At 44.4% G+C, this 57,671-nt stretch carries 54 protein-coding genes (2 of these 54 cut by a window edge); 42 read left to right on the top strand and 12 right to left on the bottom strand.

Annotation, left to right across the window (positions count from 1 at the left end; translation table 11 throughout):
* From T546_RS0115115 to T546_RS0115040, 16 genes are all read left to right on the top strand, one after another.
* A protein-coding gene (locus tag T546_RS0115115) for a tyrosine-type recombinase/integrase (RefSeq protein WP_026892343.1) crosses the window boundary here: on the top strand, nt 1–770 show its 3' portion. It extends 118 nt beyond the left edge of the window; the window shows 770 of its 888 coding nt (coding positions 119–888); its start codon lies beyond the left edge, outside the window; it ends in the stop codon at nt 768–770.
* Between the two features lie 312 nt (nt 771–1,082).
* The gene (locus tag T546_RS0115110; RefSeq protein WP_026892342.1) at nt 1,083–1,754 is read left to right on the top strand and encodes a prepilin peptidase; all 672 of its coding nucleotides are present in this window, start codon (nt 1,083–1,085) and stop codon (nt 1,752–1,754) included.
* A gap of 13 nt (nt 1,755–1,767) precedes the next feature.
* On the top strand, nt 1,768–1,929 hold the full coding sequence (locus tag T546_RS25345; protein ID WP_156951347.1) for a Flp family type IVb pilin: 162 nt from the start codon (nt 1,768–1,770) through the stop codon (nt 1,927–1,929).
* A gap of 93 nt (nt 1,930–2,022) precedes the next feature.
* Nucleotides 2,023–2,193: a Flp family type IVb pilin gene (locus T546_RS0115100; RefSeq protein WP_026892341.1), complete on the top strand. Its 171-nt coding sequence runs from the start codon at nt 2,023–2,025 to the stop codon at nt 2,191–2,193.
* A 151-nt stretch (nt 2,194–2,344) separates the two neighbouring features.
* A complete protein-coding gene (cpaB, locus tag T546_RS0115095; RefSeq protein WP_051629876.1) occupies nt 2,345–3,157 on the top strand; it encodes a Flp pilus assembly protein CpaB in 813 nt (270 codons plus the stop codon).
* A 29-nt stretch (nt 3,158–3,186) separates the two neighbouring features.
* Nucleotides 3,187–4,380: a nucleotide-binding protein gene (locus tag T546_RS0115090; RefSeq protein WP_026892339.1), complete on the top strand. Its 1,194-nt coding sequence runs from the start codon at nt 3,187–3,189 to the stop codon at nt 4,378–4,380.
* Nucleotides 4,381–4,383: 3 nt separating this feature from the next.
* Nucleotides 4,384–5,748, top strand: coding sequence for a CpaF family protein (locus T546_RS0115085; protein WP_026892338.1), 1,365 nt, complete (start codon nt 4,384–4,386; stop codon nt 5,746–5,748).
* The gene (locus tag T546_RS0115080) at nt 5,745–6,677 is read left to right on the top strand and encodes a type II secretion system F family protein (protein WP_026892337.1); all 933 of its coding nucleotides are present in this window, start codon (nt 5,745–5,747) and stop codon (nt 6,675–6,677) included. The genes T546_RS0115085 and T546_RS0115080 overlap by 4 nt, the downstream gene beginning before the upstream one ends.
* Before the next feature lie 27 nt (nt 6,678–6,704).
* On the top strand, nt 6,705–7,622 hold the full coding sequence (locus tag T546_RS0115075) for a type II secretion system F family protein (protein WP_026892336.1): 918 nt from the start codon (nt 6,705–6,707) through the stop codon (nt 7,620–7,622).
* A gap of 12 nt (nt 7,623–7,634) precedes the next feature.
* Nucleotides 7,635–7,964 (top strand): DUF192 domain-containing protein, encoded by a 330-nt coding sequence (locus T546_RS0115070; protein WP_034599552.1) that lies wholly within the window; start codon nt 7,635–7,637, stop codon nt 7,962–7,964.
* A 40-nt stretch (nt 7,965–8,004) separates the two neighbouring features.
* Nucleotides 8,005–9,408 carry a coiled-coil domain-containing protein gene (locus T546_RS0115065; protein ID WP_026892334.1) on the top strand — a complete coding sequence of 468 codons (1,404 nt, stop codon included), beginning with the start codon at nt 8,005–8,007 and terminating at the stop codon, nt 9,406–9,408.
* Entirely contained in the window at nt 9,401–9,946 is a 546-nt protein-coding gene (locus T546_RS0115060; RefSeq protein ID WP_051629874.1) for a TadE/TadG family type IV pilus assembly protein, read from the top strand. Before T546_RS0115065 ends, T546_RS0115060 begins: the two co-directional genes overlap by 8 nt.
* Nucleotides 9,947–9,967: 21 nt before the next feature.
* Complete coding sequence (locus T546_RS0115055) at nt 9,968–10,516, top strand: TadE/TadG family type IV pilus assembly protein (RefSeq protein ID WP_026892332.1); 549 nt, start codon at nt 9,968–9,970, stop codon at nt 10,514–10,516.
* Nucleotides 10,517–10,541: 25 nt separating this feature from the next.
* Nucleotides 10,542–11,105, top strand: a complete 564-nt coding sequence (locus T546_RS0115050; protein ID WP_034599497.1) for a TadE/TadG family type IV pilus assembly protein — start codon at nt 10,542–10,544, stop codon at nt 11,103–11,105.
* A gap of 2 nt (nt 11,106–11,107) precedes the next feature.
* The gene (locus tag T546_RS0115045) at nt 11,108–12,358 is read left to right on the top strand and encodes an ABC transporter substrate-binding protein (protein WP_026892330.1); all 1,251 of its coding nucleotides are present in this window, start codon (nt 11,108–11,110) and stop codon (nt 12,356–12,358) included.
* 57 nt (nt 12,359–12,415) lie between these two features.
* The gene (locus T546_RS0115040; protein WP_207641322.1) at nt 12,416–15,145 is read left to right on the top strand and encodes a Spy0128 family protein; all 2,730 of its coding nucleotides are present in this window, start codon (nt 12,416–12,418) and stop codon (nt 15,143–15,145) included.
* Between the two features lie 83 nt (nt 15,146–15,228).
* Here T546_RS0115040 and T546_RS0115035 read toward each other — a convergent pair whose 3' ends face one another.
* A complete protein-coding gene (locus tag T546_RS0115035; RefSeq protein WP_166429825.1) occupies nt 15,229–16,734 on the bottom strand; it encodes a hypothetical protein in 1,506 nt (501 codons plus the stop codon).
* A gap of 90 nt (nt 16,735–16,824) precedes the next feature.
* On the opposite strand from T546_RS0115035, the gene T546_RS0115030 reads away from it, so the two are divergent.
* On the top strand, nt 16,825–21,183 hold the full coding sequence (locus tag T546_RS0115030) for a prealbumin-like fold domain-containing protein (protein WP_026892327.1): 4,359 nt from the start codon (nt 16,825–16,827) through the stop codon (nt 21,181–21,183).
* A 132-nt stretch (nt 21,184–21,315) separates the two neighbouring features.
* Here T546_RS0115030 and T546_RS0115025 read toward each other — a convergent pair whose 3' ends face one another.
* Nucleotides 21,316–22,194: an AraC family transcriptional regulator gene (locus tag T546_RS0115025; protein WP_026892326.1), complete on the bottom strand. Its 879-nt coding sequence runs from the start codon at nt 22,192–22,194 to the stop codon at nt 21,316–21,318.
* 198 nt (nt 22,195–22,392) lie between these two features.
* Here T546_RS0115025 and T546_RS0115020 point away from each other — a divergent pair, with 198 nt between their 5' ends.
* The 13 genes from T546_RS0115020 to T546_RS0114960 all read left to right on the top strand — a co-directional run bounded on the left by T546_RS0115020 (nt 22,393) and on the right by T546_RS0114960 (nt 37,483).
* Entirely contained in the window at nt 22,393–23,244 is an 852-nt protein-coding gene (locus T546_RS0115020; RefSeq protein WP_026892325.1) for a class II fructose-bisphosphate aldolase, read from the top strand.
* A gap of 19 nt (nt 23,245–23,263) precedes the next feature.
* Nucleotides 23,264–24,784 carry a xylulokinase gene (gene xylB, locus T546_RS0115015; RefSeq protein WP_026892324.1) on the top strand — a complete coding sequence of 507 codons (1,521 nt, stop codon included), beginning with the start codon at nt 23,264–23,266 and terminating at the stop codon, nt 24,782–24,784.
* A 3-nt stretch (nt 24,785–24,787) separates the two neighbouring features.
* Nucleotides 24,788–25,837: a galactitol-1-phosphate 5-dehydrogenase gene (locus tag T546_RS0115010; protein WP_026892323.1), complete on the top strand. Its 1,050-nt coding sequence runs from the start codon at nt 24,788–24,790 to the stop codon at nt 25,835–25,837.
* 9 nt (nt 25,838–25,846) lie between these two features.
* Complete coding sequence (gene pfkB, locus T546_RS0115005) at nt 25,847–26,782, top strand: 1-phosphofructokinase (RefSeq protein ID WP_026892322.1); 936 nt, start codon at nt 25,847–25,849, stop codon at nt 26,780–26,782.
* A gap of 2 nt (nt 26,783–26,784) precedes the next feature.
* Entirely contained in the window at nt 26,785–27,666 is an 882-nt protein-coding gene (locus tag T546_RS0115000) for an aldose 1-epimerase family protein (protein ID WP_026892321.1), read from the top strand.
* Nucleotides 27,667–27,687: 21 nt separating this feature from the next.
* Entirely contained in the window at nt 27,688–28,695 is a 1,008-nt protein-coding gene (locus T546_RS0114995) for an aldo/keto reductase (protein ID WP_026892320.1), read from the top strand.
* A gap of 171 nt (nt 28,696–28,866) precedes the next feature.
* A complete protein-coding gene (locus tag T546_RS0114990) occupies nt 28,867–30,471 on the top strand; it encodes a response regulator transcription factor (RefSeq protein ID WP_026892319.1) in 1,605 nt (534 codons plus the stop codon).
* A gap of 16 nt (nt 30,472–30,487) precedes the next feature.
* Nucleotides 30,488–32,221 (top strand): cache domain-containing sensor histidine kinase, encoded by a 1,734-nt coding sequence (locus tag T546_RS0114985; RefSeq protein WP_166429824.1) that lies wholly within the window; start codon nt 30,488–30,490, stop codon nt 32,219–32,221.
* Nucleotides 32,208–33,182, top strand: coding sequence for a substrate-binding domain-containing protein (locus T546_RS0114980; RefSeq protein WP_026892317.1), 975 nt, complete (start codon nt 32,208–32,210; stop codon nt 33,180–33,182). Before T546_RS0114985 ends, T546_RS0114980 begins: the two co-directional genes overlap by 14 nt.
* A gap of 124 nt (nt 33,183–33,306) precedes the next feature.
* A complete protein-coding gene (locus T546_RS0114975; RefSeq protein ID WP_026892316.1) occupies nt 33,307–34,830 on the top strand; it encodes a sugar ABC transporter ATP-binding protein in 1,524 nt (507 codons plus the stop codon).
* On the top strand, nt 34,811–35,797 hold the full coding sequence (locus T546_RS0114970) for an ABC transporter permease (protein ID WP_026892315.1): 987 nt from the start codon (nt 34,811–34,813) through the stop codon (nt 35,795–35,797). The genes T546_RS0114975 and T546_RS0114970 overlap by 20 nt, the downstream gene beginning before the upstream one ends.
* Before the next feature lie 52 nt (nt 35,798–35,849).
* Nucleotides 35,850–36,995, top strand: coding sequence for a substrate-binding domain-containing protein (locus T546_RS0114965; protein WP_026892314.1), 1,146 nt, complete (start codon nt 35,850–35,852; stop codon nt 36,993–36,995).
* Nucleotides 36,996–37,051: 56 nt separating this feature from the next.
* Nucleotides 37,052–37,483, top strand: a complete 432-nt coding sequence (locus T546_RS0114960) for an RbsD/FucU family protein (protein ID WP_026892313.1) — start codon at nt 37,052–37,054, stop codon at nt 37,481–37,483.
* 80 nt (nt 37,484–37,563) lie between these two features.
* Here T546_RS0114960 and T546_RS23680 read toward each other — a convergent pair whose 3' ends face one another.
* A complete protein-coding gene (locus T546_RS23680; RefSeq protein WP_034599474.1) occupies nt 37,564–38,958 on the bottom strand; it encodes a sensor histidine kinase in 1,395 nt (464 codons plus the stop codon).
* Nucleotides 38,955–39,674: a response regulator transcription factor gene (locus T546_RS0114945; RefSeq protein ID WP_026892311.1), complete on the bottom strand. Its 720-nt coding sequence runs from the start codon at nt 39,672–39,674 to the stop codon at nt 38,955–38,957. Before T546_RS0114945 ends, T546_RS23680 begins: the two co-directional genes overlap by 4 nt.
* 163 nt (nt 39,675–39,837) lie before the next feature.
* Here T546_RS0114945 and T546_RS0114940 point away from each other — a divergent pair, with 163 nt between their 5' ends.
* The 3 genes from T546_RS0114940 to T546_RS0114930 are packed head-to-tail and all read left to right on the top strand — an operon-like array spanning nt 39,838 to nt 42,239.
* On the top strand, nt 39,838–40,752 hold the full coding sequence (locus T546_RS0114940; protein WP_026892310.1) for an ABC transporter ATP-binding protein: 915 nt from the start codon (nt 39,838–39,840) through the stop codon (nt 40,750–40,752).
* A complete protein-coding gene (locus tag T546_RS0114935) occupies nt 40,749–41,501 on the top strand; it encodes an ABC transporter permease (RefSeq protein ID WP_026892309.1) in 753 nt (250 codons plus the stop codon). The genes T546_RS0114940 and T546_RS0114935 overlap by 4 nt, the downstream gene beginning before the upstream one ends.
* A gap of 3 nt (nt 41,502–41,504) precedes the next feature.
* Complete coding sequence (locus T546_RS0114930) at nt 41,505–42,239, top strand: ABC transporter permease (RefSeq protein ID WP_026892308.1); 735 nt, start codon at nt 41,505–41,507, stop codon at nt 42,237–42,239.
* Nucleotides 42,240–42,395: 156 nt separating this feature from the next.
* Here the strand turns inward: T546_RS0114930 and T546_RS26140 are convergent, their stop codons facing one another.
* The 7 genes from T546_RS26140 to T546_RS0114895 form a co-directional block, all read right to left on the bottom strand.
* Complete coding sequence (locus tag T546_RS26140) at nt 42,396–44,204, bottom strand: flagellin N-terminal helical domain-containing protein (protein ID WP_026892307.1); 1,809 nt, start codon at nt 44,202–44,204, stop codon at nt 42,396–42,398.
* Between the two features lie 118 nt (nt 44,205–44,322).
* On the bottom strand, nt 44,323–44,520 hold the full coding sequence (locus T546_RS0114920) for a carbon storage regulator (protein ID WP_026892306.1): 198 nt from the start codon (nt 44,518–44,520) through the stop codon (nt 44,323–44,325).
* A 386-nt stretch (nt 44,521–44,906) separates the two neighbouring features.
* Nucleotides 44,907–45,716 carry a tyrosine-type recombinase/integrase gene (locus T546_RS0114915; protein ID WP_026892305.1) on the bottom strand — a complete coding sequence of 270 codons (810 nt, stop codon included), beginning with the start codon at nt 45,714–45,716 and terminating at the stop codon, nt 44,907–44,909.
* 488 nt (nt 45,717–46,204) lie between these two features.
* Nucleotides 46,205–47,266: an NAD(P)-dependent alcohol dehydrogenase gene (locus tag T546_RS0114910; protein WP_024837472.1), complete on the bottom strand. Its 1,062-nt coding sequence runs from the start codon at nt 47,264–47,266 to the stop codon at nt 46,205–46,207.
* 200 nt (nt 47,267–47,466) lie between these two features.
* Nucleotides 47,467–48,171 (bottom strand): deoxyribose-phosphate aldolase, encoded by a 705-nt coding sequence (gene deoC, locus T546_RS0114905; RefSeq protein ID WP_026892304.1) that lies wholly within the window; start codon nt 48,169–48,171, stop codon nt 47,467–47,469.
* 17 nt (nt 48,172–48,188) lie between these two features.
* Nucleotides 48,189–48,908, bottom strand: coding sequence for a GntR family transcriptional regulator (locus T546_RS0114900; RefSeq protein WP_026892303.1), 720 nt, complete (start codon nt 48,906–48,908; stop codon nt 48,189–48,191).
* A gap of 36 nt (nt 48,909–48,944) precedes the next feature.
* On the bottom strand, nt 48,945–49,295 hold the full coding sequence (locus T546_RS0114895; RefSeq protein ID WP_034599470.1) for a winged helix-turn-helix transcriptional regulator: 351 nt from the start codon (nt 49,293–49,295) through the stop codon (nt 48,945–48,947).
* A gap of 144 nt (nt 49,296–49,439) precedes the next feature.
* Here T546_RS0114895 and T546_RS0114890 point away from each other — a divergent pair, with 144 nt between their 5' ends.
* The 3 genes from T546_RS0114890 (at nt 49,440) to T546_RS0114880 (ending at nt 51,445) form a co-directional block, all read left to right on the top strand.
* Nucleotides 49,440–50,108: an NAD(P)H-dependent oxidoreductase gene (locus T546_RS0114890; protein ID WP_026892301.1), complete on the top strand. Its 669-nt coding sequence runs from the start codon at nt 49,440–49,442 to the stop codon at nt 50,106–50,108.
* Between the two features lie 98 nt (nt 50,109–50,206).
* The gene (locus tag T546_RS0114885) at nt 50,207–50,854 is read left to right on the top strand and encodes a flavodoxin family protein (RefSeq protein ID WP_026892300.1); all 648 of its coding nucleotides are present in this window, start codon (nt 50,207–50,209) and stop codon (nt 50,852–50,854) included.
* Nucleotides 50,855–50,908: 54 nt separating this feature from the next.
* On the top strand, nt 50,909–51,445 hold the full coding sequence (locus tag T546_RS0114880; protein ID WP_026892299.1) for a flavin reductase family protein: 537 nt from the start codon (nt 50,909–50,911) through the stop codon (nt 51,443–51,445).
* Between the two features lie 6 nt (nt 51,446–51,451).
* Here the strand turns inward: T546_RS0114880 and T546_RS0114875 are convergent, their stop codons facing one another.
* Complete coding sequence (locus T546_RS0114875; RefSeq protein ID WP_026892298.1) at nt 51,452–52,033, bottom strand: TetR/AcrR family transcriptional regulator; 582 nt, start codon at nt 52,031–52,033, stop codon at nt 51,452–51,454.
* A gap of 153 nt (nt 52,034–52,186) precedes the next feature.
* On the opposite strand from T546_RS0114875, the gene T546_RS0114870 reads away from it, so the two are divergent.
* The 6 genes from T546_RS0114870 to T546_RS0114845 form a co-directional block, all read left to right on the top strand.
* Complete coding sequence (locus tag T546_RS0114870; RefSeq protein WP_026892297.1) at nt 52,187–53,371, top strand: MFS transporter; 1,185 nt, start codon at nt 52,187–52,189, stop codon at nt 53,369–53,371.
* Between the two features lie 148 nt (nt 53,372–53,519).
* Nucleotides 53,520–54,362 carry a helix-turn-helix domain-containing protein gene (locus T546_RS0114865; RefSeq protein WP_026892296.1) on the top strand — a complete coding sequence of 281 codons (843 nt, stop codon included), beginning with the start codon at nt 53,520–53,522 and terminating at the stop codon, nt 54,360–54,362.
* Between the two features lie 146 nt (nt 54,363–54,508).
* Nucleotides 54,509–54,898: a Rid family hydrolase gene (locus T546_RS0114860; protein ID WP_026892295.1), complete on the top strand. Its 390-nt coding sequence runs from the start codon at nt 54,509–54,511 to the stop codon at nt 54,896–54,898.
* Nucleotides 54,899–54,940: 42 nt separating this feature from the next.
* Nucleotides 54,941–56,077, top strand: coding sequence for a tyramine oxidase subunit B (locus tag T546_RS0114855; RefSeq protein WP_026892294.1), 1,137 nt, complete (start codon nt 54,941–54,943; stop codon nt 56,075–56,077).
* Between the two features lie 16 nt (nt 56,078–56,093).
* Nucleotides 56,094–56,408, top strand: a complete 315-nt coding sequence (locus T546_RS0114850; RefSeq protein ID WP_026892293.1) for a (2Fe-2S)-binding protein — start codon at nt 56,094–56,096, stop codon at nt 56,406–56,408.
* Between the two features lie 26 nt (nt 56,409–56,434).
* Nucleotides 56,435–57,671 carry the 5' portion of an FAD-dependent oxidoreductase gene (locus T546_RS0114845; RefSeq protein WP_026892292.1) on the top strand. 347 nt of this gene lie beyond the right edge of the window, so 1,237 of the gene's 1,584 nt are visible here — the first part of the coding sequence; it begins with the start codon at nt 56,435–56,437; its stop codon lies off the right edge, out of view.

Raw genomic sequence — 57,671 nt, 5'->3', positions numbered from 1 at the left:
TGGAACAATTCATGCTCTATATGGATGGAAGGAGCTTATCAAAGGAATCTGTAATCTTATGGAAGAGCATGATGCGGGAAAGGATGGCACCGGTTACGGTAAACGGAGCGTTGGCCGCATTAAACGGATTTTTCAAATATCTCGGCCGTCCGGAGCTTTGTGCAAAGTTTTATAAAATCAGTAACAGTGTATTTTGCCCGGAGCAAAAGGAACTGACGAAAGAGGAATATAAAAGGCTGGTAAGGGCGGCAAAGGAAAGTAAAAACGAACGCCTGATGATGATTCTGCAGACGATCTGTTCCAGTGGAATCCGTATCTCGGAACTGCCTTATATAACGGTCGAAGCAATACAATGCGGTGTGGCAGATGTGGAATGCAAGGGAAGGAACCGCAAGGTATTCCTTACAAAAAAGCTGTGTGAGCTGCTGAAGAAATATTCGGCGGATTATAATATAACATCTGGAATGATTTTTATTTCCCGGACTGGAAGGGCTTTGGATAGAAGCAATATATGGCGGGATATGAAGGCATTGGGTCAATTAGCTGACGTTCCGGAGGAAAAAATATTTCCTCATAACCTGAGGCATTTATTTGCCAGATCATTCTATTCGCTGCAAAAGGATTTATCAAGACTAGCGGATATATTAGGACATAGCGACGTGAATACTACCCGGATTTATACAAGAGAAAGCGGAAATGTTCATGTAAAAATATTAGAACAATTAGACTTATTGGTAACTCAATACAACGGAATACCTCTTTTGTTGTAAAAATATGTCGATTTCGTTTATAATATACTACATAATAAATCAAAAGTCCACATAAATTTTATAAAAGAATAAAAATTATAAGATTTTAAAAATTATGGGTATCACAAAAAGGCTGGATGTGTTAAAAAATTGCCAGCCTTTTTGTCGTACCCATTTTTTTCTATTTTTTATTTTTTAGAGAACCATTACGGTTACAATCCTATATATTTTACAACAAAAGAGGTATTTCGTTGTAATCGGTGTGTCTCAGAAAAAGACAGGTCTTTTTTTGACAGAGTATGATATTTTAAGGATTGGTGGTGAGGAAGGAACGTGATTTTTGAAATCTGCCTACTAGTAGGGCTGAACTGCCTGGTTGCTTATTTTCTGCCAGATCTGGCTAATTTATTTGCCTGTTATAAAAGTAGAAAAAAGGGGAATTTGATCTGGTGGAGAGAATCCGATGACAGGTGGAAATGGGCTTCTGTGCTTTTTACAGCGGTAGTGGGAGCCGCCGCAGGTTACTGGCTCCCCCCTGAGCGGAGAATTTTTGTGATGATCGTCTGTCATACCGCGGTCTTTGGTGTTTGCTTAGACGCCCTGATCCGAATCATTGCCAATGAGATGCTGTGGTTTTTGCTGGCGGCAGGACTTCCTGCCAGGATTTACTTTGGGGGCGCAAGTGCCTTATGGAGCTCGGCAGGGGCATTGCTTCTGGTCATAGCTGTTTTCGGGGTGGCCGCTCTGGTTACATATGCGGGAAAGGGAACGACAGGAGTTGGAATGGGTGATGTGAAGCTTTCAATGGTCATAGCTATTATCGTTGGCTGGTCCGGTGTTTTTTACTTCCTGATGGGAGTGGCAGCAGCCATTGGCATTTACTGTATCATCGGAGTGAAATGCGGCATGCTGAGCCGTAACAGCACCTTTCCCATGTGCGGGCAGATCATGGCAGGCTTTCTGGCATCGCTTTTCTGGCCATTTCTGTCAATTGCTGTTTTGTGAGGTGAGGAGAAATATGAGGAAAGAAAAATCTGAGTCAGGGCAGGCAATGGTGGAGTATGCTCTTATATTTGGAACCGTTGTGTTAATAGCAGCGGTCAGTTTTGGAGGAATAGCTGGTTCGGCAGGAAAGATGTATGACATGATTAAGAACATTCTGATGCCAGCATTTCCGTAATTATTTGGAGTAATCGGCCGGTTTGATTACATAAATGCAATACAAATGATGAAAAGCAGTCTACTGAGTACAAAAGATAAGGGGGTGAAAGAGATGAATAAAGTTTGGGAAAAGTTTGTATCTGAGGAAAGCGGCCAGGGTATGGTCGAGTATGGATTGATTCTTGCGCTTATCGCTGTTGTGGTAATCGCTGTATTAGGCGGACTAGGAAAGAAAGTCCAGTCAACGTTTCAGAGTGTAGATGAGGCAATGCCTTCAAAGTAAAAAAATAAGAATAAAACCGGCTGTTGCTTATAAAGACGGGGCTGTGGTGCTTCATTGTTACAGGCCTCGTCTTAACTTGATGAATGAGAGAAAATAATGTGATTTTTACATAAATAACAGACAGGGGCCCTATGGCCAGGGAGGAATAAACGTGAAGAAAATCCGGTTGGCCGCATTGGCAGCCGCATTTATTGTTTTCATTATCGGATACCGTTTGCTTGCACAAAAAGAAATCGGACAGGCAGAAAATTCCGGTGGGGGTCAGAGTATAGAAGTCGTGGTGGCCTCACAGGATATCGGCCCTTATACAACTTTGACACAGGATATGGTAAAGGTGAAACAGATACCTGTCGGACAGTATTCCCAGGGATATTATAAAAAGCCGGAAGAGGTAATCGGCATGGTATGTGTATCAAATATCTTTCAGGACGAAGTGCTGACAGACCGAAGGCTTGTTAGTAAAGAGTCGGCCAGCTTAGGACTTGCAGAAAGGCTTGAAGAAGGAAAACGGGCTGTTTCTGTTACGGTTGATGCAGAACAAGGGGTTTCCAATAACCTGAGGGTAGGAAACCGTGTGGATATTATTTTTACCGGCACGATGGAAAAGGTGGCCGGAAGCGAGGAAGAGCTTAGTGCAGGGCTTGCTATGGAACGGGTCTTAGGGCCTCAAAGCCCTGAAAATACGCAGGTATTAAATGAATACATAGGAAAGGAATTTTCCGTTTTAGCTATGCAGGACGTAAAGGTTGCGGCTCTTGGAAGCTCTTTTTTCTTTGACAGCGGGGAGCAGCAAAGCAATCAGGAATATGTCAGTGTCACACTGGAGGTCACACCAGTTCAGGCGGCGCAGATCGCTCTCATGAAAAGTGGGACAGGGAAAATACAGCTTGTACTCCGGCCGCAGGATGATAACAGCAGAACAAAGGAACCGAGAGGTTCTGTGCTTCAAAATTACGAACAGTAATAGTTTGACTCGGGAAAGGGGATGGGGTTATGAAAGTTAAAGTTCTTCTTCTGGGAGAACCAGAAAGATGTGCCCAGATAAAAATGCAGCTCAGAGATGAAGAGATAACCATAATGGGAATTGTAGTGGATGAAAATCAGGTATTGAATGAGATCAACCGGACACAGCCTGATTTGATTCTTATTACAGATACCTCTTCTATGGCCTTAAGGTCGTGTCAGCAGATCTATCTGCTGCGCCCCCGTTCGGTCCCTGTTGTTTTGTCCGATTTGGAAGACAGCAAAAAGACGTATAAAATCCTTCAATCAGGAGTTCATAACATCCTTTCTCAGGAAATAGAACCCCTAAGCCTGATTGCAGAATTAAAGGGAATCTACAGCAATGAATCAAACCGCATTCTTGCGTTGGAGAACACAGGGACCTTAACCGCAAAATCAAAGGTCATACTGCTTTTTGGTCCCAAGGATGGGGTAGGGAAAACAACCCTTGCCGTAAACCTGGCAGTTAAGCTGGCGCAGAAAAACAACAAGGTGGTTGTTTTAGACTGTGATTTCCAGTCAGGTGATGTAAATGCTTTTTTGGGCATGAATCCTAAAAGTACAGTTCTGGAGCTGATCCAGGAACAAAGCAATCCCAATGTGGATACGATCAGACAATTTTTATCTCTTCATCTTTCAGGCGTAAATTTTCTTCCCAATCCCCACAGCCCGGAATATGCCTCTTCCATAACGGCAAGACAGGTAGAGAGCATCATAGCTGCACTTAGAGTTTATTACGATTATGTGATTGTTGATACCGTATCCGGGTTTGATGATATATCTGCCTCCTGCATCGAATGCGCATCCTCTATCTTATTTGTAACTGGAAAGGATGTACCGGCTCTGCACAATGCAAAAAAAAGCCTTGCGGTGCTGGGAGAGCTGTCGGATAAGGAAAAGATCAGACTGATCATGGGAAAGAGTGAAGGAAATAGAATTACTCAGGGGGATGTTTCCCGGGTTCTTGGAATTCCGGTATGGGGCGTTCTCCCCTACGATGAAAAGTCTGCGGTTACTGCGGCCAATCAGGGGCAGCCGGTTGTGCTGGGACACCCCAAGAGCAGGATCAGCAGGGAGATATCCAGCATGGCAGACCGCCTTGAGGAGATGACAACGGGCGTACAGATTGGAAAGAGCAGGAAAAAGAGAGGTATGATTTTGGGAAGAGGAAGGAGGAAACGATAATTAATGAGCTGGGTATCTCGTTTAGGGCAGCCAAGGGAGGCAGAAAGCAGCATCCCAAAGGCGGCCTATGTTCCATATCAGGAGGCAGCAGCCAGAACGGATAAAAACTATGATCATTTAAAGCAGGAAATCCATGAAGAGGTGATCCGGGAATATAATGACCGATTTGCAGATGGCTCCGAAGGAAAATACATCGACGTCATGGATATCATACACCAGGCCATAGAGCGGCAGGAAGAAAGTCTGACCCGTCTGGAGGAATCAAAGCTTGCACAGGAAGTCTATGACGATGTCATGGGGCTTGGCCCTCTGGAGCCGCTTTTGCGGGATGATACCGTATCCGAGATTATGGTAAACAGTGCGAAGCAGATCTACATAGAACGGGGAGGAAAGCTTTTACAGGCCGAAGCCGTTTTTCGGGACGATGTTCATGTGATGAAGGTGATCAACCGGATCGTTTCATCTGTGGGAAGACGCTGTGACGAGGCCACCCCCATGGTGGATGCCAGACTTTCTGATGGTTCCCGTGTCAATGCGGTAATTCCTCCCATTGCCTTAAAAGGACCGTCTATTACCATCCGAAAGTTCTCTTCCACGCCTCTTTTAATGGGGGATTTAATCGGATACGGATCCTTGTCTTCCAAAATGGCCAGTTTTTTAGAAGCCGCCGTACGGGGGAGGTGCAATATCATCGTTTCCGGGGGAACAGGTTCTGGTAAGACGACCCTTCTCAATGTCCTGTCTGGCTATATTCCTGACAGCGAACGGATCGTCACCATAGAGGATGCGGCAGAGCTTCAGCTCAAACAGGATCATGTGGTAACCCTGGAAGGACGTCCAAGCAATATCGAGGGAAAGGGAATTGTGTCAATTAGAGATCTGGTAAAAAACTCCTTAAGAATGCGTCCCGACCGGGTCATTGTAGGAGAGGTTCGTTCCGGTGAGACTCTGGACATGCTCCAGGCCATGAATACGGGGCATGACGGCTCTCTGACTACGGTACACGCCAATTCAGCCAGAGATGTCATCTCCCGTCTGGAGACAATGGTTCTGATGTCAGGAATGGAACTGCCTGCCAAGGCAATAAGAGAGCAGATCACATCCGCCATTGATCTAATTGTTCATCAGACCAGATTCCGTGATGGAAGCAGAAAGATTATAAACATCTCTGAGCTTGTGGGGATGGAAGGAGATACGGTGACAATGCAGGATATTTTTACTTACCGTCAGGCAGGTACGGATGGGAATGGAAGAGTGGCAGGGAAATTTGAACCTACAGGAATCCATCCCAAGGTGATTGATAAGATAAGGGACAACGGCGGGTATTGCAGGGATGACTGGTTTCTCCCGGAAGGGAGGCAGGAATGAGATGGGTGGTTCTGGTTTCTGGGGCAGTTTTTGTTTTTCTCGCAGCGGAGATTCTCCTCTCCTTTTTGATGAAAAGACAGCTGCAGCTTGAAAGCCGGCTAGGGGAGCTGAGCCGGGATAAAAAAGAGACAACGGTTCTGGCTTTAAGAGGAGAAAGGGATAAAAAGTTTCTTCAGTTCATCCATATTTCAAAACGGATGAAGGAGGAAGTGGGCTTATCAGGAATCAAGCTTAAGCCGGAAGAATTTGTCACCCTTTGGTTCCTGCTTATTTTTGCGCCTCCCCTGCTTTTATTTGCTTTTTCGCCGGATCTCATTTTATGTGTGGCTCTTTTTATTGCCGGGCTCATGGTTCCTCCCATTTATTTAAAGATAGCTTCCTCCAAGCAGCGGACTCTGTTTGAGGCACAGCTTGGAGATGCCCTGATGGTACTTTCCAATGGCTTAAGAGCCGGTTTTTCCTTTGAACAGGCTCTGGAAAATGTTGCGGAGGACTTATCAGATCCCATTGGTGGAGAGTTGAACCTGATTGTCAGAGAACTGAAGCTGGGGGCGGATATGGAAAAGGCATTTCACACTGTGGCGGATCGGATGAGAAGCGATGATTTAAGGCTTATGACCATTGCAGTGGTCATACAGCAGAGGGTAGGAGGAAATCTGGCAGATGTTCTGGATACCATCTCAAAGACCATCAGGGACAGGCTGGCGATCAAGCGTTCCATAAAGACGTTGACCGCACAGGGAAGAATATCCGGCCAGATCATAGGTGCACTTCCAATTCTGCTTTTGCTGGCACTTTCCGTCATGAATCCAGGATATATTTCTCCGCTGTTTGTTTCGACTCCTGGACGCCTTATGCTGTGTCTTGGTGGAGTGATGGAGGTCATGGGATTTCTTGTAATCAACCGGATCGTAAAGATAAAGTTCTGATTAATAGAGAAGAAAGGAGGAAGGAGAATGATATTTCTGACAGCCTTATCAGGTGCAGTCTTTTCCTATTTTCTATTGGAAACGTGCCTTTTTATAGTTTGTTCCAGAAGCCTTTCTCTAAAGGAACGATTAAAGGCAGTGGAAGAAAGGGACCGGCGGCGGAATGGAAATGGAGGAATTGATCTTCCACTAAGAGATCGGATTCTAAAGCCTGTAATCAACCGTATCCTGGATGTCTTTTCTGTATTCGCCCCCAGAAATCCGGTGGCCTTAGTGAAACTGGAGCGGCAGCTGCGGCAGGCAGGAATTTCTATGAACCCTCAAAACTATAGTGCGGGCGCAGCCTTTTTTACTGCCGTATGTGTGGGAACGGGAATCCTGTGGGGCAGAACCGAAGGGAGTGGAAAGGCAGTTCTTGGCGGCCTAGTGGGTCTCTATGCCGGTGTCATCATAAACCGGTTTTACTTAAAGAGCAGAATCAAAAAGAGGAATGATGAAATATACCATCAGCTTCCGGAAATGATGGACCTTTTAAGTGTCAGCGTCTCGGCTGGACTTGGTTTTGACCAGGCCTTAAGCTATGTGGTGGATAAATTCAAAGGAGCCTTGTTTGATGAGCTTGACATCACCCAGAGAGAAATTTCTCTGGGGCGCAGGCGTAAGGAAGCATTAAACGAATTTGCAGACCGTTGTGAGAACATGGAAATACGAACCTTTGTCACCGCCGTCATCCAGGCCGAGGAAATGGGCGCTTCTATGCAGAATATTTTATCGGTACAGGCTTCTTCCATCCGCCAGAGCCATAAGCAGAACGTGGAGGAAAAGGCCCAGAAGCTGTCTGTCAAGATCCTGGTTCCTATGGTGCTGTTTATTTTCCCAGTCATATTTATTGTGCTCATGGGACCGGCAATGATGTCTGTCCTTCAAATGTTTGGAGGTGAGTGACCATTGGAAGTAATGATCAGAAGTGTATCCGGCTTTAAGGCCCGTGGAAAAATAGCCGCCAGTTTTTTTAAGCGCTTAAAGGGCCTGATGTTCACCCCAGGATTGCCTGAGGGAAGTGTAATACTAATCAGTCCGTGCGCCAGCGTCCACACCTGCTTTATGCGCTTTGCCATTGATGTGGTGTACTTAGATGGGAATGGAACTGTATTGAAAAAAGAGACCATGCGCCCCTGGCGGCTCGGCGGTTTTGTAAAAGGAGCCAAAAGCGTTATGGAAATGGGTGAAAATGAATCCGGCCAGCTTAAGGTAGGAGAACGGTTATATATAGTGAAAACAGTGTGACAATAGGATTTATTTTACGGAAGATGAGAGGAGGTATTGTATGAATTACGATCAAATGAATGGATATGGACAGGAGTCTGGCGGCGGTGAGCAGATGGGAGGAATGCTTCCTAACATTCAGACCGAGCTGACAGCCAAGCTTCAGAGCACTGTCGTAGGCGGTTACTCAAAAAAAAGTGTGGAAGAATACGCAGTGGATATGAGAAAAAACTTAGTGGTGATCAAGAACCAGCTGGAGCAGCAGATCCGTGAGCTGACGGCGGAAAAGGTCAGTGTGGCTCAGGAATGTCAGGTGCTCCGGGAGCAGCTAAGTACAGCAGAGGGAAAGCTTTCCAGTGCCTTTGCCCAAAAGGAAGCAGCAGAGCAGAAAGCCCGGATATCAGCTGCAAAGATAAAGGAGTGGGAAAGCCGCTGTTCAGGCTATGAGGAGATGAAACGGCAGAAAGCGCAGTATGAGGAGGAAATATCCCAAAAGGAACAGGACATCAATCGCCTGAACGAAAAGCTTTTAAGCTATCAGCAGGCCTATGAAGAGCTGCAAAAAAAAATCAGGAATATGGAGCTGACTGTGCAGATGCCCATCAAGGGAGTATCTTCTATAGAGACAGAGGAATTGATTCAGCAGAAGATACTGGCAGAGCAAAAATATGAAAACCTGCTGGTAAAGGTGAAGGAGCTGGAGGCAGAGTGTGCGGTCCAGAGAGAAGCAGGGGAAGCATACGATAAAATGGAGGAAAAGGAAAAACAGGCGGTGGCTGAGGAGCGAAAGGCCTGGGAGAATCGGATGGAGGTCCTGCAAAAACAGCAGGAGGAGCAGGAAGGAAGCCGTAAGGAGCTGGAAGAAAAATTTGATGTCCTATACCAAAATTACGTGGACAGCTCTGATAAGATCAAAAGTCAGGAACGGATGCTGGCAGAAAAGGAGTTGCTTTTGCACCATTATCAGGAGCAGGAGCAGGGAGCAATACTGACCCGCCAGGAAAATGAAACGCTGAAAGATACGATTGACTCTCTAAAGGAAACGGTACGGCAGATCATAGAGCAGATGGAGAGCCAGACGGAGAGCATGAATCTTTACATAGAACGGACGACCCAGGAACGGGATACGTTAAAAAAGGTAATTGGAGAACAGGCCTCCTTAAAGCTTCAAAATGTGGAACTTCTTGATATACAGAGAGGATTGATGAATCAGATTGAAGGGCTTAAATTACAGAATCAGTTTTTAGAAAAGGGCCTGGATCAGCAAAAAAAGATATCCCTTATAGAGGAAAGGGAAAAACGGGTATTAACTCCAGAAAAGCAACCTGTCGTAGACGGGGATTTGGAACCGGATGAAGCAGATGTGCTCACCTGTGATATGGCTATGCAGAAAGCCAGGGGGCTGTTTTCAGTCATGGAGGGAGAACGCGCTGGTAAGGCAGATGAGGTAAAATATATTGGCTGATGGGAAACGAAGAAGATTCTTTCGTAAGTGGAGAGGGGAGGAAGGGCAGTCTGTCCTGGAGTTTGCACTGGTCCTTCCTATTCTAATCCTCCTTTTAACGGTTCCTCTTGATTTTTTTATATACATGAATACCCAGATGAATTTAAGCAGTGCTGCCAGTGAGTGCATCAGCCAGCTGGAGTATTCTGACATTTTGGCAGGAACCGAGGGGACCACGGTCAAGGAGGTCCTGGAGGATAATTTTGCAAAACGCCTGGAACTGGAAAAGGTTAAGGTCGAAGAGCTGAAAGCGGAAAGCAGCAGGAAACATAATTATACTTATTATGTATATTCCAGTGATCTGGCTGACCCTGAAAATTTCGCAGGCCAGTTTGAGTCACGCCCTGCCAGCTACCAGTCTTCCACCCTGACCCTTCAGCTATCCTACGAACGGAGGGCAGTAACCTTCTGGGGGGCTATGTTCCTTGGAAATACCTATGAGGTAAAGACCCCGGTTTACACCCGCAATATATTTGTAAACGGCTATACGCCGGGCTGATGGGATTACGGAGGTTGATGAATGAGATTTATTTTTTCCATGAAAGATGAAAATGGACAGGGAATGGTGGAGTTCGCCTTGGTTTTTCCTGTTTTTTTTACAATTCTTCTTTTAATTATCGAGGCAGGCTGGTTGACATACCAGCAGACTATGTTTGATCAAAGCTACCAGTATTCCAGTTGGACGCTTCAGGCATCAGATCTTGGAGATGTGGATACCTTGGAAGCATGTCCTGCCAAAGTATCTTTCAGTGGCAGCGCAGTATCAGATCCTCTTTTAGCCAGGATAGAGGAAGCCAGCTTATGGGGGCTTATGCTTAAAAATATAACAATAAGTAATGCCCAGGCGGAGCTTTATAACGAAGAAGAAACTTTTTCTGTACCAGGAAGAAAGCCCTCTGATGCTGTTTTAGCGACCAGCCGAACCCGCTATATGAAGATCAATGCCGATGTTTCCTATGATATCTATCCCCTTACCTACTTGGGAAAGTGTATATTTGGAACCAGGATAACAAAGGAGAAAAAGATAAACTGCTTAAGAATTGTAGCAACTCAGCACAGATCAGGTTAAGCAAAGGGAAGGGGAGAGCATGAAAATGAGAATCAGGCGGAAGAAAGCGTTCAAGGGTCTTTGCAGGGAAGACGGAAATATCCTCCTGCTTTTTGCCGGAGCCTTGACTGTCATTATCTTTTTTGTAGGCATATCCATGGATTTTGGATTAATCTGCATCAAGAGGAGTGCATTGATGAATTTATGCCAGCTTGCCAAGGAGGAGCGGTTTGCGTTTCAGGATACCATCCGTTATTCCGAAAATCCGGGGCTTGACAGCTATCAAATGATAGAAGACGTTATGAGAAACAACAATTTTAAAGGGACAGTCAAGGTGTATTTTTATGAACGGATGCCGGAATCCAGTTATCGGTATTATCGGATACGGACCCAGCTCAGCGAGGAATATTCCTATACTTTTTTAAGGATTTTTGGTATTTCGACCACGACGATTACCGCCTATTATGATGGTGGGGAAACCTATGGTGAGGGAATTTCCGATGTGATATGGCACCCTTCGTCTCCAGTTTTTCTCTATAACGGCTCTTATACCAGCCGGGAGGGCGGAGGCTATGATTATAATAATTCGGATATTCCGGGAGATTGGTAATTATGAAAAAAATATTTGTGACAGCAGCCGTTATTATTGCGGCAGCAGCTATCCTTACGGCCTGCCGGGAAAGCAGTGTATCCTTAAATGGCGGTGAGACGAAGACAGAGACTCTTACCTTTTGGCATTTTGACACGGAACATAAGGAATTTTATGAGAAGCTTGCATTGGATTATGAGAAGAAACATAAGGGCATGAAGGTAGAAATCCAGGTGATTCCCAGGGAATCATACGCCGATGAATGGCTGAAGGCGTCAGAAGAAGGACGAACTCCGGAAGTGTTTGCCATTCCTCCCGAAAGCCTTAATCTGTTTCGGGACAGCGGGAAGCTGGCAGCGTTGTCTTATGAGAAGCTTGTGACGGAAGTGAGCGGACAGGAGCCGCTCATAACCAGTGGAATCGATAAAACGTTTTTAGCCCTTCCCGTGGCTGGAAGTCTCCCTGTGATATTCTATAACCGCGACATATATGAGAAAAACCAGTTGAAGGAACCGGAGACACGTTCCGATTTTGTGGTCAATTGTGCCATATTAAAGCAGTCAGGGACAGTCCCTCTTGGACTGTCCTTATCTGAGACCGGGAACCTTGAGGTCTTAGATCTGGCCGCTTGGGCGCTCTCAAATGGAGACAAAGTCAGCGGTGGAAAAAATATAAACGGGGATTTTAAAAAACTTCTGTCTGGAACCACAGGCTATTATGATTTATATGGCCTGGCAATGGAACTGTCTGTGGATAAAAAGGAGTGTGCCAAGGGGCATCAGGCTCTGCTTAAAGAATTCTCCAAAGGAAGTTATGCTATGATTTCAGGTACCACGGAGGACATTGCTCTTTTAAAGGAAACCATGACGTCTCCCTTTGACTGGTTTCTGCTTCCGGGAGAGGATTATACAAAGGCCGGAGTTTGGAGTGGAGAAATTTTATTTGGAGCGTCAAAAAAGGGAAAAGGACTAAAATCTGCAAAAGATTTTCTTGCCGGTTTTATGGGTCAGGAGAACCAGAAAGCTTTTTCCGGGGAATTTAACAGGATTCCCGCCATAAGGGGACTTAAGCTTGAGGATGAAGATGTTTCAAAGGCTTATGATCTTCTGAGCAACAAAAAAGAAGTGTATTTATCCTGTGTCCAGACCATGACCGAAAGGGAAAAAGAGGTCTGTGAGAAGGAACTGGATCAGTTGTTTTCCGGGAATGCCGTGGAGCCAGAAGAATTCCTAAACGACTGGTTGAAACAGCTTAAGAATTCAAAGAGAAAATAGTATGGAGAGGTGCAGGTAATGATGAAACATATAAGGAAGAGGATGCTTTTACTCCTCATGGGGATTGCAGGGATCTTCCTCTATTCCGGAAGTGCGCTGGCGGCCCAGATAAGGCCGCTGACGCTTTCTGTAACCACTGTAATTGATAATGCATCTGAATATCCAAATCAGGTGGGTAATTTTCAGTCACGATACGATGCAAAACGAATTTATCAAATGTCAAAGTCCAGTACATATCCTGCCTATTATCCGTCTGGCTACGAAACAAAGGTCTTTCAGGTTAAGAATGGGTATACGGAGACTCTTACCTTTGGCAGTAAAACAGGGAATTCCACCTGCAATACGGTCTGGTTTGGTTCTAACGGATATACAGACTCTCATTTAAGCCTGGTTTCCGTGGAGTATGGAGAAAATGCGGGTGCGTATACCTATAATGGAAGCGGAAGCGGCTCAGATAAGTATGCTGTCCAGCCTTTCAACTGGATCGCGGTAAAGGAGAATAAAACCTCGGCAAAAGTCACTCTTCATTTTCGCTATAATCCCGATATAGAGGAAACCCCTCCTGCGGACCCTCCAAGCCCGGAATATAAAAAGGTAATTGATTATCTGGGCGACGGGGCGGGAAATCCTGATACAAAGTCCAACGGGACCAATGATTACCGGCTCTATCTGGATGTGACGACTCAGAAAGAGGAAGAGGAGAAAAAATCAGATATCTTTTTTGTTCTTGATGTGAGTAATTCCATGGAGCAGCCCCTGGGGGCGAAATCTCGGTTTGAAGTCATGAAAAAGACTGTTTATGACGCCATATCCCTGCTTTCTGAAAATCCCAACAATCGTTTTTCTATCCTTCTTTTCGGAACCAATTCCCGTATCGTGGTTTCTGCCAGCACGGATAAGGAAAGCCTTCTACAAAAGGTCTCCTCCCTCTCCCTTCCAGGCGGTGCGGAGGGCGGTACAAATTATTATCAGTCAATGACACAGGTTTCCGGGCAGATCGCGGGACTTTCCTCGCCAGGGTCGGAGCAGGTGGTCTTCTTTCTCACCGATGGTGAGCCTACGGCGGCAACACCTGTCGTCCAGGCTCTTGGGTATTCCGTTTATACGGAGGTAGGTACCGTTTATGCGGTGGAAGCGGCAAGAAAGCTTCAGGGAGTTGACCGGTTCTATTCTATTTTTATGGGCAGCGATACAGGAGCCGCCTCCACGCTGCAGACCATCACTCAAATGGTGGATGCAAGGATGGAAAAATATATGGTACAGGCAGCAAGTGCCGACCAGATCGGCAATGCCTTTAACCGGTTCATCTCTCAGATCAGCAATTCTCTTTACCAAGTGACCATAGAAGATCCCCTTTCCGAATACGTCGATTATGGGGGAGAGTTAAAGGTCATGCGCCAAATTAAAGATACATCGCCCATCCAGCTTAAGGCCGGCAGTGATTATACAGTCAGCCTGGGAACATCTGGAGTAAAGGTAGCATTGTTAAGCAGCACCGTGCCTGACAGCCGTTATACGGTTTCCTTTAATGTGAGGGCCAGTGAGAAAGCTCTGGATTACTATGACAAATATTGGAGCTATCCCCAGACTGGAGATCCGGATACGGATTATAATGGAAACAGCACCAGCTCTGGAAAACCCGGTTTTTATTCCAATGGGAATACAAAGCTTACCTATTCCTACGGAAGAAGCGGAATTGCAGAAGTATTATATGGTAAGCCAGTGGTTCAGGTCGTTGTACCTGAGGAAATTAAGACCGAGTTCTATTTGAAAAAATCGTTGACTGGAAAGACCCTTTTAGCAGGTGACTTTGGTTTTTCCTTGAGCCATGTATCAGAAGGGATAGAATATCCGGTTGCTATCGCTGAAAATGATGCAAACGGTGAAATCCGATTTTCCGATATCAGTTTTGGCCGTCCAGGAGATTATCTCTTTCATGTAAAAGAAATCATTCCCGAACCTACAGTACCTGGAATGGTTTACGACACAAAAGTCATTCCTGTGGAGGTAATTGTTACCAGGTCAGGCGATGAGCTGGTGGCGGAGGTACGCTATCCGGAAGGTGCTACCTTTGAAAACCACTACGAGCCCCAGCCTGTATCATTATCCCTGGAAGCGAAAAAAGAGCTTTCAGGTGCCCGTTTAACAAAGGGAATGTTTCAGTTCAGATTGCTTTCCAATGATAATGAAAGCCTACAGACGGTTTCCAATCAAGCTTCGGGAAAGATTTCTTTCTCTCCGCTGACATTTACGCGGGAAGGAATCTATTATTATATGATTCGTGAGGTGGTGCCGGTTCCAGCAGATCCTAATATAACCTACGATTTAAGAACGCTTACCGCTCAGGTTAAGGTAACGGACGCCCAGGGAAAGCTGGAGGCTTCGGTTTCTTATTCGCCGGAGGCAGTATTTAAAAATACGTTCTCCTATCCGCCCAAATCTGCCGATATTCAGTTGAAAAAGGTGCTCACCGGTATGCAGCTGACGGCTGGAATGTTTGATTTTGAGCTGAAGGATATGGAGAGCGGAGAAGTATACAAGGCTAAAAACCAGTCAGATGGAACCATCAGTTTTCTCATGACCTATGATACGCCAGGTGAATATACATATCAGGTGCGTGAGATACAGCCGTCAACTCCTATCCAGCACATGACATATGATACCAGTGTGCTTACAGTCACCGTTCTTGTGGAGGATGATGGTACAGGGAATCTGGTCACAACGGTGAATTACCCCTCATCGATCAACTTTTATAATTCTTACAAGGTCCGGGGAGGAATCTGGTAGAATAGAAATATTAGTATCAAATAGTTATAAGAGCTTAAAAAGATAAGCAGGCTGTCAGTATGGCAGTCTGCTTATTTGTGGTTTTATTTTGAATGTATAAAAAAATTATTTGACATTTCATCAAGATAACTCTTCCAGATGTCTGTGGTGAGTTCAATCACATGAATTTGTTTTTTTTCTATCTGCTTTTTAAAAATGGAGCTAATAAGTTCTGTTTCAAAGTAATGTATTTTCTCTGATGTACGGTCATGGCTAATGGTATAGATAAGGCTTATTCCCGGCGCACAGACAACAGACATTTCAAAAAGATCATTGTTAACAATTTTAAATTTATCTATCTTACCATTGGAAATGATCGGCTCTAACCGTTGGAGATAGGAGTAGCGTTCTTTTGCCGGGAGTGTAATTTCACCCCATAACGGGACGATTACTTTTCCAGTGGCGCAAAAGTTCATCATTGAATTAACTGTAATAAAGAATTCAGAATCGTGTGAGAGGATTTCCTGAAACAGCCCGAGGATAAAGTCTTTCACGTTGTCGGAACAATGATCATTCTTCAGTTCCTGTTCGTGTAACAGATATCCAATAGGGATACCATTGTATACGGAATAGATATTTTTACTTATAAGCTTATCTAATAAATCTGGATTATTTTGTAATGCTAGTAATGCGTCCTCTCTTCCATAGCTGATCTTTTTAACTTCTTTTTGTAAGAGTGAATTTAAAGAGGAGGATATATGGCTTTTTTGGGAGATATAAGTCATTAAAGGCGTTCCGTCTAATTGCGTACTAAAATTCAATAAAAAATTATCCTTCAGCAACAAAAATGGACCGTTGATTTCCTCCGTAATATTCCAGAAAAATAAGTCTATGTAAGTTTGTGAATGGACGATTGAGGAAAGGAAGCCTATATCATACCTGGAAGTGGATTTTTCCATGGCCCCAATATTGATAAAGTGATTATATATAAGTTTGTTTTTACTTTGATCACAGGAAATTAACTTGATTCGACTGAAAATATTTGTGTAACACCGGTCAAGAAAAGGCAGTGTACCGTAAAATTCAAAAGAACCATTATTAGATGCCGTTAGATAGTGTGAAGTAAGAATACAAAAAAAATTCAATATGTTCTTCTGTCCAAGAAAGCATAGTTCACTTTCTGAATAGATAAGATTTCCTTTGTTTTCTTCTTCTAAATCGATATCTAATGCATATTCAATAGCGAAAGATAAAAAGGTCTCCAGTTCATATCTGGAATTAAAATCATAAATAACGGGAAAGACATTCATTAATTTTAAATAGCAGCAGTGGCTATAGAGCGAATTCGCAAAATAGGCAGCCGCCTGACGGCTGAATACTTTCTTTTCTTTAAATAATAAAACACGTCCTGCTTTTAAAATCTTGCTGAGACCGCTAGGGGTCATATTCATACTGAGTGCAAAATCGGTTTTGGATACTTGTGCGATATTAATAAGCTCTTCCAGCAAGGAACCGGTTTTCATTTCATGCCTCCGTTTTTCTATTGTTAGAAAATATTGTAACATAATTTTTTTTTGGTGTCTATTTTGTTGTAACTTTTTTTCCTGCATTTTCAAGCAACAAAATCAGACTCACGATATAATTTTTATTACATATTAAAAATAATATTAATTACTATTTGTATTAAGGAGGGATAGAAAATGAAACATAGAAAACATAGAAAATTTATGAGTTGGGTAATGGTATTCATTTTAGTGTTAAATATATTGCTGCCTGCTCAAGCTACATACGCTGGAGAAATAGAATCCCCTGGAGAGGCGGCTGTAAGTGTGGCTTCACCATCAGAGGCTAACAAAGGGACACCTTCTACTGCAGAAGAAAATACGTCATCAGGAAAAGCAAATTCAGGGGAGCCAAAGGCAACGCCTTCTTCCGCAGGCAATATGGATAAGACGGATGATTTATACCAAATCGTGACGGAGGTAACACAAAATGGAGTCATTATACCAGAAGGCGGAGAAATAAACAGCAATGATCCGATTTCCGTGGATATTTCCTTTTATGTACCAGTGGAAGGAGATGAGCCGGTCCCCCCGGTTATTGTTAATAAAAACGATGTGGCAATATTTGAAATAAGTGATGCATTCAAACTTTTATCAGGAACTGCCATTCCTCTTAAATACGGCAATGTACTGGTCGGTCATGTCATGTTTTTCACAAATACGGATAACGTGGTATGTGCTAAGGTAGTGTTTGATGGAGATGACGAAGTCTTTGACGGAACCTACAATACAGTTCAATGTGAATTTCATGCAGAATTTCAGTTTGATTCGTCAGAAAGTCCTGTAACTGGAGAAGAAAAGACGGTAGGTATCCTTGATAAAGAATATACAGTGGTCGTACCGCCGGCTAAGATTATTTATAATGTAAAGAAACAAGGAACCCTTGATCTGACGAATCAATGGGTTACATGGAAGGTTGACATTACGGCTGATCAGGGTGGATATGGGATTGACCTGGAAGGATATAAATTCTCTGATGATTTAAGCTCGGTCGGAACCTATATTTTAGATTCATTTCAAGTAGATGGAGATTCGTCAGCCGTTCCGGAAATTAATGATGGCGTGCTTGCGTATACGTTTCCAGCAGGAGCAAAGAGTCCTCAGACCGTGACATTTAAGACGGAAATTTCAGAGGAACAGTATTATGCGCCCAGCGGAGAGCAGTCGATTTCTAATAAGGCAAGTCTCTATGACAAGGACGATACAATAATGGATGAGGGACAGACAAAGGTTTCATGGACTCCAAAGTGGATTGAAAAATCAGGAGTGACAGATGACAAAGGAAGCACCGGTGTCTATGATCCTCAAAACAGAACCATAACATGGACCATTATTGCGAACCATAATGAAGCCTCTTTGAAACAGGTGGTCATCACCGATATTCTCTCGAAGGATATTACAAACACGGAAAAGAAACTGATTTTTGATTCAGCCACCCTTCAAAAATGGGACGGTTCTGATTTTGGAGTAGCCTCAAACATTACACCAAATGAGAATGGGGAATATGAAATTGGCGACATAGATACCAAGATTCTGTTAAAGATTGTGACCAGAGTGCCAGATGAAGTACTTACAACCGGGAAAACCACATATTATAACCAGGCTTCTATTAAATGGGAAGGAACCCAGGGGTCAGATTCCAATAAAGTAGGTGTAGGAATTGGATATAATGCGATTACTAAAACAGGTACCGCCCACCCTTCTGATGGAACTGTCACATGGAATGTAACAGTAGATCCCAAAAAGCAGACAATACCAGATCCCAAAGTCTACGATGTTCTTATTTATGAAAATAAAGCAAGTGGATCAGACCTATCTGCTGTGTCCGGACTTCCAGACAATATAGAGACAAAAGACCTTAAAATCAGTTATGGTCTCAAATATATGGAAGGCACTTTTCATGGAGATGGGCTGGTGCTTCAAGTCATTCCTTTGATAAAAGACAACGTAAGGGTGGGGGATCTTTTAGAAATCACCGGAATCCTTACAGGAGAGGACTCTTCCGCCAGTACCTTTACTTATAATACTCAGGTAACAGATCCAGATATTTTCGCTACCAATAAAAACACAGTTGTTTATAACACGGCAACCCTTTTTAGCGGATCAGCAAAGCTAAATGAATCTACAGCAGGCCCAACCTATAACAGCAAAATGCTGATGAAAGAAATGCTAAAGCGGGAAGCCATGTCAGACCCGAAAGGCAAAGTAAACGCCTCAACTAAAAATGCCTATGAAGGCTTTGATTATACGGATAAATCTGTTATCTTCCGATTTGGTGTCAATGCAAACAATTTAAAGATATCCCAGATGACCGATTGGACCGGGCAGGAATTGGGTGCTGTTACAGTTAAGGATACATTGCCGGAAGGCTGGATCTTCGATAAGATAGTTGGTTCTAATGATTTTCTGATTTTTGAAGGGATTGGAAATAATGCTGGAAGTGTTACTGCGAATGGATCTGCTCTTCCTTCGGTTCCCGGACTCAGTTTCACAATCCAGGGCAGAGAGGCCACCTTTGAATTCCAGAATATGGATCGGCCATATGTAATACTCATAAAGGCCAGACCAGATACGGCAACCATAGAAAAATATTTCAGCGGCAATCAGACGACAACGGTGCAAAACAATCTTACTCTGGTAACAAATCGGTCTCCGAAAGTGACCAGTACCCAGAATGTGGAAATTGTAAGTGAGATTCTGGGAAAATCCGCAGAGATAAAAAGTCAGGGTGTGCTTCTTTGGTCGGTGGATTATAAGCCCTCCCAGCTCACTACATCAGCAAAAAGGGTCTATGATATATTACCCCAGGGAATCGATATAAGGCTTGATTCAAAAGGGAAATTACTCTTGGACGGTGAGAATTATACTGCAAATGAGATGATTTTACAGGCCGATGGGTCTTACACTCTGGGTGATCCAGTGGAGCTCATAGCAGGTGAAACCATTGACTATGATAATGCCCAAAGAGGATTGAGCTTTCAGATACCGGATAGCAGGAAAGCATACCGCTTCTGCTATATGACCGATGTTACGGGAGAACCAGGAACTGTATCCAATAAGGTGACGCTTTATGGAGGCAATTCAGATGGAACCGAAGCAAGCAAGCCCTACCTGATTACAAGCCAGGACGGTCAGGCCAGTATGAAAAGAAACGGCTGGATCTCAATTATTAAAACGGATATGGCAGGAATTCCATTGAAAAATGCAGAATTCACCCTTTTTACAGAGGATGAAAGCACAATCATAAGAAAAGGAATGACAAACAGCGATGGTACTCTGAAATTCAAAGTGATTCCCAATGGAACCTATGTTCTCCGGGAGACATTGGCGCCGGCAGGATATGTTCTAGAAGGAGTTTCCCATACCTTATCCGTAACCTCAGAAAATGGTGCAATCGTATCTTCCATTGATGGAAAACGTGGAAATGACTCCAATATATTAACGGTAAAAAATATTTCAGAAGGTACGGCAGGGAATTTAAAAATATCCAAAACCATCGCAGGAAATGCGGCAGATCTTACCTACAAATTTGACTTTACTGTGACCTTGGACGGTGATGGAAACAGTTACCCCTATAAAGGTTACGGTGTTCCTGACGGCATGATAAAAAGTGGAGATACCATTTCTTTGGCTCATGGGGAAAGCATTATAATACAGGGAATTCCTGTAAATACAAATTATCTGGTAGCAGAAAAGGACTATTCCGATGCTGGTTACACTACGGTCAGTACAGGAGAACAAGGTTCCATAGAGGCGGATGCGGTTCAAACGGCTTCCTTTACAAACACAAGAAATGTAATTCCGCCAGAGGAGGTTCTTACCGGCAATCTGACAATCAGTAAAACTGTTTCAGGAAGCGGTGCTGATACCAATAAAAAGTTTGGATTTACTGTGAGCTTTGATGGTGCTGATGGTAAATATACTTATACTGGTATGGGCGTGGCAGATGGGACCATTAAAAGCGGGGAACAGATATTCCTGGCTCACGGACAGAGTATTACCATATCAGGACTCCCAGATGGAGCGGGCTACTCCGTTTTAGAGAAAGATTATTCCACAGATGGATACAAGGCTGTTAGTGCAGGGGCTCAGGGAAGTATTCAGGCAAAGACCACACAGGTCTCTGCATATACCAACACGAAACCCGCTGATCCTAAAACACCCGTACAGCCAGGAATTCCTGGAGGCGGCAAAAGCGATGGCGGTGGAAGCGGAGATGGGAACAGCATCAAAGTAGAAGACACGAAAGTACCTAAGAGCATCATTCAAAATCCCCAGGTACCTGCTGGAAATCAGACAGGAAGTCCGGAAAGCATTGTAATAGATCCTGAAGATGTTCCAAAGGGAGCAAAAACAGGGAAAAATGAAAGGCTTCCCAAGACAGGAGAAGCAGCCTTTCACATCAATACCATAATTGGAGTATTTTTAATTCTGGCAGGTATGGGGGCCTTGTTCCTTTCCCTCCTATTATTTAGAAGAAAAAACAACGGGAAATAAAGAAAGTAACTTGCTTGAAAGAGCTGCTGCAAAGGTAGATAGTACGCCAGTGCAGCAGCTCTTTTTCCTATGGGAACCTAACGGCAGATTCATAGTTAAGATTACAAAGGTGCAGTCCGAGAATCAGCCGGATTATATGTGTGAATCGGGTATCCGGTTACTCTTTCGATAATTGGAAGGCGTAATCCCATAATACTGTTTAAATGCATAGGAAAAGTGCTGAATCGAAGAGTAATTCAAACGGTCAGAAATTTCCGAAATATTAATCGTATCATCATTCAAATAAATCTTAGCCATAGACATCTTAGCTTCTGTTTTCTTCTGAAGAAACGTCTTCCCGTAATACTCCTTTAAAAACCGCTCCGTCTGCCTGATGCTGAGTCCAAGCCGCTCGGAAAGTATCTCAAGAGTGATGGTCTCATACTCATAGAGGAAGCATTCCTCCACAATAATATACTTGCTGTCCACCAGATTGGAAGGGGAGAAATGGGACTTTGACTGTGTCCTGTTTTCATAATTTCTTACGATCTTCACCAGGCACTGCTGCAAGAGTGCTTCCACCTGAATCATATAACCCGTATACCGGTGCTCCAGTTCAAAAAAGATCTGCTGCATTAAGGGGTAAAGCTCCTGGGTATCCTGTCCGAACCAAAAGTGGGTCTTCTCAAATTTATATGCCACCGTATCCACATCAGGAGCCGGGTGGGAGCTGTTCTTTTGAATTTTAAAATAGATACAATACTCGGTCATAGGATCGTTCTTTACAGGAATCTGCTCATGCTCAATATGAGGGCCTGTCATGTAAAGAGTATTTGGAGTAATGTTATAAATCTGGTCGTTTATGCTTACCTTACCATGTCCATAAGGAATGTAGTGAAGCTCGTAGCTGTTATTCCCATGGCTGTGTTTTGGCATGGACTTAAGGAAGCGTTCATACACAATATTCAGGACCAAAAAGGTAGTATCGTTAATGGTTGTCTTGATATTCAAATCCTTATAGCCTGTTCTCATGTCTTTCCTCCCTGTTTTGTTTTTCTCTTCATACAATCTTACTTTACCAGCAAAAAAACTACAAGTCAAGGAATGTTCGATAACACGACATGCACCCTCTGTCTATGTCTGTTTATCCTCTAATTTTCTAAACTGGTTCCGGTATAATGAACATATAAGGAACTTAATAATGCACCTGATCTTAAGGAGGAAAAAGATATGCCATTGGTTACGTCAGAACAAATGTTACTGGATGCCCAAAAGGGCGGCTATGCCGTAGGGGCGTTTAATGTAGAAAATATGGAAATGTTAAAAGCTGTGGTGGCAGCGGCAGAAGAGCTTCATGCCCCTGTCATGCTTCAGACCACCCCCTCAACCGTTCGCTACGGCACCCTGGAGACCTTTAAGGCTATGGCTGCCGCAGAAGCAGAAAAGGCAACGGTTCCGGTTTGTCTTCACCTGGATCATGGCAGCAGCTACGAGCTGGTACTTAAGGCCATTCGTGCCGGATACACCTCCGTCATGTTCGATGGTTCCCACGAAACGTTTGAAGAGAATATCAGGCTGACCAAGCAGGCAGCTGACGCAGCCAAGGCCTGCGGAATTCCTGTAGAAGGAGAGCTTGGCAAGGTAGGCGGTAAGGAAGATGACTTAGAGGTTGAGGAAGATACCAATACTGACCCCATGCAGGCAAAGGAATTCGTTGAAAAGACAGGAGTCACCTCCCTTGCAGTTGCTATTGGAACGGCTCATGGTTTTTATGCCAATAAGCCAGTCCTTGATAAAGAGCGGATCACAGAGGTGAAAAAGCTGGTATCCATTCCCCTTGTTCTTCACGGAGCTTCCGGGTTAAGTGATGAGGATGTAAAGGAATGCGTACAAAGAGGAATGTGCAAGGTTAACTTTGCAACAGAGCTGAGAGTGGTTTATACAGGAGCAGGAAAGAAGCTCTTAGCAGAAGATCCGGAGCTCTTTGATCCTAAGAAGCTTGGCATCGCAGGAATGGAAGCGGTAAAGGAATTTGTAAAGGGCCGCATGCTTGTTTGCGGCTGTGACCAGAAAGCCCGCTGATTGTTTGATGGAGGGGAAAATGAAGCCATATTTATTGGGGATAGACATAGGCACAAGTGCCTGTAAGATCGCTGTATTTAACAGAGAAGGAACGGTCCTTGATTCAGCCGCCGGGGAGTATGAGGTCTATTATCCCCAGCCAGGCTGGGCGGAGCAGGATCCGGAAGAATGGTGGAGAGTCATCTGCAGCACCATGAAAGAAATGTTTTCAAAATCCATTGTGAAGCCGGAGGACATAGCTGGAATCGGAATCGACGGACAGAGCTGGTCAGCCATTGCCGTAGATAAGAAAGGAAAGGTTCTTACAAACACTCCTATCTGGATGGACACCAGAGCATTTTCCATCTGCCGGGACTTAAATGAAACGGTGGGAGCAGAACGAATCTTCCAGTTATCCGGAAACTCCTTACAGCCGTCTTATACCACGGCTAAGATCCTCTGGTATAAGGAACATATGCCAGAGGTGTTTGAAAACATAGACAAGATTCTCCAGTCCAACAGCTACATCGGATTTAAGCTGACCGGCCATATGACCCAGGATATCTCCCAGGGGTATGGACTTCACTGCTTTGATATGCACACCGGGACCTGGAATAAGGAAATGTGTGAGGCCCTTGGAATTCCGTCTCGTATCCTTCCTGACATCTATTCCTGTCATGATGTGATTGGAACCGTGACCGAAGAGGCGGCAAAGGAATCCGGCCTTGTGGCAGGAATACCGGTAGTGGCAGGCGGTCTTGATGCAGCCTGCGGAACCCTGGGAGCCGGAGTGATCCATGCCGGAGAAACCCAGGAGCAGGGCGGTCAGGCCGGAGGCATGAGTATCTGTATTGACAGCTACAAGGCCGACGAAAGGCTGATCCTAAGCTATCATGTAGTTCCAGGGAAATGGCTGTTACAGGGCGGAACCACCGGAGGCGGCGGAGTCATGCGGTGGCTGGAAAAGGAATTCGCTGATTATGAGAGAGAAGAAGGCCGAAGAACCGGAAAAAGCTCTTTAGACCTTTTTAACCATCTGGCCCAGGCGGTGAATCCTGGAAGTGACGGGCTTGTGTTCCTGCCTTATATGGCAGGAGAGCGCTCCCCCATCTGGGACCCGACGGCAAAGGGAGTCTTTTACGGGCTTGACTTTGGAAAGACAAAAGCCCATTTCATCCGTGCAGCCATGGAAGGGGTTGCCATGTCCTTAAAGCATAATTTAGATGTGGCAAAGGAAGCAGGCGCAGAGGTAGATGTGCTAAGAGCCATGGGCGGCTCTGCAAACTCCCTGTTGTGGACCCAGATTAAGGCAGACGTCACTGGAAAGCCTATTGTAGTCCCTTCCTCGGATACGGCAACCACACTGGGTGCCGCCATGTTAGCAGGAGTGGGCGTTGGTATGTATATGGATTTTGAAGAAGCGGTAAAGATGACCGTGGAAAATAAACGGTATCACGTGCCCAATCAGGCAGACCGGGCGATCTATGATAAGAATTATAAAAAGTATCGCAGCTTATATGAAAACTTAAAAGATATGATGAGTGAGGAAGGAGAGCAATAGACCATGAAAGCAGCAGTTGTATGTGCCAATGAAGATGTAAAATACATGGATTACGAGGAACCACAGGTTTCACCGGGACTGGTAAAGATTAAAGTAAAGGCTTCTGGAATCTGCGGCTCTGATATACCAAGAGTGCTCCATCACGGAGTTCATTTTTACCCCATAGTTCTGGGCCATGAATTTTCCGGTGATGTGGTGGAGGTAGGAGAAGGCGTTACATCAGTAAAGCCGGGAGACCGGGTTTCCGGAGCGCCCTTAATCCCCTGTATGAAATGCGATGACTGCCAGAACGGAAATTTCTCCCTTTGCAGACACTATAGCTTTATCGGTTCCAGACAGCAGGGAAGCAATGCGGAATACGTGGTAATCCCGGAGCAGAATGCGGTTGCCTTTGATAAAAGCATTTCCTATGAGCAGGGTGCCATGTTTGAGCCTTCTACCGTAGCCCTTCACGGCTTGTTTCAAAATGATTATAAAGGCGGAGAATACACCGCAGTCTTAGGCGGAGGCACCATCGGCATGTTCACCATGCAGTGGTCCAAGATCTTCGGAGCTAAAAAGGTAGTAGTATTCGATATCAGTGAGGAACGTCTCTCTCTGGCGAAACGTCTTGGAGCGGACGAAGTGATTAACACCTCTTTGGAGGGCTATAAGGAAAAAGCCATGGAGCTGACCGAAGGAAAAGGCTTTGCCTTTGTCTTTGAAACCGCAGGTCAGGTACCAACCATGCACATGGCCTTTGAGCTGGCTTCCAACAAAGCCAACGTATGCTTTATCGGAACTCCTCATGTGGATTTATCCTTCACCCCTTCTATGTGGGAAAATATGAACCGCAAGGAATTTAAGCTGACTGGTTCCTGGATGTCCTACAGCTCTCCATTTCCGGGGAAAGAATGGAAGCTTACGGCACATTACTTTGCCACCGGCCAGTTAAAATTCGATCCTGGCTTCATCTTTAAGAAAATGCCTATGAGTCAGGCACAGGAGGCCTTCCAGATGTTTAAGACCCCAGGGCTTGTAAAGGGAAAAGTATTGCTGATGAATGAGGAATAGGAGGCCCTTATGATACTTACCGTTACATTAAATGCTGCCATTGACAAACGATATGTAGTCCATGGGTTTCAAGAGGGCGAGGTCAACCGTGTGGCAGAATGCACCTACACACCGGGCGGCAAGGGCTTAAATGTTTCAAAGCCAGCCGTCATCGCAGGAGGTGAGGTGGTGGCAACCGGATTCTTAGGAGGTCATGCAGGACAGTATATTGAAGCTGCCTTAAAGCCTCTTGGTATCACCAGCTCATTCTACCACCTGGAAGACGAAAGCCGCACCTGTATCAACATCTGGGACGGAAAAAAGGAGATACAGACCGAATTTTTAGAGCCTGGATTTGAGGTAAAGGAAGAGGAGTTTCAGGGATTTTTAAAGCTATTTGAGACATTAATTAACGATGCCGAGGTAGTTGCCATATCAGGAAGTGTTCCCAAGGGACTTGACGGAACGGCGTACCAGACCATGGTAAGGCTTGTAAAGGAAGCGGGGAAAAAGGTAATTTTAGATACCAGCGGAAATCTTCTTAAGATGGGAATTTTAGCATGCCCCACCATGATTAAGCCCAATCTGGATGAAATCCGTATGCTTACCGGAAACAACTGTGACAGCCTTTCCGATATGGTGGAAGCAGCCAAAAAGATTCACAGCCAGGGGGTAGAGATTGTAGCCGTTTCCCTTGGGGCGGAAGGTTCCTTTGTGGTATGTGACTCAGGAGTCTACCGGGCCAGGGTGCCTAAGATTCACGCGGTGAATACGGTTGGATGCGGCGATTCCATGATAGCCGGATTTGCTCTAGGTCTTAAGGAGAATCTTCCCATGGAAGAGATTCTAAGGAAAGCCAGCGCAATCTCTGCCGCCTCCGCCTTACGGGAAGAGACCGGATATTTCCGAATGGAAGATATGGAAAAGCTTCTGCCGGAGATCACAATCACGAGATTGGGGGATTAGCCATGAATTATGTATTAAAAAATCAGCACTTGACGGTTACCTTCACGAAAAAGGGAGGGGCACTCACCTCCATAAAGAACGAAGCTGGTCTGGAATACTTATGGCAGGGAGACCCGGAATACTGGAGCGGCCAGGCCCCTGTACTGTTTCCCATCTGCGGAAGCTTAAGAGATGAAAGGGCAGTAACGAAAAGCGGAAAAGAAGTCCGGATGCCAAGACACGGAATCGTCCGTAAGGAAGAATTTGAACTGGAATCCTTTACGGATGACGCCATAACCTTTTCCATTGCATCCATGCCCCATATGCTCACTAAGTACCCATTCCCCTTTGTACTGACCATAACCTACTTACTAAAAAACAACGCGATTACCGTCCGGTACGGCATAAAAAACACGGGCACAGAGGATATGCCATGTTTCATCGGAGGCCACCCAGCCTTTCGTTGTCCCCTGGAGCCGGGCGAAGCGTATGAAGAGTATGAAATCCTGTTTGAAAAAGAGGAAGAAGAATCAAACCCCACACCAGATACAAGAACCGGACTCATTGATATGGAGAACCGGACCTTTCTTTCCTGGAATAAGAGAAATCTTCCCTTAAGTCATCAGCTTTTTGAACAGGATTCTGTTATATTTGACCGGATATCTTCAAGAAAAGTAACCCTTTGTCACAAGGAAAAAAAGCAGGGAGTAGAGCTTTCCTTTGACGGCTTCCCCTACCTGGTTATATGGTCCTCAGCCAATCATGGCCCCTTTGTTGCCTTGGAGCCCTGGACCGGACTTTCCACCTGCAGTGACGAAGATGATGTATTGGAACATAAGAGAAATCACATGTCATTAAAACCTGGGGAAGAAAAACAGCTGGAATATAAGATTTCCATCATTTAAAAAGAGAAGGAGAACATAAATATGAAATCATTCATTGAACCATCTATCGTTCCAAAAGTAACACTGTATACCGGCGAGGAGATTCCCTGTGTGGGAATGGGAACCTTTGGTTCCGACCGGTTTACCCCTGATGAAGTATCAGGCGCAGTAGCAGGAGCCATTCGCTGCGGCTACCGTATGTTTGACTGTGCCGCCTGCTATGGCAATGAAGACCAGATCGGAGCAGTATTTGCAGACGCTTTTAAAGAAGGCGTTGTGGAGCGTAAAGATTTATTCATCATGACTAAGGTATGGAACGACATGCATGACAGAGTCGAGGAGTCCTGTAAAAAGAGCATCGTTGATTTACAGTGCGATTATATCGATATGTTCTTTATCCACTGGCCATTTCCAAACTACCATGCACCACACTGTGATGTAGATTCCAGAAATCCTGATTCCAGACCATTCAGCCCGGAAGAGTTTTTAAAAACCTACCGCCAGTGTGAGGCACTGCTGGAGCAGGGCTTAATCCGCAACATCGGTATTTCCAACATGACCATACCAAAGCTGGAATCCGTTCTTCCTCATATGAAGGTAATGCCGGCTGCCTGTGAGATGGAGCTTCACCCTTGCTTCCAGCAAAAAGAACTGTTTGATTATCTGGTCGCTCACAAGATTCAGCCCATCGGCTTTATGCCATTAGGCTCTCCTCAGAGACCAGAGCGTGATATGTGCCCAGAGGATGTTGCTGATTTACAGACACCGGAGATGAAGGAAATCGCAGCAGCTCATGGCGTTCACCCGGCAGTGATCGCACTGAAATGGGCACGCCAGAGAGGCCAGATCCCCATTCCATTCTCCATTCATGAGATGGAATATGTAAGCAACTTAAAGTCAATGACAGAAGACCCGTTGACAGACGAGGAGATGGCAAAGATAACTACCTTAGAGCGGAACAACCGTCTGGTAAAAGGCCAGGTATTCCTTTGGGAAGGGGCTAATGACTGGCATGACCTTTGGGATGAAGAAGGATTTATCGTAAAATAACAGAACACATAAGAAAATCAAAATCCCTGAAGCGCCCTCTGGTAACTTCAGGGATTTTGGAATAAATACTATTTTCTTTTCTAAAAAACGTGTATAATTGTATAAAGTGCACAAATAACAGTAACGATGCAACGCAGACCAGCAGCATTCATTGGATTAGGGGAGATAGTTATGTATAAGGTATTGTTGGTAGATGATGAGATTCTGATCAGGGAGCGGATTTCTCAAAGAATACCGTGGGAATCTTTGGGGTACGAGCTTAAGGGGACTTGTGAGAATGGAAAGGAAGCCATCGAATTTATGGAGAAGCAGCCGGTGGATCTTGTGCTGACTGATATTTGTATGCCGTATGTGGATGGTCTGGAGCTTGCAAAATATCTTTATGAAAATGAGAAAAGAACAAAAGTAGTGATTATTACCGGCTACGATGAATTTGAATATGCAAAGAAGGCGGTGGAATACCGCGTTCTTTCTTACGTGTTAAAGCCGGTAACTTCTGTGGAGCTGATTGAAAAATTAGAAGAAGCAAAGAAAATCCTGGATAGTGAAGAGGCCAATTTCCAGGTCAGGACTTATTATGAAGGAAGCTATCCCCTGTTAAAAAATCAGTTTCTCTTAGAGCTTTCCAAAGGAAGGTTTTACGAGGAGGGGATTGAAGAGAAGCTTAAGGAATTTCACATTGATTTTCAGGGGGAATGCTACTGCGCAGCTCTGTTATATCCAAGGATACAGCCGGATAAAAAGGAGCTGTCACACATGGCTTCTCTTATCGCCAGAGAGGCAGGAGAGGATGTCCTCTCCTTTGAAGGGGATGATCATAATATAATCCTCTACGTGAAAAAGAAAAACAGCTCAGAACTTAAAAAAGATATGGCTTTCATCTGCGAAGCCGCCGCCAGATGGGTGGAAAATGAGTTTCACACTCCCGTATTTTCCTTAATCGGGACATGCGTATTCCGCCTGGGAGGAATCGGCTTTTCTTGTGAAAAGGCCCTGGAGTTAAAGGAATACATCTACCTGGAACGGGATCAGGGCATCTACGAATGGGACAAGTATCAGAAATATAAGCTGAGTGCCCAGGGAATGATCTGTGAAAATGACCGGGAAAAGCGAATCGTGCTTGCAGTCAGAAGCAACTTGTCTGAAGAAGTACAAAGAGAAATCACCAGCATCCGCAAGGAATGCAGAGTGAGATGGATTCCTAAAAATAAGGTAGTCGTCCTATACCAAAGCCTGATACTTGCCGTGATGAATTTCTTTGAACGGCTTAATATTGTAGACGATGCCTTTTTGTTAAAGGAGCAGGAAATCATCTCCGGACTTTTTGGCTGTACTTATATTTCGGAGATGGAGAAAAAGGTGCTGGAGTTCTTTCAAATGGCTGTAGAGATCATGAACAGCAACCGGGGCAATTACGGAGATCATCAGGCAATCGCTGCCCTGGAATATATCAACAGCCACTACGGGGACTGTGACCTTTCCCTTCAGGAAATATGCGAGAAGCTGGCCATCAGCGTCAGCTATTTCAGTTCCGCCTTTAAAAACTATACGGGAATGACCTTTGTGGAGGCACTTACCAAAAAGCGAATGGAAAAGGCCATGGAATTAATGGAAAATACGTCCTTAAGAACTTATGAGATCGCAGAAAAATGCGGCTACAGCGATGCCAATTATTTCAGCAACATCTTTAAGAGAACCACCCAAATGACGCCCCGGGACTATGTGAGAACAAGGATGAACCGGAAAGGGACCTATGAAAGCCAGAATCAGATTTAAAAGCATAAGAACCAGTATGATTATCTACTTTTCACTTCTGGTTCTACTTACGGTTACGGTTTTTATGTTCTTTTCCATACGGTATACAAAAAACAATTTGACAGAGAATTCCAAAAAGAACAGCCGTCTTCTCATTGAACAGGTCAATTTTAATATAGAAAATTACATTGACTATATGGAGAATATCTCTCAGGTGGTCATGAGCAATCGGGATATGACCAGTTACCTTTTTGACCATGATACCAAAGAGACGGGAAGTGATCTAAAAGAGGCCTTTCAGACCATTCTTCATGCCAGGACGGATATTTATAACATTGCTGTTTTGGGAGACAACGGAAGGTATTTTATTAACAATGGCACTGACATTTTAAACTTAAGGTCAAGACTGGCGGAAAAGGAGTGGTATCTGGATGCCAGAAAAGAAGGAAGCGGAATCTTAATATCCTCCTCCCATGTCCAGAACCTGGTAAAGGACGATTATAAATGGGTGGTCACCTTAAGCCGGGGTATTACAAACCCTGAAACTGGTAAGGTGGAGGGACTTCTTGTCATTGACTTAAATTATGATGTAATCAATGATTTATGCGAATCCATCACCCTGGGAAACAAGGGCTATGTCTATATCATTGACCGAAAGGGTGAGATCGTTTACCACCCTCAGCAGCAGCTGATCTTAAGCGGGGTGAAAAAGGAGCTTTTAAAAGAGGTATCAAACGGAGGAACCAGCATTTCCCACACCGATGAAAACGGGGAGAATAAAATCTATACCCCCTTTCATTCGAATAAGACTGGGTGGACCATCGTGGGAGTGGTCTACACCTCAGAACTGGCAGGAGATGAAAAAGAGGTCAGGACCATGTATATCGGGGCAGCCTGTACGCTCATTCTCTTTGCCTGCATCCTGGCAGTGTTATTATCAGCCAGGATCACAAGACCTATTAAGCAGCTCCAGGCGGCCATGAAGGAGGTGCAGCAGGGAAAGTTTGAGCAGGTCTATATTGATACAGGAGGAGAGAACGAGATCTCCAGCCTGACCCGGTCCTTTAACAAAATGACGGAACGCATTGATGAGCTGATGAAGAATAACCGGAAAGAGCAGGCAGAGAAGCGAAAAAGCGAGCTAAAGGCCCTCCAGTCCCAGATCAACCCTCATTTTCTTTATAATACTCTGGACTCCATCATCTGGCTCATTGAAACAGAGGACTTAAGTCAGGCCATTAAGATGACCTCAGTCCTTGCCCGTTTTTTCCGGCAAGCCATTGGAAACTCAAAGATATATGTGAGCGTATGGCAGGAATTAGAGTACACCAGGAATTATCTGCTGATTCAGCAGATGAGATATAAGGACAAGGTAGCATTTCGCATTTTAGTAGATGAGGATGTGATGGAATGCGCCATCGTAAAGCTGGTGCTTCAGCCCCTGGTGGAAAATGCCTTATACCATGGCTTAAAATACAAGACCACCCAGGGCAACATCATCATTACCGGAGGCCGGGAAGGAGATTTAGTCATTCTTAAAATCCAGGATGACGGAGCTGGTATGTCAAAGGAAGCATTGGCCTCTGTATTTAAGAAGAAAACTTCGGACAAACGCCATAATGGCGTTGGCATGAAGAATATTGAAGACCGCCTTAAGATGCATTATGGACCGGACTACGGACTTTTCGTGGAAAGTGAAGAAGGGCGGGGGACGACCGTCACGGTGACCATTCCTTACAAACGCATGGAGGAGACAGATGAAGAGACATAAAAACGGGCTTTTGCTCCTGACATTCTTTTTATTATCGGTTGTTTTCCTGTCCATGGTGTTCCAGCTGGAGGAATTCCGGCAGAAAAAGACTGTTAAAATCGTATTTATCCCAAAGGTTCAGGATAAGACCAATGACTTTTGGATGTCTATGATATCCGGTGCCAAAAGCGCAGGAAAGGAGTATCAGGCAGACCTAACCATACTGGCTCCTGAGGAGGAAAATGATTACCAGCAGCAAAAGAGGTTCATCGAAGAAGCGGTGAAAATGAAGCCGGATGCCATTGCCCTTGCCCCCATACAGTATTCGGAGATGACAGACAGCGTAAGAAAGATTAAAAATGCCGGCATAAAACTCATTCTCATTGATTCCAAGATTGACGAAGATTTAGAAGAGACTTATATCGGAACCAACAACCGAAATGCCGGGCTTCAGATGGGAAAGAACATGAAAACCTATGTGAATGAGGAGACGAAAATAGCCATTGTATCCCACGTCAAAGGTTCCTCCACTGCCATGGAACGGGAAGAGGGGCTCAGGGAGGGGCTGGGGGAGTATGAGGACAGGATTGAAGCCGTCCTCTACAGCAATTCTGATTATAAACAGGCCTATGAAAAGACAAAGGAGCTGATGCAGGAGCATCCGGACATTAACCTGATTGCAGGTCTGAACCTTTATTCAACTGTAGGCGTAGCCAGAGCCATCAAGGAAATGAATTTAAACAAGGAAGTCCATATCGTGGGATTTGATAATGATATTGAGGGCATTCAGTATTTAGAGGAGGGAATCATAGACACCCTGATCGTCCAGAAGCCATTTAACATGGGCTACCTGGGAATCCAGACTGCAGTGGAATCGGTGAGGGGAAAGAAAATGGAGAAAAACATATACTGTGACACAGAAGTCATCACCGCAGACAACATCTATACCGATGAGAACCAGAAGCTTCTGTTCCCATTCTAAAGAAAGTAAAATCCTCTTCTTTTTTTGTAAGATACTCTATGTTACCAGGAGATTTACAAAGATATAATGGTATCATCAGAGCAGGATACAAGGCTCAATTTAAAAAGAAGCGGAGAGTGAGAATGTGGGCAGTGTTATGCTGAGAATGAAGGGAATCGATAAGTCCTTTCCAGGTGTACATGCTTTGGACCACGTGGATCTGGAAGTCAATGGAGGCGAGGTCCATGCGCTTATGGGAGAGAACGGGGCCGGTAAATCAACTCTCATGAAAATCCTTACGGGGATTTATCTAAAGGACTCCGGAACCATAACATTTGAAGGAAGAGAAGTGGAATTTACTTCTCCAAAAGAAGCACAGGATGCCGGAATTGCCATCGTCCATCAGGAGTTAAATATGATGAACCACTTAACCGTGGCCCAGAATATATTTATCGGCCGTGAGATGATGACAGGCGGATTTATAAACGATTCTCTCATGAACAAAGAGGCAAGGAAGCTATTTGACCGATTAAACATTGATATTGACCCCTCTGAGGTCATGGGAAACTTAACCGTTGGACGGCAGCAGATGTGTGAGATTGCAAAGGCCATCTCAAGAGAAGCAAAGCTCATGGTATTTGATGAGCCTTCCGCCGCACTGACGGAGTCAGAGATTGAGGAGCTCTTTAAGATCATAAGGGACTTAAAACAAAAGGGAATGGGGATTGTTTATATCTCCCACCGTATGGACGAAATCAAGGTGATTACGGACCGGGTAACGGTCATGCGGGACGGAACCTATGTGGGAACCTTAGTTACGAAGGACAGCACAAAGGATGACATCATCAATATGATGGTGGGCCGTGTGATCTATGAAGACCCAAAACAGATAAGCAGCGTATCAGAGGACGCGCCGGTAGTATTAAAGGTAGAACATCTGACCGCCGGTAAGATGGTGAAGGATGTAAGTTTTGAACTTAGAAAAGGTGAGATCCTGGGCTTTTCCGGACTCATGGGAGCAGGCAGAACCGAGACGGCCAGAGCCATCTTCGGAGCAGATAAAAAGGATGGAGGAGAAATCTACATTAATGGAGAACGGGTGGAGATCGAGACCACAGAGGATGCAGTAAACCACGGAATTGGTTATCTGTCAGAGGACCGGAAACGGTTTGGCCTTGTGGTACAAAAATCCGTAGCCGAAAACTCTTCCATGTCAGCGTTGTCCTCATTTATGAAGGGTATTTTCATCGACAAGCAAAAGGAGCGTAAGGAAGCAGAAAGCTATGTAAAGCTTTTAAATACCAAAACTCCAACTGTAGACCAGCTTGTGGTGAACTTATCAGGAGGAAACCAGCAGAAGGTGGTTATTGCCAAATGGCTTATTCGAAACTGTGATATTTTAATCTTTGATGAACCTACAAGGGGAATAGACGTAGGCGCAAAAAGCGAGATCTACCATTTAATGAATGAATTGGTCAGGCAGGGAAAATCCATTATCATGATTTCCTCGGAGATGACAGAGATTTTAAGAATGAGTGATCGGGTTCTGGTCATGTGCGAAGGGCGCATTACCGGGGAAATCCCCATTGAAGAGGTATCACAGGAACGAATTATGGCTGCAGCCACTTTGAGAAACCAGGAGGGCAACAATGGAAAAACTGAAAAATAATCCGCTCATCAAAGCGATAGGTACCCAGAGGCTGGTGGCATTGCTGGCACTTATCGTACTCTATGTGGCGTTTGGAATCATGAATCCCAGATTTGCCACTTATAACACCATGGTCAACATTTTTGACGCATCCTATTACATTGGATTTATGGCCATTGGAATCTGTTTTGTTATTGCAACTGGGGGAATCGATCTTTCCATCGGTACTGTACTGACCATGTCCGGTCTGGTGGCTGGTTACTTAAGTGTAAACCTGGGATTTCCCATTTGGCTTGTTATTATCATCTGTATCTTAATCGGTACCTTGTTCGGAGTTATGAACGGACTTTTGGTGGCAAAGCTGGGGCTTCCTCCCTTTATTGCGACCCTGGGTACCATGATGCTTTCCAAAGGAATCGGTTCTATTATCACATCAGCTCAGTCCGTGACCTGGAAATCAGGATCAGACCCAGAGGGCTGGTACCGTGCCATATTTAAAATCAAGACAGAAAGCGGGCTTTTAATCCCAACAGGTTTTTTATTCCTCATAGCTGCCGCTATTATTATGGCAATCGTGATGAATAAGACAAAAACAGGCCGCTATATCCTGTCCCTTGGAAGCAACAAGGAAGCAACCAGATTATCCGGTGTCAACGTAGATAAATATTTAATCATTGCCTATATCATCAGCGGTACCTTTGCAGGCATTGCTGGACTGGCTTACTCCACCATTTACTCCACTCTCTTACCAGGCGGCGGAGCCGGCTTTGAGATGGACGCCATCGCAGGTGTGGTTATCGGTGGAACCTCCATGTCAGGAGGAATCGGAACCATAGCCGGAACCATGATCGGTGTGTTCATCATCTCAGTGTTAAAGACAGGTCTTCCCTTTGTAGGATTACAGACTCATTACCAGCAGGTAGCAACCGGACTGGTGCTTATCGTAGCAGTCTTTGCAGATGTATATAGAAACCGGAAAAAGAACTGACAGGCGTAGTGATTTAAAAGATTCCACATAAAATGAAGGAGGAAGTATTTCAATGAAAAAAAATGTATGGGGCGTTTTATTGACAACAGCTATGGTGGCATCCTTAATGGCAGGCTGCGGAACCAAAACAACTTCAAATGAAGGAAAGAGCGAGCCGGCTGGAACCACAGCAGAAGGAAAATCCAGTGAGGCAGCGGAGACAAAAGGGGCAGAAAATAACGGGGATGTAACAATTTACATGGTAGCAAAGGGCTTTCAGTCCCAGTACTGGCAGGCTGTTTATAAGGGAGCAGAAAAAGCTTCCAAGGAATTAGGCGTAAAGCTGGAATATCAGGGCCCGGATTCCGAATCCGACATCGCACAGCAGGTTCAGATGATGAACAATGCAGTACAGATGAAGCCGGCAGCCATCGGCCTGGCAGCTTTGGACGTATCCGCATTAAACGACAGCATCAAAACTTCCCAGGATGCAAAAATCCCCATCGTAGGATTTGACTCCGGTGTACCAAACGCACCAGAAGGAGCTGTTGTAGCCAATGCAGCTACTGATAATTACAAGGCAGGAGAAGTGGCAGCAGAGAACACATATCCGTTAATCAAGGACCAGATTGCAAAAGCTACCTCCAGCGTAAGAATCGGTGTATTAAACCAGGATGCAACCTCAGAGTCCATCGTAAACCGTGGTCTTGGCTTTATTGATAAGCTGACAGAGTTAATTAAAGCAGACGGAAAGACCGTATGCATTACCGGTAACGATAAGTTTGTAAGCGATGCAAAAGCAGACAAGGGAGATAAGGCAGATGTCATTCTTGACGTAGCCGTTCCTTCTAAGGTTGAGGCTTCTCTTATGACAACAGATGCTCAGACCATCTTAAATAAAGACGATACTATTTGTATCTTCGCTTCCAACCAGAAGACTGGAGAAGGTCTTTTAACAGGTGATGAGAACTTAGGAAGACTTGGAAAAGATGTAATTGGCGTTGCTTTTGACTCTGGAACCATGATCAAAGACGGAATCAAAACAGGCAAACTGGCTGGTGCCGTAACCCAGGCTCCTGTAGAAATCGGTTATCAGACCGTAAAACTTGCGGTTGCAGCAGCCAAAGGCGAAAAGGTAACTGACGTAGATACCGGCAGCCAGTGGTACAACAAGGACAATATGGACAGCAGTGACATTTCACAGAACTTATACGATTAAATAAACTAGCGCTCTTCTTTTAAAGAAGAGCGCTATTGGAGAAGAAGGAGAACATTATGTTAAAAGGAATACCACCAATCATCAGTCCCGAATTATTAAAAGTGTTATGCGAAATGGGCCACACCGATGAACTGACCATCGGAGATGGAAATTTCCCCGGCCATACTTATGGAAAAAAGGTCATCCGTATGGATGGACACGGAGTACCGGAGATACTGGATGCCATTCTTCAGTTGTTCCCTCTTGATACCTACGTGGACCACCCGGTCACATTGATGGGTGTAGTAGCAGGAGATGACTGCCAAACTCCTATCTGGGATACTTACAAGGAGATTGTGGCAAAGCATGATAAGCGGGGCGCGGATTGCTTTGAAGAGATTGATAAATGGGATTTTTATGATAAGACGAAGGAGCGTTCCACTGTGGTTATTATGACAGGAGAGAAGGCACTGTACGCAAATATTATTTTGAAGAAGGGCGTTGTGTAGACGTACCTTTTAACTGAAATAAAAAGCTGAGTCTGTTACAGGGAAAGCCTGCAGGCTCAGCTTTTTTATATGGTATTTTATCAAGAAGAGATGGAAGGCAGATAGCAGATCACCCGACAGCCGCCTCCTGAAAGATTGGAGAAATGAGTGCTTCCATTGTGAGCTTTTATAATTTGGCGGACAATGGTAAGACCAAGTCCATGGCCGCTTTGTTCATTTTTGCCCTCGTTCTGACCCGCATTCTCACTCCTATTCTTTATTCCATCCACTCTCTGCAACACATCTTCCGGGAACCCGGTTCCGTTATCTGTAACCGATAATATAAAATTTTCCCCATCCATACTTAACTCTATGGTAATATCGCAGCCCTCTGGATTGTGCTTGATGCTGTTTAAGATGAGATTGGACACAGCACGTTTTAAAAGCTGCTTGTCCCCCAGCAGACAACGGTTTTGGGCATTGTCCGTTATAGATACTTCTAGGGTATGCCTTTCTGAGAGATTGTCGTTTATGATATCAACTGCCACACTGCGAATCAGGGGGGCAAGTGGAGTTCGTTCCTTTCTTAATGGCTGCATGTCATATTCCAGCTTCGAGGCCAGGTTTAAATCGCTAACCAAATCTTTAATCCGCTGGCACTGCCGCCTTACGATGCCTGCTAAGTCCCTCTGTTCCTGTAACAGCCTTTCATCTTCTTCCAACTGGCTGGAATAGCCCATGGCTACAGCAAGTGGGGTGCGGATATCATGTGAGATTCCCGCAATCCAGGTGGTTCGGGCGTCATCTCGTTTCTTTAGGGCCGCTTCCTGTATCATAAGTTGGTTGGATGCCTCATTGATTCCCATGGCTAAATCTCCCAACACTCCGTTAACAGGGAGTGATACAGGCCGCTTCCTCGTCATATCCTGAACTCCATTGGAAAGGCGTTTTAAAGAACGAAACAGCCTGAGACCAAAAATAAGGGCAAGAAAAATGGCAGTGAGACAGTTTAATACAAGAAAAAAGGGCACCCAGAAGCCTAAATTATTCAAAGTTCTTTGAGGAATCATGAGTCCTAGCTTCCACATGGTGTTTTTAGGACTTCCAACCACCAGAAGGCCGCCATCGTGTCGCCAGACCGATACAGGATAATCCTCTAAATACCACCGGGAAAATCCTGCCACATCAGAAATGGAATAAGCCATAGGTACGTCAGCCGGAAGCATAAAGTTCCAGATTACCTTGCCCTCCGAGTTTAAAAGCATGGCCCATTGGTTGTTATGTTCCAACTGATTTTTCCCGGACGGGGAGAGTTCATAACCATCGTTAGTAGCGGTAAGCTGGTTTGATGTCTGGGAGATATTGTAATAATTCTTATCGTCCTTTTCCGAAAAAAGCCAGACAATCAAGACTGTAACATTAATTACAAGCAAGAGCACAGCCACAGCCGCGGCTGACAGCACATAGCGGGATAAGACCTTCATCATGCTTTTCATAGAACTGTCACCCCCGTAAGCTTATACCCTAGTCCCCGAACGGTCATTAGATATTGAGGGGAAGAGGGGTTAGGCTCTATCTTTTCCCTGAGACGGCGGATATGCACCATCAATGTATTTTCATAGCCGTAAAGAGAGTCTCCCCAGGCAGCCATACATAAGCTGTCCCCGGTGACAATCTTTTCCCGGTTTTCAAAAAGCTTTTCCAAAAGAGCAAATTCCTTTGCCGTCAGGGTTGAGGTTCCCTTTTGTGATGTTACCTCACAGCTGTTTAGATCGACTTTCATATCCCCCAGGGAGAAGACAGGCTTTAACTTCTGGCTTAAGACAGGAGGAAAATACGTGCGGTTTAATATGGCATGAAGCCTTAAAACCAGCTCCCTTGGGAGAAATGGCTTTGTCATATAATCATCAGCCCCAAGACCAAGGCCCAAAAGACGGTCCTCGTCTTCATCTCTGGCGGAAAGAAACAGCACAGGAACAAAGGAAGAGGCCCTGAAATCACGCATCAGGGAAAAGCCGTCTCCGTCAGGCAGAGAAACATCAAGGATTACAGCATCCGGCTTTTCCAGAGAGAACAGACTGCGGGCTTCCCTGCAGTCACCGGCAGAAATAATTTTCCGAAAACCATTTTGTTTTAAAATAGCAATGACCATTCTGCGAAGCTCTGGCTCATCGTCCACGATGAGCAGCTTACAGTCATAAATATCCACCATTTTTGTCTCGTCCTTTCCCTTTCATTTATTTGTATTATAGCCGAAAAAAAGTGAAATTGGACAAGAAATCTGAAGATTTAAGGTAAATGTAAGGTGGCCTACAGCCAGATGTAAGGAGACCTTGGTACCATGAACACATCGAAAAGAAAAGGAGAGTAGAACAATGACGGATATCATAACCACAAATGCTCTTTGCAAAAAATACGGTGAAGCCATGAGTGTAAAGGATCTGGATTTAAAAGTGCCAAGGGGAGTGGTCTATGGTTTTCTGGGCCCCAACGGAGCTGGTAAGTCCACCACCATGAAGATGATACTGGGGCTTGCAAAGCCCACCAGCGGAACCATTACCGTCTTTGGTAAAGAGATGAATCAAAGAAACCGCCTTACCATTTTAAAAGAGGCAGGTTCTCTCATAGAATCCCCAAGCTATTACGCCCATCTGACCGGCAGGGAAAATTTGAAAATCATCAGCACCTTAAAAGGAGTTGAGGAAGAGGAAATTGACAGAGTATTAAAGATCGTCCGGCTGGAAAATCAAAAGGATAAAAAAGCAGGGCAGTATTCCCTGGGAATGAAACAAAGATTGGGGCTTGCAGGCGCACTTCTTGGAAATCCCAAGCTGCTCATACTCGATGAGCCGACCAATGGCCTTGACCCGGCAGGAATCCAGGAAATGCGTGAACTCATACGCGCTCTTCCGAAGGCCTTTGGAATGACAGTCATGGTTTCCAGCCATCTATTAAATGAAATCGAGCAGATGGCAGACCACATCGGCGTCATCAGCAAAGGAGAGCTGGTATTTCAGGACCGTTTAAAGGTTCTTCATGATAAGAGCAAAAGTAGTCTGGCAGTTCGTACCTTGGATAATGGAACTGCCAAAGGGGTGTTTGAAAGACATGGAATTATGTGCAGAGAGGAAGGGGCATTTCTCCTCTTGCCGGAGCTTACGGATCAGGAGCTTTCTGCCCACATCTTTCATCTTTTCCATGAAACCATTGGAGTCGTACGCGTGGAAGAAAGGAAAAAGACACTGGAAGAGATATTCATAGAATTAACAGGAACGGCGGTGAGTCTATGATGAGAGTATTTACAATGGAATTTCAAAAAATAAAAAGAAAGGGGATTTTTACTACAATTGCGATCCTTCTTGGAGTCCAGTGCCTGTGGGGCTTATGGTCCTTTGGCAGAATGTCTGGAGAAAAGCTGGCCCAGGGGTGGTTTCAGTGTCTCTATCATTTTCCCATTCTTAATGCCATCATGATGCCTGTCGTCATTGCAGTATTGGTGTCCAGACTTTGTGATGTAGAACATAAAGGGCAGACCTTTAAGCTCTTAGAGACCATCATACCAGCTGAAACTCTGTTTCATGCCAAATACTTGTGCGGGGTCATTCACGTGACGGCAATTGCGTTACTTCAGGTATTTATGATTCTGGCTTTTGGGGTCATAAAAGGGTTTGGCGGGCCCATTCCGTGGGATAAGATTTTGTTTTATCTCATTTCTACCATAGGGGTTCATGTAACTATATTGCTGCTTCAACAGGTGTTATCCCTGCATTTTGCAAATCAGATGGTGCCTCTTACGGTTGGACTTTTAGGTAGTCTTGCAGGATTGTTCACCATGTTCCTGCCAAAAGGGGTTGGAAAACTTCTGATTTGGGGTTATTACGGAGTTATGATGCGGGTGGGGTTAAACTGGGATCCCAGTACAAGAATTTCAGATTTTTATTATGTTCCGGTTGACTGGCTTGGTGTGTTCCTGCTCGCTTTCATGTTTGCGGGGATTTATGTCTATGGCCGCCGGTCATTTGCAAGAAAGGAGTGGTAGATCATGCTATTTAAAATAATTCAAGCGGAACAGATGAAGCTAAAGCGGAGTCCCGTCTGGCTGGCATTTTTCCTCTTACCAATTCTTCCGGCGTTTATGGGGACCTTTAACTATGTTCAAAATGTGGGTATTTTAGATGATTACTGGTATAGCTTGTGGACACAGCATACCTTGTTCACCTGTTATTTCTTCCTTCCGGCGACCATTGGTGTTTACTGCTCTTATCTCTGCCGCCTGGAACATACCAATCATAACTGGAATTCGGTCATGACACTGCCGGTGCCGATTCCATATATTTATCTTTCCAAGCTTTTTACTGCCTCGGTCATGGTGCTTGCGACTCAGGTGTGGGTGGGAATCTTATTTATTATTTCTGGAAAGCTGTCTCATTTGCCAGGCCCAGTGCCGCCAGAACTTTTTGAATGGCTGGCTTATGGTGCCATTGGGGGGATTGTGATCTGCGGAGTACAGTTGTGCCTGTCCCTTATAATCCGCAGCTTTGCGGTACCTGTTGGAATCGCCATGATTGGAGGAATCGGTAGTGTAGCCGCACTTTCTAAAGGGGCGGGGGCTCTTTATCCTTATTCTCTTATGAGCATTGGAATGAGAGCCAACAGCCCAGGCGGTCCAATGATCTGTACGCCCGGACAGCTGGTCTTAAGCAGTGTTCTATTTTTAGGGGCATCTACTGTAATTGCGGTTTTATGGCTGAGAAATAAAGATGTGGTGGCTGCTTGAGAATTAAAAAGGATTCCCTTTTTCCGTACTCAGCTCGTAGATCGTATGACAGCAGGACATCTGGATATATCAGATATTGCAATTACTGGAAACAGGGGCCGCCGCACATCTGTGCAACAGCCCCTGTCCTTGCCATATAGCGTGTAAAATTTATAATTACTGTAATAACTGAAGAACTCCCTGAGGAATCTGATTTGCCTGAGCGAGCATAGCCTGAGATGCGGAAACAAGAATCTTGTTCTTTGTTAATCCCATCATCTCCTGTGCCATATCAACGTCACGAATACGGCTTTCTGCTGCCGTCATATTCTCTGAGGTTACACTTAAGTTATTGATGGTATGCTCCAGACGGTTCTGAAGGGCACCTAAGTCACCACGAGTCGAGGATACGGAGTTGATTGCATTCTTGACTAAATCTACTGCTGTCTTTGCTCCTGCCTGTGTGCTGATATCAACGGTGTTGATTCCTAAAGACTTGGTATCCATACTATTTACAGTAACTGTCATCTGATTGAAGGCCTCTGATGATTCACCAATCTGAAGAGTCAGGCCTGCACCTTTTTTCTTTGAAGGATCAATGGTTGTATCAGACTTGAATTCGAAGTGTGAAGCCACAGCATCTGTTCCATTTTTATCACCAGTAGCTGCAACAAATGTCACATTTTTGCCAAGGGCCTTGCCAAGAGCCGCAGCAATATTATCTCCCTGAAGCTTCGCAGCATCATTTTTCTTATCATTACCTGTAGTAGCTGCATCGTCTACATCTAATTTAAGATCTCCGTCACCGGTAGCGGCATATGTACCTGCAGTATCATCGACCGAACTTACTCTAACAATCTCCAAACCAGCATCAGATGCTTTTTTTATCAGATTTGCCGTAGCATCAGAAGTTGCCTGGTCTACGATAATTGCAAACTTCTTACCATTGATGGTTAGTACGCTATTATCTGATCCCGTATATTCTTTACCGGTGAATTGAGACCCATCAATGGACTGATACGCATCGGTTCCCCTTGTAGCAGTCAGGCCTTTGGTGGCTTCACTTTTTATGGTTCCGTCAGCGTTTTTAATGGTAGCATTAAAAGCTGCCAGGACACGTGGTGCAGCCGCACCTGCCTCTGCATTTGTCAAAGTAAAGGTGCCATCTGCATTATCCTTAACCTTAAAATCTTTACCAATATCGCTGTCTCTAAGTGCACCTGTTACGGCTTTTGAAAGTTCGGCAGCGGTTGGTCCGGTTGCTCCGCCAGCTGCATACTTTGCGTATACAGTCCCGTCTTCGCCCACTAACTCACCACCAGCGGTGCCATCTGTATAATCTTTTGCGGTCAGAGAAATCTTAATATTTTTTCCATTACTCAAACTGGTTGTCAGCTCAAGAGTTTCACCATTTTTTATATCGCCATTGGCAAGTGCAGTGCCGTTGGTGTAGCTGCCCTTTGTTGCCGCAACATCACTAATGGTTAATTCTGCGCCGTTAAATTCTGTGTCCAGACCTTGTGCAGTCTTTGTTCCTGAAGCTGATGTTGCGCCAGCCGCTGACAAAGATCCGTCCAGCAATTTGATGCCATTATAGTTCGCACCTTCAGAAATACGGTCAATTTCATCCTTTAAAGAGGTAACCTCTTTCTGTAGGTTATCACGGTCCACTTTATCCTGATAGGTACCATTTGCAGACTGGTCTGCCAGTTCTACCATACGGTTTAACATGGAATGAACTTCAGTTAAGTTTCCTTCTGTTGTCTGAATTAAAGAAATGCCGTCATTTGCATTCTTTTTTGCAGTATCAAGACCTGTGATCTGAGCTCTCATCTTTTCAGAAATTGCAAGACCTGCTGCATCATCACCTGCACGGTTGATTCTGTAACCAGAAGACAGCTTTTCTAAGTTCTTAGCCACAGAGTTATTATTTCCTGTTAAATTGGAATAAGCATTTAAAGCTGTGATATTGTGTTGAATTCTCATCTGTATTTCCTCCTTGGATTATAATGGGGACATCCTTTTACCCCATGTAATTTTTATCTATCTCAAACTTTTCACTCGGGCCCTGAATGAAAAATCGAAACCAATACTTACCTCACCACTACAGATACTTTTCCTTTAATTGCTCCAAGCACTGGGGAACAGGGTGAAGCTTTTCATAAACCTCTCCTCTGACAATTGAGATTTGTTTTGGAGCGTCAATAGCAAGACGTAAATCTCCGTTTATTGAGACTACCTGAACAACGATGTTGTCATTAATGACGAGATACTCGCCTGGATTCCTTCCTAAAGATAACATTTGCTTTACCTCCTTGTTTTTTTGCGAATCAAAAAATGGTAAAAAATTACAGTATTTACAAATCTTCCCATAATATGTATTACAACTAGCTATTATGATGTTGTAATACCCCCTGTTTACTGGAGAATAAAAATTTTTTTAAATAATAATCTTATTTAAAATTTCTTTTTGACGATATATAAAACAGAATGTAAATTGAGTATTTATAAGGTCAGAACGCAGTACGAATTTATGTTCCTATGTTCCTATAATACATATTATGAGAACTTTACAGGCTTGACTTACTTCCAGGAAACTGGATTCCGAATCTATAAATAGCACTTTATAACAGAAGAGGCGCAGTATCATGAGTATATTTTTCATGATACTGCGCCTTATATTTTTCTTTACCATGTTACAACCTTATCAATAAGTGTCTGCTGCTCCGTTGCCGTTCTTCTTAAATATATTCTAGTAGTTTCAATGCTTTCGTGTCCCATCAAATCCGCCAGCAATGCAATGTCGTTGTATTTTTCCAGAAAATTTTTCGCATACCGATGACGGAATGAATGGGGGTATACAACCTTTGTATCGATACCATACTTCTCCGCGTAGTTTTTCAGCTGCTGCCCAATTCCTCTTGTAGTGATCTGATCTCCAAAGCGATTTAAAAATATATATCCAGAAAAGATATTCGCCTCCTTAAGCCATTCAAGCGTTTCTTCTCTTAATTTTTCCGGGATGTAAAGACGGCGGAGCTTGCCACCTTTGGAATAAAGGTCTAAATACCCCATCTGCACATGTTCTACTTTAATCTGTATCAATTCACTGACTCGTGCACCGGTAGCTGCCAGAAACCACACAATAAAATACCACTCCATATTACCATCCTGCTTTAACCGTTTTTTCAAATACTTATAGTCAGCGTTGCTGATTACATTTTCCAGGAAATTTTTTTGCTGGATTTTAACATTTTTTAATTGTAAGCGTTCCTTTTCAAGATAGATCAGATATTTATTAATTGCCTGCAAACGCAAATTTACAGTTTTCGGTTTATAGCTCTCCATCAGAAACCCTTTATAAGCCAATAAGTTTTCTTTGTTTATTTCATCATAATGAGAAAAATAAAAATTTACCGTCCATACATAAGAAAAAATCGTATTCTGAGATAAATTTTCTTTACTAAGATACGTTTCAAACTGTGTCTGTGATTCCATTTATAAGCCTCCATGCTGTTTTTAATCAGACTATAATAAGCCTCCCTGCTATTTTAATCAAATAGTCAAAAGTTGATGTATTAGGATATCATGAAAGGAATAGTAAAATCTGGGAAATGTTGTATATGGCAAGATTAATGTTGTAAAATTCATTGTTCGTCTAAATGGATATATTTTAAATCAGTGTTGAAAATGGTGAAGTAATTGTTGGATATGGTATTGAAGAGAAGTACAGAAATATAAGACATGCTACGAAAGCCCTAAAAGGATTAATAGAATGGATTTTTAAAAATCCGAAAGCAGTGTATCAAATAGGAGATACAAAAAAAGGCAAATACACCATCACATAAGGCTTTAAAAAATGTAGGTGCTATCAAATATAAGGAAAATAAAAAAAGGGCACTGCTTCATGACCCGGAATTACCGGTCCTGCTGCAACACCCTTAATTTTAGATTTTATAAGAATTTATCTGCCCTTTTGACCCGTCTTACCAGTTAATCACAACCACAGGTTTAATCAGATCCTTTGGTTTTTCCTTCATTAACATAAGAGCAGGTTCAATGCCTTCCATGCCTTCAAACCGATGAGTGACCAGTTTCCCTGGGTCTAACCGTCCGGTTGAAATAAGAGAAGCCAGTTTTTCCATACGAAGTCTGCCTCCTGGCATAAGTCCGCCGGCAATGATCTTGTGGCCCATGCCGCATCCCCATTCGATACGGGGAATCTTTATGTAATCCCCTTCACCAAGATAATTTACATTGCCAATTTTTCCGCCTGGCTTTAATATGGCAATGGCCTGTGCAAAGGTATCATTGTCACCGCCGGCAACAATAACTTTGTCCACACCCTTATTCCCGGTCTTTGACATGATTTGTTCTACGATATCACCTTCCCGGTAGTTGATGATATCCGTTGCCCCATATTCTTTGGCAAGCTGTACGCAGTTGGGACGGGAGCCTACGGCATAGATGTGGGAAGCACCACGAAGAGCAGCACCAGCAACGGACATAAGTCCAACCGGGCCGATTCCGATGACTGCCACGCTGTCTCCAAACTGGACATCAGAAAGCTCAACCCCATGAAATCCGGTAGGTACCATGTCTGCCAGCATACATGCTGCCACTGGGTCCATGCCGTCAGGAAGAATCGCCAGGTTACCGTCAGCATCATTGACATGGAAGAATTCGCCGAAGACGCCATCCTTAAAGTTTGAGAATTTCCAGCCTGCAAGCATTCCCCCTGAATGCATCTGATAACCGCCCTGTGCTTCCACAGAGTTCCAGTCCGGCGTAATGGCAGGAACAATGACCCGGTCCCCAGGCTTAAAATCCTTTACACAGCTTCCAACTTCCACAACCTCAGCCACTGTCTCGTGTCCGAGAATCATGTCCGTGCGTTCACCAATGGCACCTTCCCATACCGTATGAATATCAGAGGTACATGGTGCCAATACAATGGGTCGGCATATCGCATCAAGAGGCCCGCATTTTGGCCGATCCTTTTCAATCCAACCTGTCTTACCAATTCCCAGCATTGCAAAACCCTTCATAAGAACATCTCCTTTGGAATTATATATTGTTATAAAATTAACAAGTGACACTATGATTATTATACATCGTAATGATTGCTTGGTCAATTCGTATTTGGTATTTAATTTAATAATGTATTTTAATAAAAGTGATGTAAAAATAAGAATAATATCAAATTCAGGATTAATAATATGATGAATCTTGGCAAATTTTGTTTTAATTAGGGAAAAAATCTGGATATGTCTGCATAAGCCGCAGCTTCTTTCATGATAGAAAGGGCAGAGGCAGTGGAAATACCGAAGCAGTCACAGCCTGCCTGCTTCATTTGCAGCAGGGTATCAAGACTTCGGATACCACCGGCAGCTTTGATTTTTGTTGTGGGCTTTATGGCAGAACGAATGGACTGGATATGTTGTAACCGGGTAGGATTCTGGCACCAGCCGGTTCCTGTTTTTATGTAGGCAGCACCAGCCGACTCCGCAAGCAGGCTGGCTCTTACGATTTCTTCTTCTGTCAAAAGGGTGACTTCCAGAATTGTTTTAAGGGGAATCTGTCCGCAGGCCATAGCTACTGCCTTAATGTCCTCATAGACCTCGTCCCACTGATTTGACTTTAAGAGACCGATGTTAATTACCATATCAATTTCTTCACATCCCATGGCAATCAGCTCCTTCGCCTGAAAGACCTTGCTTTTTGTGGTATCGCAGCCAGAGGGAAAGCCTACGGTTCCTCCAATGTGGGTAATACAAGTTCCTTTTAAATGATTGATGAGATAGGGGGTCATAGCAGGAAGAGCAAAGGCGCAGATAAATCCGAAGTGCCCGGCCGCCGCTATCATATGATCCATATCCTCGGTGCTGTCTGAGGATTTTACACAACTTATATCAATGCATTTTGCCAAAGCTTCCAAAGAAACGTCTTTCATCGCAAATTCCCCCTATGTTATTTATACCGGCCGTTGGTGGAAATGGCCAGCTCGTACTGATCTCCTATAATACACACATCATCCACGCAGACAGGCTCCTCATTTCGGTAGCAGATACGGCGGATGCAAAGAAGGGCTGTCCCCGGCTGGACGTTAAGCATTTCCGATTCTGCAAAATCTGCGGATTTTGCAAATATCTTATCGTGGGCAGAATCAATTTCCAGATTATAATGTTCTTCCAGGAACTGATAAAGCCCGGAGAATTTATTGATAAACTGGATAAGTCCAGGAACCAGAGATGTTGGAATGTAATTTCTCATAATCGCAATGGGCTTTTCGTCTATGAGCTGGATTCTCTGGACCCGGGTGATGGAATCGTCACCAGGGAGATTCAGCTCCTTGCCCAGCTTTTCACTGACAGGGATAAGGTCTATATACATGCTTTTGGTGCGGACGTCGTAACCCCTTCTTCTTAAGGACTCCGTTACGGAGGTGACCTTATTTAGATCCTGAATGGTTCTCCGGTCCAGCACCAGGGTTCCCCTGCCCTGCTTGATTTCAACAAAGCCTTCCTCCTTTAACAGCTCCATAGCACTTCTTATGGTGGTGCGGCTTACCTTATAAATTTTTTCCAGTTCAGGCTCTGTGGGAAGAAGCTCCAAGACAGGATAGGTTCCATCTTCAATTCTTTTTTTGATTAAATCGTGGACTGCCATATAGGCTGGTACTTTACGCATGGGAAAGTAATTATAAAAATGGGGCTTGCCTGATTTTTATAATATCTCCTTTCTCTGGATTTGATACTGTATTCCCCATTCAAACATGGATTCTATAATGGGGCGCATGGTCTTACCAAGTTCTGTTAAATCGTATTCCACCCGTGGAGGAACCTCCGGGTATACGGTCCGCTCTACGATACCGTCGGCCTCCAGCTGTCGTAGTTGCAGGGTCAGAGTGCGAAAGCTGATGGCAGGCATGATTTCTTTTAACTCATGAAAACGCTTCTTGCCTTCTAAAAGGCGGTAGAGGATGATTCCCTTCCATTTGCCGCTCATAACAGTTAAGGTTGTTTCTACCGGGCACTTGCCACCGGGGCAGTCCGGAGTAATAGGATATGGTTCCATAAGGTTTCTCCCGTAGTATACAAATGATAGTAATGTTACTTTTTGTATATTATATAACATTATTTTTCGTACTTCAATATGTGATTCGTATGTGCTACTATGGGTTTATTACCAACAAATTGTTTAAATAAAGGAGGAGATTACATGGAAACCATGAATCAGAACATATTAGATGTATTAAACTTTCGCCACGCCTGTAAGGCATTTGACCCGGAAAGAGCCGTTTCTAAGGAGGACTTTGAGACCATATTGGAGGCAGCCAGACTTTCCCCCACATCCTTTGGCTTTGAGCCCTGGAATATGATAGTGGTCCAGGATAAAGAATTAAAGGAGAAGCTGTTCCCCCTTGCATGGGGCGCGCAAAACAGCTTAAAGGGAGGAAGCCATTTTGTCATACTTCTGGCCCGGAAAAGCGGTGATCTGGTATACAATGCAGAATATATCACTCATATGATGAAGGAAGTGCATCATTTTCCGGACGAGAGTGCGGAATTTGTCCGTAAGGCATATCGTAACTTCCAGGAACATGATTTCAATCTCACGGAAAATGACCGGGCTTTGTTTGACTGGGCCAGCAAGCAGACCTATGTCGTCCTTGCCAATATGCTGACTGCGGCAGCATTTTTAGGCGTGGATTCCTGTCCCATTGAAGGCTTTGACCAGGCTAAGGTCAACGAGCTTTTGGTAAAGGAAGGACTTATGGACCCGGAACACTTTGGAGTATCTGTTATGGCAGGCTTTGGCTACCGGGCTGAGGCACCACGCCACGAGAAATCGAGACAGTCCATAAGTGAGCTGGTGAAGTGGAAATAAAAGTATACCAATGAAATAAGTCAGTGTTTTGTCATAAAAGACAAACTCTGGCTTATTCTTAATTGAATACATAATAATAAAAATTATGGAGGGTCGCTATGAAAGTGTTGGCTGTCAATGGAAGTCCACGGAAAAATGAGAACACGGCTGTATTGCTTCGGAGTGCATTAGGAGGTGCACACGAAAACGGTGCAGAAACAAGAATGGTAAATCTATATGATTTGAATTTCAAAGGCTGCTTAAGCTGCTTTGCCTGCAAACGAAAGGGCAGTATTTGTAATGGGATCTGCGCAGTAAAAGATGATTTGAAGGAAGTATTGGAATACGCATTGTCCTGCGATGTAATATTCCTTGGATCACCCATTTACTTCGGTGAGGTCACCGGTGTGATGCGCTCTTTTCTGGAACGTCTGTTTTTCCCCAATCTATCCTATAATGAGGGAGAATTATCCACCTTTACGGGAAAGATTGCTTCCGGATTTATCTATACCATGAATGTTCCAAAAGATATTATGGAGAAAATCAATTACGAGGCCATCTTTAAGCAGAATCAGCACCTTTTGGAGCTGTTTCATGGAACATCAGAGATTTTAATCAGCAGCGATACATACCAGTTCCACGATTATTCCAAGTATGAAGCTTCCAGATTCGACGAGAGCCATAAAGCCAAAGTAAAAGAAGAACAATTCCCCGTGGACTGCCAAAATGCCTATGAAATGGGGATTCGTTTGACGGAAAGGGAGTAAGTATTTTACCAATGGTTCATTGGTTGAATAAATAGAAAAGAAAAGGAGAGAGCAATGAGAAAAGAAATTGATGTATTTGAATATGCTTCAGAGATTTTAAAAGCAGTTAAGAGCGGTGCTTTGCTGACAACAAAGGCCGACGACAAAGTAAACACCATGACCATAGCCTGGGGAAGTCTTGGAATTGAATGGGGAAAACCGATTTTCACTGCATTTGTCAGAGAAAATCGGTTCACAAAGAAGCAACTGGATAAGAGTTCTGAATTTACAATTAATATCCCCTATGGTGATCTTGATAAAAAGATTTTGGGGATATGCGGAACGGAATCCGGTCATATTGTTGATAAAATTCAGAAGCTGAACCTGACACTGGAGCCATCTGTTTCGGGAACAGTACCAGCCATAAAGGAACTTCCCCTCACCCTGGAATGTAAACTGGTATACAAACAAAAACAGGACGAACATGCGATCCCAGAAGAATTCAAAAAATCGTGCTATCCTCAAGATGTTGACGGCTCCTTTTACGGGGCTAACAGGGATTACCACACCGCTTACTATGGTGAGATTGTGTCCGCCTATATCATTGAATAAATGTTTTTATGGATTCCCATTTAGTCCAGCAAAAGCATAAGCAATCAGCTTCTTTACAAATGCCGAATCCACAGGTTCTCCTGTGATTAAAAGCCGATAGAAGATAGGAGCAAAAATAAGGTCAATACATAGCTCGATGTCCAGATCCTGCCTTAACTCCCCTCGCTCCATTCCCCGTTCCATTATATGCTTTGAGATCAGTCTCCGGGGATTAAAATACCGGTCTCTGTATTCCTTTGCCACCTTTTCATCGGATTGTCCTTCTGCAATCAATTCTGTTATAACTCTGCCTTTGGGGCTTATCAGAAATGCAGCCAGATGATCCGCCTGCAGGATCAAATCTTCCTTTGCAGAGCCGGTATCCGGTACCTCTAACAGTAATTCCGTGGCTGCAAAAAAGCCGTCCAGTACCACGGCAGCCTTATTGGGCCACCATTTGTATATGGTGGCCTTACTTACCCCTGCTTTTTCCGCAATTCCTTCCACTGTCATAGAAGGAAAGCCATTCTCCAGCAGAAGCTCATACGCTGCATCCAGTATGGCTTTCTTTGTCTTTTCGCTTCTGGGACGTCCCATTTTTTTCTCCATATGATTCTCCCTTTTCCACTTATAATCAATTTAAATACGTTGCGTTCATTATAACATAAAAAAATATAAAAAAACAGGGTTGACAAAACGAAACGATGCGTTTAATATGTAATTAATAAACGTTGCGTTTAGTATATAGAGGAGGATAAAAAAATGATGATTGAAACCAAGGAAGAGAAAAAGATTCCCAGCTGGCTGATCCTGCTTTTGGCTGCCTCCTGCGGCCTGATTGTTGCAAACCTGTATTACTCCCAGCCCCTGGTGGGGCCTATCAGCAAGGATACCGGAATTTCTCCTGGCATGTCCGGGTTAATTGTTACTATGACCCAGCTTGGCTACGCCGCAGGACTGTTGTTTCTCGTACCTTTAAGCGATTTACTGGAAAACAGGAAATTGACTGTTTCCACTCTTCTTGTTGCCATTGTGGGACTTTTAACAGCGCCACTGTCAAAGAATACAGAACTCTTTTTTCTGTCAGCCGTTCTCATCGGAGCCGGGTCTGTAGCCGCTCAGGTGCTGGTGCCCTTTGCAGCTCATCTGGCACCGGCAACGGAACGGGGAAAGGCCGTAGGTAACGTAATGAGCGGACTTTTGCTTGGAATCATGCTTGCCAGGCCTGCCGCCAGCCTGATTACCGGATACCTTGGTTGGAGGGCAGTGTATTATTTATCAGCCGTTATCATGGTGGTTCTTACGTTAGTTTTAAGCAGGCTTCTTCCTAAGAGAAACCCAAAGCCCACGGAAAGCTATAAGAAGATCATTAAGTCCCTTTGGCATTTGATTTGTTCCATCCCTCTCCTTCGCCGGAGATCCCTTTATCAGGCAGCCCTTTTTGGAAGCTTCAGCCTGTTCTGGACCGTGGTCCCCATGTATTTATCCCAGCATTTTCATTTGGACCAGAAGGAGATTGCGCTCTTTGGCTTTGCTGGAGTGGCGGGAGCTGTGGCGGCTCCCATTGCCGGAAGACTTGCGGATAAGGGGTATTCCAGACTTCTTACAGGAATCGCATTTTTACTGGCTGCGTCTTCCTTTGGTCTGATCCATGTATTTGCCGGTCAGGAAAGCATCTCCTTATTCCTGTTTTGTGCATCTGCAATCCTTCTTGATATGGCGGTTTCCGGGAACCTGGTTCTAGGGCAGCAGGCCATCTATTCTCTTGGAGATGAGATTCGGGGCAGGGTCAATGGTTTATTTATGGCAGTATTCTTCCTGGGAGGTGCCGCAGGGTCAGCCCTTGGTGGCTTTATCTATGCAAGCGGAGGCTGGAATATGGCTTCTGTACTTGGAATCGTTCTTCCACTAGCCGCCTTTCTTTATTATCTGACGGAGAAAAAGTAAGGTAACAGGATTAATTTGGCAAAGGGAGGGTTATTGACAAACTTTCTCTAAAAGAGTATAAGTTAAATATCAATCGCAATGGAGTCTTTGGCTCTGCTGCGATTTTTTTTACCCATTTACTAGTTCTCACAGAGAAGAGGGACCGCTTATGAAGGAAAGAAATCATGTTGGGATGCTGCATCCAAAACAGCCGGGCTTTGTTCTGGTCACGGGCGCATATAAGAAATACAGTCTTATGGATTATGGAATTTCCCATTTCTATCAGTTTGATGCAGAGTGTGATTTCATGACTGCAATTCCCGATGCCTGTGTGGATATCCTTTTTTACAATACAGGGACCCGCTTAGAATCCAGGGTCGCAGGCACCCTTCTTGCGAAATCTGAGGTGGAGACAGCGGGTAAATGCAGACATTTCGGAGTTCGTTTTCTTCCTGGGGTCAATCCGGTCCTTAAGCATAGAAAGATGTCAGAGCTGGTGAGTAAAGAACAGAGTTATGAAGATATGTTTGATTCAAGTTCAGAAAGAGATCAATTATTTGAAACACTGTGGAAGGAAGAAAGCTTTGAACAGAGAATTAAGACCTTCCTTCTGTTTTATCGAAAGAATTATGAGACCCAGCAGGAAACATACAGCCTTAAGTCCTATCTGCGTCAGGAAATCATGGCTTCAGGCGGCAATCTTAAGTTAAATGAGCTTCAGGAAAAAACAGGGTATTCCCTTCGTTACTTAAACAAGGTCATTACAGAGGAATTTGGCATTGGGCCAAAAGAGCTTCTTCGGATCATCCGGTTTCAAAATGCCATCGACGAGCTGACAAAGACTGTGAACCGTCCGGATATGACGAGGGCGGCCCTTGATACGGGATATTATGACCAGTCTCATTTTATAAAAGATTTTAAGGAGTTTACCAGTCATACTCCCTCCAAATATCTAAACAGTCTGGTGACAAACAGTTATCAGGAGAAGTTAAAGGTCATCACCAAAATGTGATGCTCCCATGGAAAAAAATAAATATGTAGTTCCGATTTTTACAATTATTATCCGATGTCCGACGGTAGAATGTAGAGAAATAAAGGACAGAGAGGTCTTGTGATCATGACGATCACAGGGCCTCTTTTTTATAAGGAGGGTGAGAAGTGAAACGAACCAATTACTCATCGGGAGCACCGCTTGAAGAACTGGCAGGGTATTCCAGAATGGTAAAGATAGGGGAACACATCTATATCGGAGGAACCACATCAGTCCAGCCAGATGGTACGGTCTTTGGAGAAACACCGTATGACCAGGCAAAATACATTTTTACAAAATTCATAGAGCTACTCAAACAGGCCGATGCAGACGCCTCTCATGTATTTAAGGTAAAGGCGTACTTAACGGATATGGAATCTTCCAAAGAGGTGGGGAGAGCATACTCCGAATTCTTCAAAGAAGTAAGGCCATTGTTCACCATGGTGGAAACTCCAAAACTCAACCGTCCGACCCAGTTTGTAGAGATTGAATTAGAAGCAATGACCGGATGTGAGTAATAAATAACTGCTGGCATGAATTTAGAAATGGAGGAAGTCAAAATGAGCGATCCAAGAATTGATTTTTTATATCTGGGTGAAGAGGAAATGATTCAGGCAGGTGTTACAGATATGGCAGGCTGTGTGGATGCCATGGAGGAAATGTTTCGATTGATGAAGCTGGGGGATTTTCGAATGGGCGGGCCAAACGGCAATTCCCATGGTGTGATGATGACATTTCCCCAGGAGTCCCCATTTCCCAACATGCCAACCGACGGGCCAGACCGGAGATTCATGGCAATGCCGGCTTACCTTGGAGGGAAGTTTGATATGGCAGGCATGAAGTGGTACGGCTCCAATACGGAAAACAGAAAGAAGGGACTGCCAAGGTCCATTCTCATGCTCACCTTAAACGATAAGGATACGGGAGCACCCCTCGCCTTTATGTCCGCCAATGTATTAAGTGCCTTCCGTACAGGGGCGGTGCCTGGAGTGGGAGTCAAGTATTTCTCCAAAGAAGATTCCAGGGTGGTGGGCGTTATCGGCCCAGGCGTTATGAGTAAAACAGCCTTCGACGCCACTATGGCAGTGAGAAAGGGAATCGAGACAGTTAAAATTAAGGGACGAAGCAAGGAATCCATTGACGGCTTTATCCGTTATATCAAAGAAAAGTATCCCAGTGTAAAGAACTTCCAGGTGGTAGAGACCATGGAAGAGGCGGTAAGAGATTCCGATATCGTTCACATAGCGACCTCAAGCCCTACCGGCGATATCAAGGAGTATCCCTATATCGAAGAAGCATGGATCAAGCCCGGTGCTATTCTCTGCTGCCCGGCAGCTGCAAGATTTGATGATGACTTTATCTGTAATCGGGCAAGGACCGTGACCGATAACATTCAGCTTTACGAAGCCTGGAAGGAAGAAATCGGGGAGAACGCTTACCACACCATCCCAATTCCAGCCGTCCGCTGTATGGACTTAGTCGAAGAAGGAAAGTTAAAGCCAGAGCAGATTGACGATCTGGGAGACGTGATTATGGGAACCGTTCCGGCACATCGGAAGGAAGATGAAATCGTCATCTATTCCGTAGGCGGAATGCCTATTGAGGACGTTGCATGGGGAACCATTGTTTACCGGAATGCTCTTTTAAAGGGAATCGGGAAAAAGCTTAATTTATGGGAGACCCCATATCTGGCATAAGGAGAGGAGGAGAATCATGAGAATCACAGAACATCCAGTTCTTGGAACCATGGAAGAAAAAAAGACAATTACATTTACTTATGATGGAACTCCCATCACAGGCTATGAGGGAGAGCCCATCGCCATTGCCCTGGAGGCTGCTGGAATCATGATCCACCGTTATACCAAAAAGAACCATGAGCCACGAGGCATCTTCTGTGCCATTGGAAGATGCACAGACTGTGTCATGGTGGTAGATGGTAAGCCCAATGTCAGAACCTGTATCACTCCATTAAAAGAAGGAATGGATGTGAGGACCCAGTACGGCGTAGGAACAAAGGAAAACGGATAAGGGATGGAAAACGGAGGGCAGAAGCCATGACAAGATACGATCTAATGATTATAGGAGCGGGTCCGGCTGGCTTGTCAGCCGCAATCGAAGCTGCGGCATGCGGCTTGAAGGTCATTGTATTTGATGAAAATGCAAAGCCCGGCGGACAGCTTTTTAAACAAATCCATAAATTCTTCGGTTCAAAAGAGCATAAGGCCAAAATCAGAGGCTATCAAATCGGAGAAGAGCTTTTAAAGGAAGCCAATGAAAACGGAGTAGAGGTAGTTTTAAATGCCACAGTAGCAGGACTTTATCAGGATAAGGAAATCACGGTCACCATTGACCAGGAAATCAGACATTATAAAGGGGATGCGGTGATTGTAGCAACGGGAGCATCGGAAAACATGGTTCCCTTTGAAGGCTGGACCCTGCCGGGAGTCATTGGTGCAGGCGCGGCCCAGACCATGATGAACCTGCACGGGGTAAGACCTGGCAATAAGGTATTGATGCTTGGCTCTGGAAACGTAGGGCTTGTGGTCAGCTTTCAGCTTCTTCAGGCTGGCTGTGAAGTGGTGGCACTGGTGGATGCGGCACCAAAGGTGGGCGGGTATGGCGTCCATGCGGCTAAGGTGGCACGGTGCGGAGTCCCCTTTTACTTATCTCATACCATAATAAAGGCAGAAGGAACAGACCGGGTCACCGGCGTTACCATAGGGGAAGTGGATAAGAACTGGCAGGTCATTAAAGGGAGCAGCAAGCATTTTGAAGCAGATACCATCTGTCTTGCGGTCGGATTATCCCCCATGTCCCAGCTGACCAAGATGGCAGGCTGTGCCATGAAGGATACTCCCACCGGTTATGTGCCGGTGTGTGATGAGACAGGAGCTACGAGCATTCCTGGAATCTTTGCAGCAGGAGATGTATCCGGCATTGAAGAAGCCAGTTCCGCCATGATAGAAGGAAGGATTGCAGGAATCAGTGCGGCAGAATATTTAGGCTTTGCAACCAGAGAGAAACAGGAAGAAAGAGTCAAAGAATTAAAAGAAGCTTTGGTAAGCTTACGGGAAGGCATGTTCGCGCCAGAGAATCGTGGAAAAACCGTGGAAAAAACAGATGAGGGCATTGACGTCTCCTTAAATCTTTTAAAGAAGGGATATGTGGCGGATTCTGAAATCAGCCGGTTTCCTGGAGTCACCAGAGGAAAAGGAATTCATCCCGTCATCGAATGCACCCAGAACATTCCCTGCAATCCCTGTCAGGATTCCTGTCCAAGAAAATGCATTC

Source organism: [Clostridium] aerotolerans DSM 5434 (assembly GCF_000687555.1).
Classification (GTDB): Bacteria; Bacillota; Clostridia; order Lachnospirales; family Lachnospiraceae; genus Lacrimispora; species Lacrimispora aerotolerans.
This window is presented reverse-complemented; position numbering and strand designations above follow the sequence as displayed.

Excerpts from the sequence above, each read along its gene's own strand:
- T546_RS25345 (WP_156951347.1), top strand. The coding sequence starts at position 1,768 with ATGAGGAAAGAAAAATCTGAGTCAGGGCAGGCAATGGTGGAGTATGCT.
- T546_RS0115100 (WP_026892341.1), top strand. The coding sequence starts at position 2,023 with ATGAATAAAGTTTGGGAAAAGTTTGTATCTGAGGAAAGCGGCCAGGGT.
- T546_RS0115090 (WP_026892339.1), top strand. The coding sequence starts at position 3,187 with ATGAAAGTTAAAGTTCTTCTTCTGGGAGAACCAGAAAGATGTGCCCAG.
- T546_RS0115085 (WP_026892338.1), top strand. The coding sequence starts at position 4,384 with ATGAGCTGGGTATCTCGTTTAGGGCAGCCAAGGGAGGCAGAAAGCAGC.
- T546_RS0115080 (WP_026892337.1), top strand. The coding sequence starts at position 5,745 with ATGAGATGGGTGGTTCTGGTTTCTGGGGCAGTTTTTGTTTTTCTCGCA.
- T546_RS0115075 (WP_026892336.1), top strand. The coding sequence starts at position 6,705 with ATGATATTTCTGACAGCCTTATCAGGTGCAGTCTTTTCCTATTTTCTA.
- T546_RS0115070 (WP_034599552.1), top strand. The coding sequence starts at position 7,635 with ATGATCAGAAGTGTATCCGGCTTTAAGGCCCGTGGAAAAATAGCCGCC.
- T546_RS0115065 (WP_026892334.1), top strand. The coding sequence starts at position 8,005 with ATGAATTACGATCAAATGAATGGATATGGACAGGAGTCTGGCGGCGGT.
- T546_RS0115055 (WP_026892332.1), top strand. The coding sequence starts at position 9,968 with ATGAGATTTATTTTTTCCATGAAAGATGAAAATGGACAGGGAATGGTG.
- T546_RS0115050 (WP_034599497.1), top strand. The coding sequence starts at position 10,542 with ATGAGAATCAGGCGGAAGAAAGCGTTCAAGGGTCTTTGCAGGGAAGAC.
- T546_RS0115045 (WP_026892330.1), top strand. The coding sequence starts at position 11,108 with ATGAAAAAAATATTTGTGACAGCAGCCGTTATTATTGCGGCAGCAGCT.
- T546_RS0115040 (WP_207641322.1), top strand. The coding sequence starts at position 12,416 with ATGGGGATTGCAGGGATCTTCCTCTATTCCGGAAGTGCGCTGGCGGCC.
- T546_RS0115035 (WP_166429825.1), bottom strand. The coding sequence starts at position 16,734 with ATGCAGGAAAAAAAGTTACAACAAAATAGACACCAAAAAAAAATTATG.
- T546_RS0115030 (WP_026892327.1), top strand. The coding sequence starts at position 16,825 with ATGAAACATAGAAAACATAGAAAATTTATGAGTTGGGTAATGGTATTC.
- T546_RS0115025 (WP_026892326.1), bottom strand. The coding sequence starts at position 22,194 with ATGAGAACAGGCTATAAGGATTTGAATATCAAGACAACCATTAACGAT.
- T546_RS0115020 (WP_026892325.1), top strand. The coding sequence starts at position 22,393 with ATGCCATTGGTTACGTCAGAACAAATGTTACTGGATGCCCAAAAGGGC.
- xylB (WP_026892324.1), top strand. The coding sequence starts at position 23,264 with ATGAAGCCATATTTATTGGGGATAGACATAGGCACAAGTGCCTGTAAG.
- T546_RS0115010 (WP_026892323.1), top strand. The coding sequence starts at position 24,788 with ATGAAAGCAGCAGTTGTATGTGCCAATGAAGATGTAAAATACATGGAT.
- pfkB (WP_026892322.1), top strand. The coding sequence starts at position 25,847 with ATGATACTTACCGTTACATTAAATGCTGCCATTGACAAACGATATGTA.
- T546_RS0115000 (WP_026892321.1), top strand. The coding sequence starts at position 26,785 with ATGAATTATGTATTAAAAAATCAGCACTTGACGGTTACCTTCACGAAA.
- T546_RS0114995 (WP_026892320.1), top strand. The coding sequence starts at position 27,688 with ATGAAATCATTCATTGAACCATCTATCGTTCCAAAAGTAACACTGTAT.
- T546_RS0114990 (WP_026892319.1), top strand. The coding sequence starts at position 28,867 with ATGTATAAGGTATTGTTGGTAGATGATGAGATTCTGATCAGGGAGCGG.
- T546_RS0114985 (WP_166429824.1), top strand. The coding sequence starts at position 30,488 with ATGATTATCTACTTTTCACTTCTGGTTCTACTTACGGTTACGGTTTTT.
- T546_RS0114980 (WP_026892317.1), top strand. The coding sequence starts at position 32,208 with ATGAAGAGACATAAAAACGGGCTTTTGCTCCTGACATTCTTTTTATTA.
- T546_RS0114970 (WP_026892315.1), top strand. The coding sequence starts at position 34,811 with ATGGAAAAACTGAAAAATAATCCGCTCATCAAAGCGATAGGTACCCAG.
- T546_RS0114965 (WP_026892314.1), top strand. The coding sequence starts at position 35,850 with ATGAAAAAAAATGTATGGGGCGTTTTATTGACAACAGCTATGGTGGCA.
- T546_RS0114960 (WP_026892313.1), top strand. The coding sequence starts at position 37,052 with ATGTTAAAAGGAATACCACCAATCATCAGTCCCGAATTATTAAAAGTG.
- T546_RS23680 (WP_034599474.1), bottom strand. The coding sequence starts at position 38,958 with ATGAAAAGCATGATGAAGGTCTTATCCCGCTATGTGCTGTCAGCCGCG.
- T546_RS0114945 (WP_026892311.1), bottom strand. The coding sequence starts at position 39,674 with ATGGTGGATATTTATGACTGTAAGCTGCTCATCGTGGACGATGAGCCA.
- T546_RS0114940 (WP_026892310.1), top strand. The coding sequence starts at position 39,838 with ATGACGGATATCATAACCACAAATGCTCTTTGCAAAAAATACGGTGAA.
- T546_RS0114935 (WP_026892309.1), top strand. The coding sequence starts at position 40,749 with ATGATGAGAGTATTTACAATGGAATTTCAAAAAATAAAAAGAAAGGGG.
- T546_RS0114930 (WP_026892308.1), top strand. The coding sequence starts at position 41,505 with ATGCTATTTAAAATAATTCAAGCGGAACAGATGAAGCTAAAGCGGAGT.
- T546_RS26140 (WP_026892307.1), bottom strand. The coding sequence starts at position 44,204 with ATGAGAATTCAACACAATATCACAGCTTTAAATGCTTATTCCAATTTA.
- T546_RS0114920 (WP_026892306.1), bottom strand. The coding sequence starts at position 44,520 with ATGTTATCTTTAGGAAGGAATCCAGGCGAGTATCTCGTCATTAATGAC.
- T546_RS0114915 (WP_026892305.1), bottom strand. The coding sequence starts at position 45,716 with ATGGAATCACAGACACAGTTTGAAACGTATCTTAGTAAAGAAAATTTA.
- T546_RS0114910 (WP_024837472.1), bottom strand. The coding sequence starts at position 47,266 with ATGAAGGGTTTTGCAATGCTGGGAATTGGTAAGACAGGTTGGATTGAA.
- deoC (WP_026892304.1), bottom strand. The coding sequence starts at position 48,171 with ATGAAAGACGTTTCTTTGGAAGCTTTGGCAAAATGCATTGATATAAGT.
- T546_RS0114900 (WP_026892303.1), bottom strand. The coding sequence starts at position 48,908 with ATGCGTAAAGTACCAGCCTATATGGCAGTCCACGATTTAATCAAAAAA.
- T546_RS0114895 (WP_034599470.1), bottom strand. The coding sequence starts at position 49,295 with ATGGAACCATATCCTATTACTCCGGACTGCCCCGGTGGCAAGTGCCCG.
- T546_RS0114890 (WP_026892301.1), top strand. The coding sequence starts at position 49,440 with ATGGAAACCATGAATCAGAACATATTAGATGTATTAAACTTTCGCCAC.
- T546_RS0114885 (WP_026892300.1), top strand. The coding sequence starts at position 50,207 with ATGAAAGTGTTGGCTGTCAATGGAAGTCCACGGAAAAATGAGAACACG.
- T546_RS0114880 (WP_026892299.1), top strand. The coding sequence starts at position 50,909 with ATGAGAAAAGAAATTGATGTATTTGAATATGCTTCAGAGATTTTAAAA.
- T546_RS0114875 (WP_026892298.1), bottom strand. The coding sequence starts at position 52,033 with ATGGAGAAAAAAATGGGACGTCCCAGAAGCGAAAAGACAAAGAAAGCC.
- T546_RS0114870 (WP_026892297.1), top strand. The coding sequence starts at position 52,187 with ATGATGATTGAAACCAAGGAAGAGAAAAAGATTCCCAGCTGGCTGATC.
- T546_RS0114865 (WP_026892296.1), top strand. The coding sequence starts at position 53,520 with ATGAAGGAAAGAAATCATGTTGGGATGCTGCATCCAAAACAGCCGGGC.
- T546_RS0114855 (WP_026892294.1), top strand. The coding sequence starts at position 54,941 with ATGAGCGATCCAAGAATTGATTTTTTATATCTGGGTGAAGAGGAAATG.
- T546_RS0114850 (WP_026892293.1), top strand. The coding sequence starts at position 56,094 with ATGAGAATCACAGAACATCCAGTTCTTGGAACCATGGAAGAAAAAAAG.